Raw genomic sequence first — 45914 nt, forward strand, 5'->3', positions numbered from 1 at the left:
GTGCCGCCACACCAGGCCCAGACCGAAGACGATCAGCGCCAGCGCCACCGCACTCACCCAGGAACTCCTGGCCAGCCGCGCACTCATGCCGACCATGTCCCAGATCCCGCCGTACCGGTAGACCGCGAAGACCGCCGCGCCGAACACGGCGCCGGCCGCGAGCACCGCCCGGCCCGCGGTGATCTGCCCCCGCTCGGCGCGGTACAGCGCGGTCCCGGTGAACATCACCGCCAGCACGACGAAACCCTCCCACGGGCCGCCCGGCTGGTTCACCGCGAGCAGCCCGAACACCAGCACCGGCAGCAGCACCGCCCCGGCCGCACGGCGACGGCACACGGCGACCACGCCGGCGACCATGACCACCGCGGTGACCACTGTCACGTTCCGCAGCGCGAGCGGATCGCCGGCGAACATCCCGGACGGCAGCACCCCGCCGAGCACCACCGCCGCCGTGGCCAGCGCCGTCGCGATCCCCGCGCTGAACCGGTGCACACCGGCCACGAACGCCGTCGTGACCAGCAGATAGAAGAACATCTCGTAGGTGAGCGTCCAGAACTGCTGCTGCACGTTCACGCCGCCGAGCATGTCCTGCAGCATCGTCAGGTGGCCCAGCACCGTCGTGCCGGTGTGCTCCCGCAACGCGCGCGGCACCATCCCTGGCCGCCACACCGACAGCAGCGCCGCCACCGCCAGGACCAGCAGGAACGCCGGGTAGAGCCGGAACAGCCGCCCGATCCAGAACCGCCGCACCTCACCCCGCCGCTCGATCGAAGCCGGCACGATGTACCCACTGACCAGGAAGAACAGTGTGACGCCGAAGATCCCGGCATGCGCCACATACCGGGTGGCGTGCTTCACCTCCGGCGCCACGTAGTCGCTGACGTGCTCGAAGACCACCGCCAGCACAGCCAGCCCGCGCAGTGCGTCCAGCCACCGCAGCCGGCCCGCCCCACTCTCCACCCCGACCGGGTTCGCATTCAGGACCACACCCCTTCAACGAGCGGTCAGCTCCCTCGTGCGGTCACGGCCAGGCCGCTGGTGGTGGCGGTCACGGCGACATCACCCGACTGGTCGGTACGCATCACCCGCGCCCCGCCCCGCGCCAAGCGGGCCAGCACCGACGCGTTCGGATGCCCGTAGTCGTTGTCCACGCCGACCGACACCAGCGCGACCGCCGGATCCACCGCGTCCAGCAGCTCCGGCGACTGCAGCGCGCTGCCGTGATGCGCCACCTTCAGCACATCCGCCCGCAGCGCCGCCGCGCCGAGCCGCCCGATCAGATCGTTCTGCTCCTCGGTCTCGGCGTCACCGGGCAGCAGCACGGTCCGCCCGGCGACCGTCGCCCGCAGGACCAGCGAGTTGTTGTTCGGATCCGAGTTGGTCCCGTGCATCGGCTCCAGAGGACCAAGAGCTTCAAGACGCAAACCGCCCACCCCGTACGCCCAGCCGGGCCCCACCGCCGACACCGGCGTCCCCGCCGTCCCGGCGGCCTCGGCCACCCGCTGCCGTCCACCGGCCGGCTCGGGCCAGTCCGGTCCGACCACCGCCGCCACCGAACGCCCCCGGAACACGCCCTCCACCCCGCCGATGTGATCCACGTGATAGTGGCTGATCACGAACAGCACCACCGCCCGGATCCCGAGCCGGCGCAGACACCCGTCCACCGGCTCCGGCTCCGGTCCGGCGTCGACGACCACGGCGCGCCCGTCCCCGGCCGGCAGCACGATCGCGTCGCCCTGCCCGACCGCGCACGCCACCACCAGCCAGCCCGGAGGCGGCCACCCGGAGGCGAGCAGCCGCACCGGCAGCGCGCCGAGCACCGCACACGCCGCCACGATCGCGGCCAGCTTGCGGGCCACCGCCCACCGCGCCGCGACCAGGACCGCCACCGTGAGCCCGGCCAGCAGCAACGCCCCGGGCACACCGTCCGGCCAGGGCAGCGCCCCGGCCGGCGCCCGCGCCCCGACCCGCGCGACCAGCACCAGCCACGCGGCCGGCCAGTGCGCGAGCCAGGCGGCGAACTCCGCACCGGCCGGCCACACCGGGGACAGCAGCGCCGCAGCGACCCCGAGAAGCGTGGCCGGGGCGATGGCCGGCACCACGACCAGGTTCGCCGGGACCGCGATCAGGCTGACCGTGCCGGACAGCCCGGCGATCACCGGACCACAGGCCACCTGCGCCGCCGCCGGGACGGCGAGGGCCTCGGCGGCCCCGGGCGGCCAGCCGCGGGCGCGCAGCGCGTCCCGCCACAGCGGCGCGAGCAGCAGCAGACCGGCGGTGGCCAGCACGGACAGCGTGAACCCGGCGTCCGCGGCCAGCTCCGGATCGGCCAGCAGCAGCACGGCAGCCGCGGCGGCCAGCGCCGGGACCGCCGCCCGGGGCCGCCCCGACGCGAGGCCGAGCAGCCCGATCGCACCCATCGCGGCGGCCCGGATCACGCTCGGCGAGGGCCGGGCCAGAATCACGAACCCGACCAGCGCCGCACCGCAGATCACCGCGCACAGGACGGGGCCGGCGCCGGTACGCCGTACCACGAAAAGAATGACACCCAGGATGATGGCGACGTTCGAGCCGCTCACGGCGTTGAGGTGGGTCATACCGGTCGCCTGGAAGTCAGCTTCGAGACTCGGATCCAAGCGGCTGGTGTCCCCCACCACCAGGCCCGGGAGCAGCCCACCGGAGTCGTCGGGCAGCGGCTCGCAGGCGCGCTGCAGCCCGGCGCGAAGAGCGCCGGCGGCACGCTGGGCCCACGACGGCTCCCCGACGAGATGCGGCGAGCCGCGTACGGAGACGACGGCCGCCCGCAGATCCCCCGGGCGCGGCGCCATGAGCCGCCCGGTGGCGGTCAGATGCTGGCCGGGTGACAGGGTGCGCCAGCCCGGGTCGCGGCCGAGCACGAGTGCCCGCGCCGACAACCGGATCGGGTCACCGCCGTCCGCGAGCCGCACGCGTTGCAAATCGATCGCCACCAGGTACGTCGGTGGCCCGGCCGGCCCGGTCAGCGCCCGCGGGTCGTCGCGCACGACCGCCCAGAGGTCCACCGGGTCACCGGAGTCGATGAGCGCGACCAAGGGTTTCGCCTCGCGGACGCTGACCCGGGCGGCGGTTGCGAGAGCACCGCAGCCGGCGCCGAGGGCGATCGTCACGACGATCCAGCGGAGGCCGCGCCAGAGGCGGGTGGGCTGAGCCGGCGAGTTCTCCGCGGCCCGCCCTCCCGCCGCCTCCTCCGCCTTGTTCCTCGCCGGCCCGGCCAGAGCGCTCAGCCCGGCCACGATCAGAGCCGCTCCGCCGAGGAGCAGCCCGTTGCGAGCGCTGAGATGCAGCGCACTCAGTGCCGCGAGCCAAGCGCCCACCATGAACCCGGCCAGCCGCAGATCGGGCGACGCCTGATCCCGCGCAGACGACCGCGACCGACCGTTCCGAGCCCGGCCGGGAGGCGGTCCGGACCGGGACCGGCCGGGCTCGGAACGGCCGGAAGGCGAGCCGGGCCGGGGCCGGCCGGCGGGAGACCGGCCGGAAGGCGGCCCGGGCCGGGGCCGGCCGGCGGGAGACCGGCCGGAAGGCGAGCCGGGCCGGGGCCGGCCGGCGGATGACCAGCCGGGAGGCCGGCCGGGCTCGGGCCGGCCGGAAGGCGGCCCGGTCACACCGTCACCAGGTCTTTCAGCTGCTCGTAGCGCGCATCCCCGATCCCGTCCACCTTGCGCAGGTCGCTCACCGCCCGGAAGCCGCCCTGCGCATCCCGCGCGTCCAGGATCCGCTGGGCCAGGACCGGACCCACGCCAGGCAGGTCGTCCAGGTCGGCCAGCGTCGCCGCATTGAGGTTGATCAGGCCGCCGGCCGCCTTGGAGCCGGCCGCGGCCGGAGCGGTCGTCACGCCGGGTGGCACGGGAACGCCGACCATGATCAGCTCACCGTCGGTGACCTTGCGGGCGAGGTTGAGCGCGGAGACGTCCACCCCGGGTTCGGCGCCGCCGGCCGCGGTCAGCGCGTCCGCCACCCGGGCGCCGGGCGCCAGCCTGACCAGCCCTGGCCGGCGAACCTTGCCTCCGACCGCGACCACAACTTCCGTGGCTGACACAGACGCGGCCGGAGAAGCGCCCGGGCCGGCCGCGTCGATGCTGGTGGTGGCCGCCGTGAGTCCCGGGGCGACCGGATCGACCCGGGGCCGGGCCCGCCAGGCGAGGAATGCCGCGACCAGCGCGACCACCACCGCCACCGCGGCCAGCGCCCGGACGCCGGGCCGCCCGGGGTCGAAGGCGTGCAGCCACTTCCGCGGGCCGCCCTCGTCCTCGCCGCCGAAGGCGCCTCGGCCGGGGAGGGCCGGCTCGGGAGGGTCCTCGATCTTCCACGCATACCGCTCGTCGAACGGCTCGGTCCAATCCCGGTCAGGCACCGCAGCATCCGTCTCCGGGCCTCCGCCGCCCCGGGGAAGCCGGGAAGGCAACGGAACCTCGCCGGTTCGGTCAGCTCCGCCAGGCAGACCACGCCCATCACCCCTTGATCCCCTGAACTCACCCGCCTCGACGGGATCGAAGAAGCCGGAACCGGCCGGGTCACCGGAACGGGTGGAACCGGACGGTCCCGCGCCGTCGATCTCGGACCACGCCGGAACGACGTCCGACCACCGCAGCGGCCCACCGCTGGCTGCCAGCTCACCCCGGGCCGGTGCCCCGGCCGGCTGTCCGGCGTGCAGCGCCCGCATCCGGGCCGCCACGACGTCGTCGGTATCCTTCGCCTCTCGCACGGGGTCGAAGTCTGGGACTTCCGGCGGGCCGGTGCCGGGCGGGCTGTGGACAGACCGGCACTGTGGACAACTTCCATGACCTTTCCCGCTCTGCTAAGGACGGCGTGTGACCGAGGATGAGGCGATCCGCCGGCTCCGGGCCGCGGGCTGCGTTTTTGCCGAGGACGAGGCCGCGGTGCTGACCGGGGTGGCGGCCGGCGGCCCGGAGCTGGCCGCGCTGGTCGAGCGGCGGTGCGCGGGCGAGCCGCTGGAGCAGGTGGTCGGGTTCGCGGATTTCGGCGGGGTCCGGGTCCGGCTCCGGCCGGGCGTCTTCGTGCCCCGGCTCCGCAGCGAACTGCTGGTCGAGGTGGCCGTCGAGGAGGCCGGACGGCACCCTGCCCCGCTCGTGGTCGACCTCTGCTGTGGTTCGGGGGCGCTCGGTCTCGCCGTACGGGAGAAGGTTTCCGGGGTTTGTCTGCACGTCGCCGACCTGGACCCGGCCGCGGTGGCCTGCGCCGAGGAGAATCTGGGAGAGAACGTGCACCGGGGTGATCTCTTCGACGCGCTGCCCGCGGAGTTGACGGGGCGCATCGACGTGCTGCTGGCCAATGTTCCCTACGTCGCGACCAGGCACATCCCGTTCCTGCCGGCCGAGGCGCGCGACCACGAGCCGCGCACCGCACTGGACGGGGGCGACGACGGCCTCACCGTCTTCCGGGCGGTTCTGGCCGGCGCGGGTACCTGGCTGGCGCCGGGCGGGCTCCTGCTCTCCGAGGTCACCGAGGCCCAGGTCGAGGCCGCGATCGCCGCCGTGGCCGGGAATGGATTGACGCCTGCCGTGGTCACCGACGATGATCGCGACGCCCGTGTGATCACCGCGAGACGATAGGCAGCGCTGTGGGGCTGTTACGCAGGGTCGCCCGCGCCCGGCTGGCCGGCCGGGTCATCCGGCGTCTGCGCCGTGCGGGCGTGCCGGACGCCCGCTATCACCGGTCCGGGTTCGAGATCCGGTTCACCGTGCCGGGCGACGCCGAGCCGACCATTCTGCCGCTGGCGCCGTTGCTCGGCCGCAACCGTCGTGACTTGGGCGAACACTTGGCGTCGGCGCTTCGCGTGGGCAATCTTCCGCCGGACTGGGCGAGCGCCGCGCCGATGCTGCGCCCGGTTCTGCGCGGCGGCGCGCCGGGAGCGCCGATCCGCCGCCCGGCCTTGCCGTTCCTGTCCGAGTTCGTCGTGGTCGATCATCCGGAGACGATGACGTACGTCACCCCGGCGCAACTGGCTCTCTGGAACGTCACGGCCGAGCGGGTGTTCGACGCCGCCCGTGCGAACCTGCCCGGCGCGGTGCTGCACGGGGCCCCGTCCAGCAAACCGGTCGTGGTGCGTTTCGTGGACGACGGCAACGCGTACTGGACCTCGCACCTGCTGCTCCCGGGTTGGTTGGAGCGGATCGCGGGGCAGGTCGGGGGCCGTCCGGTCGCGTTCGCGCCGGAGCGCGGCACGTTGCTCGTCACCGCCGACGACCCGGATCTGGTCCGGGCGTTGTTCGTGCAGGCCGAGGAGATCTACGCGAAGTCGTCGCGGTCGCTGACCCCGATGGCGTACGTCAGTGGCCGTGACGGGTGTCCGATCCCGTACCCCGCGCCGCCCGGTCATCCGCTGCACGACCTGGTGTCGCGGGCCGAGCGGATCCTGGCCGTCGAGGAGTACAACCGGCAGGCCGCCGAGTTGCCGGAGGCCGCGGGGCTGCGGCTGACCGGCTCGGACGAGAGCGGCTGGCGCACGCAGGCGTTGTGGCCCGCCGACGGCCCGGTGCTGCTCCCGGCGGCCGACGAGGTGCTGCTGGGCGAGGACCGGATCGTGCCCTGGACCGATCTGGATCTGACCCCGGTCGACGACCTCAGCCCCGGACGCTGGCGCGCGGAGGGCTGGCCGCCCTAGATCTGCTTCGTACATCACGCGAGCGCGAGGCGGGAGCCACCGTGAAGGGGTCAACTGCGCCGGTGCACGACCACGCCGGCCAGCCCGGGCCCGGTGTGCGCGGCGACGACCGCCCCCACCTCGGTGAGGTAGCAGTCGCGCAGCCGGTCCCCCAGCCGCATCGTGATCGCGTCGACCAGTGCCGACGCCCGCTCCGGCGTCCCCAGGTGGTGCACCGCGACATCCGCCTCCCCGTCGCCGGCGGCCTCCACGGCCAGGTCGACGAGCCGGGTCAGCGCCCGCCCGGCCGTGCGCACCTTGTCGCGCACCACCACGGCGCCGTCCACCACGTGCAGGATCGGTTTGACCGACAGGGCCGTCCCGACCAGGGCCGACGCCGCCCCGATCCGGCCGCCGCGGCGCAGGAACTCCAGCGTGTCGACGTAGAACAGGGTGCTGACGCGTTGCGCGTGGTCGGCGGCGACCCGACGTACCGCATCGAGGTCTTGACCTTGAACTGCCGCTGCGGCGGCGGCGAGGGCGGGAAAGCCGAGCCCCATCGCGGCGGTGCCGCTGTCCACGACCTGGACGCGGGGGCCGATCTCGGCCGCGGCGAGTTGCGCGGCCTCGAACGTGCCGGAGAGCTTGGCCGACAGGTGCACGGAGACGACCCCGTCCGCCCCGTTGGCCAGCAGCTTGCGGTAGACCTCGGCGAACTGGGAGGGGGCGGGCCGGGACGTGCTGACCGAGGAGCGGCGCCCGCCGAGCGCCCGGGCCACCTCGGCCGGGGCGATCTCCAGGCCCTCCAGGCCGTCCCAGCCGTTGATCACGACGGTGAGCGGCACGATGGTCAGCTCATATCGCCCGCTCAGCTCGGCGGGCAGATATGCCGTGGAATCGGTGACGACCGCGATGGTCATGCACGAACTCTACTGATCGCGCGCCCGCATGGGATCAGCCCGGTGTGACCGACGACACGAGGAACGGCTCGCCCTGCTGGCAGGTGGACATCATGCCGGGCTGCGGGGTGCCGGTGACGCTCACCTTGCTGCCCGGCGCGGCGGAAGCCCGCAGCGACTCGTCCTTGAAGACGAGCAGGCGGGTGCCACCGCCGGTCTCCTGCAGCAGCGTGCAGTTCGGCTCGACGCCGGAGGCGACCGTGCCGGTGATCGTGGTGGTGCTGCTGGTCACGGGCTTCGCCGGCTTGGTCGCCTCGGGAAGCGCCGAGGCCGGCGCGGAGACGGAGGCGGAGGGGGCCGCCGAGGGCACCGAGCCCGACGAGGTCGAGCCGGCCCCGTCGGACGAGTTTCCACAACCGGCGACGAGCAGCATGAGGAGTGCGGCGGGGAGGACAGTTCGACGGATCATGGTGCTTGGACGCTCCCGGAAGCCGATCGGTTCCCCTCGGCGGGAACACCGACGTTGTACGCCGACAACTGCCAGCCCGGCCCCTCGTCCCAGGTCAGCTCGACCCAGTGACAGTTGCGCAGCGCCCGCAGCGTGCGGACCGCCGTGGCGGGCCAGCCGAGCAGGTGGGCCAGCCCCTGCCGGGCCGCCGCGCCGTGCGTGGTGACCACGACGACGCCACCCGGGGCCAGGGCCGACGCGTCCAGAAACGCGTCGTTCATCCGTTTGCCCAGGTCGTCGAGGGTTTCGACGCCCTCGCCGACGACGTCCTCACCGGCTCGCCAGCGGCGCATCTCGGTGGGGTGCCGGGCCTCGATCTCGGCCCCGGTCAGACCCTGCCACTCACCGAAGAACCGCTCGCGGAGCCGCTCGTCGTGACCGACGGTCAGCCCGGTCACCGCGGACAGCGCGGCGGCGGTGTCCGCGGCACGCCGCAGGTCGCTGGAGACGATCGCGGCCGGTCGCAGCCCCGCCAGCGCCCGGGCCGCCTGCGCCGCCTGGCGGCGACCGAGGTCGTTGAGCGGCACGTCGGCCTGGCCCTGGAAGCGACCGGCCGCGTTCCAGTCGGTGTTGCCGTGCCGCCAGACGATCAGGCGGTTGGTCACGGCGCGTCGGTACCGGAGGCGCCCGCGTCGACCATGTCCCGGTCGACGAACGGGATCACCGGGCAGTCCTTCCACAGCTTGTCGAGGGCGTAGAACTCCCGCTCCTCGGTGTGCTGGACGTGGACCACGATGTCGACGTAGTCCAGCAGCACCCACCGGCCCTGCCGCTCGCCCTCGCGGCGCACCGGCTTCGCCTTCTCCGGCAGGTTGACCAGAGCCTCCTCGATCGCGTCGACGATCGAGACCACCTGACGCTCGTTGGACGCCGAGGCGATGACGAAGGCGTCGGTGATGGCGAGCTGGTCGCCGACGTCGATGACGGAGATGTCCTGCGCCTTCTTGTCGGCAGCGGCCTGCGCAGCCGCCATCGCCAGTTCGTAAGCGCGCTCGTTAATCGACAAAAGAGTCCCCTCGATCGGGTTCAACAACAGGTCAAGTGTCTCACGCGGGTCCGACAATCCCCGAGTCCCGATAGAGCCCTCGCTTGTTGATGTACTGCACGACACCGTCCGGGACCAGGTACCAGACTGGCAGGCCCCCGGCGACCCGCCGACGGCAGTCGCTGGACGAGATCGCCATCGCCGGGACCTCGACCAGGGTGACACTGTCCTCCGGCAGGTTCGCCGCCGACAGCTCGAAGCCCGGCCGGGTCACGCCGATGAAGTGCGCCAGCCTGAGCATGGTCAGCGCGTCACGCCACGACATGATCCGGGACAGGGCGTCGGCGCCGGTGATGAAGAACAACTCGGCCGACCGGCCGTAGACGGCGCGCATGTCACGCAGCGTGTCGACGGTGTAGGTGGGCCCGTCCCGGTCCATGTCCGCGCGGCTGACGTGGAACCGCGGGTTGGAGGCGGTGGCGATCACCGTCATCAGGTAACGGTCCTCGGCGGGCGAGACCCTGCCCTTCTCGTACGGCTGCCCGGTCGGGACGAACATCACCTCGTCCAGCTGGAAGCGGGCCTGCACCTCGCTCGCCGCGACCAGGTGACCGTGGTGGATCGGGTCGAACGTGCCACCCATGATCCCGATGCGCCGTGCTGACATCCGAGAAGGGTAGCTTTTCTTCCGATTCAGGGGCGGGGGTCGGGGTGGTCGGACGGAGTTCAGCCGTCCAGGCGCTTTCTTACCGCAGTCAGCAGGTCGTTCGAGGTGAACGGCTTCTCCAGCAGCTCGACCCCGGGGTCCAGGGTGCCCTGGGAGGCCAGGACCGGCTGGGCATACCCGGACATGTAGAGCACCCGCGTCGACGGCCGCACGTCGGTGAGCCGTTCGGCCAGCTCCTTGCCGAGCATCCCGGGCATCACCACGTCGCTGAGCAGCAGGTCGATCTCCCCGCTGTGCCCGGCGGCCACTTCCAGCGCCTTCGGCCCGCAGTCCGCGCTGATCACGTGGTATCCGGCGCCGGTGAGGATCCGGCCGGCCACGTCGCGCAGCGCGTCCTCGTCCTCGGCGACCAGAACCGTCTCGCCGTTACCGCGGACGGCGGCCGGTGACGTCTCGCTCTCCTCCGGCACCACCTCGCCCCCGGCCGGCAGCACCACGGTGACCGTGGTGCCCAGACCCGGCTCGCTGGCCAGGGCGACGTCACCGCCGGCCTGGTTGACCACGCCGTACACGGTGGCCAGGCCCAGCCCGGTGGCCTCACCCTTGGGTTTGGTGGTGAAGAACGGGTCGAACGCCCGGTCCAGCACGTCGGCGGTCATGCCGGTGCCGGAGTCGGAGACCCGCAGCCGGACCCGATCGCCCAGCCGGTGGGTGTCGATCACCAGGTTGCCGCCGTCGGGCATCGCGTCCTTGGCGTTGCGTACCAGGCTGACCAGCAGTTGCTCGATCTGGCCGGGGTCGAAGGTGACCGCGGGCAGGTCCGGCGCGGGCCGGAAGATCAGCGTGATCCGGTCGCCCAGCGTCTCGCGCAGACCGGCCTCCAGCTCGCCGATCCGCTCGTTCAGGTCGATCGGCTGGGGCCGGACCACCTCACGGCGGGCGAAAGCGAGCAGCTGGTGGGTGAGGTCGGTGCCGCGGGTGCCGGCCCGGATCACCTGCTGGGCGTCGGCGGCGATCGCCTTGAGGTCGGGCGACGGGGCCTCGGCCTCCTCGATCACGAAACTCGCATAGTTGAGGATCACGCCGAGCATGTTGTTGAAGTCGTGCGCGATGCCGCCGGCCAGCTGGCCCAGGCTCTCCAGGCGCTGGCTGCGGTGCAGCTGGGTCTCGGCGCGGAGCTTGGCCTTCTCCTCCTCGGCGCGGATCCGCTCGGTCAGGTCGCGGACCACCGCGACGGCGAGCCGGCCCTGCGGCGTCTCGACGACCGTGGTCGACGACTCGACCGGGAACTCCGTCCCGTCGCGGCGGCGAGCGGTGGTCACGACCGTGCCGATCGACCCGGGCGGGGACGACTCGATCACCCGCTGCCGGTCCGGCAGCAGCGCCCGGGACTCGCCGGTCAGCAGCACGTCGACCGGCTGACCGACCAGGTCGGCGGCGGGCCAGCCGTACATCTGGCCGGCCCGGTCGTTCGCCAGGGCGATCCGCGGGCCGTCGAAGACCAGGATCGCGTCCGGCGCGGCCTGCAGCAGGCCGCTGGACAGTTCAGCGGACCATTCCACGCATCCACCCCCGTAGCATCAGGCTACCGGGGTGAACGCGGATAAAACCGGAAAAGTCAGGACGAGGCCAGCGCCCGCCGCATGTCGTCGTCGTTGTCCAGGACCACCCGGCGCAGCATCGGGTGCAGGTCCGGCCGGGCCAGCAGCTCGGCGGCCAGCTCCCGGGTCCGGGCCGAGACCATCACCGTCGGGTACGCCGCCAGCGCGGTCTTCTCCGCGCTCATCCCCGAGCGGATCCGCATCATCCCCGGCATCTCGGCGAAGTAACGGCTCACGTACGGCTCCAGCAACTCCCGCTGCTCCGGCTGCCAGAAGCCGCCCGCGGTCAGCTCGACCAGCCGGTTGGAGAGCGAGGCGTCCCCGACGACCGCGGCCCACGCCGCCTCCTTGGCCGCCGGGTCGGGCAGCGAGGCACGGCAGCGCGCGGCCCACTGCTCGCCGCTGGCCGTCCGGTCCCCGGCCAGCTCCGCCTCGATCGCGTCGACCCCGGCCGCGCCGAGCACGGTCAGCCGGTAGAGGATCAGCCAGCGCAGGTCGGCGTCGACCACCAGCCCCGGCGGGACGGCCGCGCCGGTCAGCCAGGCGCGCAGCCGGGCGGTGTCGAGGGTGGCGCCGATCAGGCCGCGGGCCGCGACCAGTTGCCGGGAACTGCCCGGCTCGGAGGAGGCGACCAGGCGGTCGGCGGCCTGCGCGACCAGATCCAGGGCGGCCGGGCGGGTCTCCGCGGTGGCGTACCGGTCGACCAGGCCGCGGGTGGCGCGCAGCACGTCCTCGACGATCACCGTCTCGGTCTCGGCGGGCAGCGCGGTGAGCACCAGCGTGACCAGCTCGGCGACCGGGCGTTCGCCGTCCACCACCGCGTCCAGCACCGACGCCCAGATCACCGCGCGGGCCAGCGAGTCGGTCAGCAGCGGCAACAGCAGCGGAACGGCGGCCGAGGAGTCGTCGTCGAGACGGATTTTCCCGTACGCCAGATCCCCGTCGTTCACCAGCACGAGATCCGCGGCCCGGGCCCCGGCCAGGCCGGGCAGCACGGTCCGCCCGGTCGCCTCGATCTCGGTCTCGATCAGCTCCCGCCGGGTCACCGCGCCACCCGCGTGGTCGTAGAGGCCGATCCCGATCCGGTGCGGGCGCAGCGTCGGGAAGTCCTCCGGAGCGGTCTGCACGAGCGCGACCTCGGCGTACACGTCCCCGTCGCGCCGCGCCTCGAGCTGCAGCGTGTTCACCTGCGCCCGGCGCAGCCACAGCTCGGCCCAGCCGGACAGGTCGCGCCCGCTCGCCTTGGACAGCGCGCTGAGCAGGTCGGCGAGCGTGGCGTTGCCGTACGCGTGGGTCTTGAAGTGCGCGTTCACCCCGGCGAGGAACGCGTCGTCGCCGAGCCAGGCGACGAGTTGCTTGAGCACCGAGGCACCCTTGGCGTACGAGATGCCGTCGAAGTTCATCAGCGCCTCGTCCGTGTCGGCGACCTCGGACGGCGCGACCGGATGGGTGGAGGGGCGCTGGTCGGCGCGCAGCCCCCAGGCCTTGCGGTGGATCGCGAACGTGGTCCAGGTGCCGGTGAACCGGGTGGCCTCGGCGGCGACGCGGGATCCCAGGTACTCCGCGAACGACTCGTTCAGCCACAGGTCGTCCCACCAGGCCATGGTGACCAGGTCGCCGAACCACTGGTGGGCCATCTCGTGCGCGATCACGCCGGCCCGGTGCTCCCGCTCGGTCTCGGTGATCGTGGAGCGGGGCACGAACTCGTCGCGGAGCACGATCAGCCCCGGGTACTCCATCGCGCCGAAGTTGAACTCCGGGGCGAAGGCCTGCTGGTAGTGCCCGAACGGGTAGCGGATCTCGAACATCTCGTGGAACCGGTCCAGGCACTGCTTGGTGATCTCGAAGATCTCCGGCGCCTGCGCGTCGAGCTGCTCGGCCAGCGTGGCCCGGATGTAGAGCGCCAGCGGGATGCCGTCGTGCTCGTCGGTGCGCACGTGCCACGGGCCGGCGATCAGGCTGGCCAGGTACGTCGAGATCCGCTCGGTCGCGGCGAACTCCCAGCGCCCGCCGTCCCGCGAGACCAGCTGCCCGTTGGTGGCCACGGTCCAGTCGGCCGGGGCGGTCACGCTCACCCGGAACGACGCCTTCAGGTCCGGCTGGTCGAAGCAGGGCAGCACCCGGCCGCCGTTGTTGATGAACAGGTGCTGGTAGAGGTAGACCGAGCCGTCCGCCGGGTCGGTGTACCGGTGCAGGCCCTCGCCGTTGTTCGAATACGCCATCGTCGCGTCGGTGACCAGCTCGTTCACCTCGGCCAGACCGGTCAGCGCGAGCCGTCCGCCGGTCACCGCGGTGTGCGGCACCGGCTGTCCGTTCAGGGTGATCGAGGTGATCGCGGCGGGTTCGAACTCACAGAACGTCGAGGCGCCGGGACGGGCCCGGAAACGTGCCACGGTGCGGGCCCGGAACGTGTCGCCGGTCCCGGTGAGGTCCAGGTCGACGTGGTAGCTCTCGACGTCGACGAGGGACGCCCGGGTGGCGGCCTCGGCGCGGGTCAGGGTCGGCATGATGACAATCATGCCGGTAACGGCTCGTCCACCGCGCAGCCATGTCGGTGATCACTTGCCGTGATCGGCCGTCCGCGTTAACTTCGGAGCATGCGCGTGACTTGCACCAACTGGTGGCTGCCCTGACCGGGCGGCCTCTTCCCACGCGCGATTGACATCCGCGGCCGCCCCACCCGGGCGGCCGTTTCGCGTTGCGCGCATGGTTCTCCGGGGGCGGGGCGGTCTTCGTACCCGGCAAATCGGAGACCTCTCATGACGACCACCGTGACCGACACACCTGCCCTGACCCGCCGCCTCACCGGTTTTCAGCCGACCGGCCGGCTGCACCTCGGCAACCTGCTGGGCGCGCTGCGCCCGCTGATCGCCGCGCAGGACACCACCGAGTCCATCGCCCTGATCGCGGATCTGCACGCGATGACCATGGACCACGACCCTTCCTCGGTACGCCGTTTCGCGCTGGAGCAGGCCACGGTCATGCTCGCCGCCGGCGTCGACCCGGACCGCACGCCGATCGTCGTCCAGTCCCAGGTCCGCGAGCACACCGAGTTGCACTACCTGCTGGAATGCGTGGCCGCGCACGGCGAGGCGGCCCGGATGATCCAGTTCAAGGAGAAGTCCGCGGCCGGCGGCCCGATCCGGCTGAGCCTGCTCACCTACCCGGTGCTGATGGCCGCCGACATCCTGCTCTACGACACCACGCAGGTGCCGGTCGGCGAGGACCAGAACCAGCATCTGGAGCTGGCCCGCACCCTCGCGATCAGGTTCAACACGAGGTACGGCACGACGTTCACCGTCCCCGAGGGCGTCCGCCCGGACTCGGCCGCACGGATCATGGACCTCGCCGAGCCGACCACCAAGATGGGCAAGAGCACCGGAACAGGGCGGATCGGTCTGCTCGACCCGCCCGAGGTGATCCGCCGCACGATCGCGCGGGCCGCCACCGACACGATCGGGCTGGTCCGCCGCGACCGGGAGCACCAGCCCGGCGTGACCAACCTGATCGACATCCTGGCCGAGCTCACCGGCCGGGAGCCGTCCGACGCGACCTCCTACGCGACGCTGAAACAGGAGGTCACCGACGCGGTCGAGGCGGTGGTGGCGCCCATCCGGGCGCGTCACGCGGAGCTTGCCGCAAACCCTGATCTTGTACGCGGGGTGCTCGCGGCCGGCGCCGAGAAAGTCCGCCCGACCGCGGCCGCGACCGTGCGCCGCGCCCGGGCCGGCATCGGTCTACTGGACTAACGCGGGGAGCCGCTTCTCGAAGCAGACGCTGCTCGGGTTGCCGGCGTAACCCCCGAACGCGGGGATCTGCCGGTAACCCGAGGACTGGTAGAGGGCCATCGCGGCGGGCAGGTGAACCCCGGTCTCCAGCCGGATCACCGGCCGGCCCTCCGCGAGCGCTTCCTCCTCGACGGCGACGATCAGCTGACGGGCCAGCCCGCGGCCCCGGAAGGCCGGGCGGACGTACATGCGCAGCAGCTCGGCAACCCCCGGTTCCAGGGCCTGCCAGGCCGCGCACGCGACCGCCCGGCTGTTCACCGTTCCGAGCAGATACTCCACGTCATCGTGCGGTTCGAATATCTTCCCGTTGCCGGCTCCGGCCTCCGCCATTTCGCGCTGCTGAGCAGTCACGAGAGCGGCAAGTTCGGGGTCCAGGGCGGGACGCGATTCGATAAGCACGAAGGTGACCGTACGTGACGTCCGTTTCTTCAGGGTTGCGAAGAACTGGACGGTCCGCTATTCGCCGGTGTCGTCCTCGTCGTAGTCGTCGTCACTGACCAGCACGGGCAGTTGCGAGTTGGCGACGCTGGTGACCGTTCCGTCGGCGGCCATGTGCGCGATCTCGTCCTCCGACCGGACCCGGCGGGCCTTGCGGGCGGCCAGCCGCTGAGCCGCGGAAGGCCGGTGGTCCAGCTCCTCCAGGCGGGCGTCGGTGCCACGCGGACCGGAGACGAACTCGCCGGCGTTGGGGTGCCAGTCGAACTCGCGCGTGCCGATCCGGACCGGGTCGCCGGCCTGCGCGCCCATCTTGCCGAGCTTGTCCTCGACACCGAGCCGCTCCAGCCGGTCGCCCAGGAAGCCGATCGCCTCGTCGTTGTCGAAGTTCGTCTGCTTGATCCAGCGCTCCACCTGGGTGCCGCGGATCACGAAGACGCCGTCCTCGTCCTTCTCGATCGTGAAGCCGGTGTCGTCCACGGCGCGCGGGCGGATCACGACCCGGGTCGCCTCCTCCACCGGCTTGGCCGCCCGGGTCTCGGCGACCAGGGCCGCCAGCGCGTAGTTGAACTCCTTGAGACCCTCGCGGGTCACCGCGCTCACCTCGAACACCCGGTAGCCGCGGGCCTCCAGATCGGGGCGGACGATGTCGGCCAGATCCCGCCCGTCCGGAATGTCGATCTTGTTGAGCACGACCATGCGCGGCCGGTCCTCCAAGCCGCCGTACGCGTTCAGCTCGGCCTCGATCGCGTCCAGGTCGGCCAGCGGGTCCCGGTCGATCTCGGGCGTCGCCGCGTCCAGCACGTGCACCAGCACCGAGGTGCGCTCGATGTGCCGCAGGAACTGCATGCCGAGGCCCTTGCCGGTGGCCGCGCCCGGGATCAGCCCGGGCACGTCGGCGATGACGAACGTCTCCTCGCCGGCCTGCACCACACCCAGATTCGGCACCAGCGTGGTGAACGGGTAGTCGGCGATCTTCGGCTTGGCCGCGGACAGCACCGAGATCAGCGACGACTTGCCGGCCGACGGGAAACCCACCAGACCGACGTCGGCCACGCTCTTCAGCTCGAGCACCACGTCCAGCTGGTCGCCCGGCTCACCCAGCTCGGCGAAGCCGGGCACCTTGCGGCGGGTGTTGGCCAGCGCCCGGTTGCCGCGACCGCCGCGACCACCGCGGGCCACCTCGAACTCGGTTCCGGCGCCGACCAGGTCGGCCAGCACCTCGCCGTCCGTGGTCATCACGACCGTGCCGTCCGGCACCTTCAGGACCAGGCCCTTGCCGTTCGCGCCGTCCCGGTTCGCACCGGCGCCACCGCCACCGTTGGTCGCCTTGACGTGCGGGTGGAAGTGGAAGTCCAGCAACGTGTGCTGCTGCGGGTCGACGACCAGCGTGATGCTGCCGCCGTGCCCGCCGTCACCGCCGTCCGGCCCGCCGAGCGGCTTGAACTTCTCCCGGAGCACGGAGACACAGCCGTGCCCGCCGTCACCCGCCTGCAGGTGCAGCACGACCCGGTCGACGAACGTGGTCACGACTCAACTCCTAGAAACGCTTCTTCTGTCCCGGTTGCCCGGTGGGCTCGCGCCCCTCATGCTCTGCCGAACTGTGCTCCGCGGGCCGCCGTGCCGGATGGACGCCCTGTCCGGTGGCCGTTTTGTCCCCACGCCACCCAACGCCCACCGCCGCGCCGCTGTTCCCCGCCGTGCTCCCGCGCCGCCGCCCTACTGCCGCGCCGCCGCCCTACTGCCGCGCCGCCGCCCTACTGCCGCGCCGCCGCCCTACTGCCGCGCCGCCGCCCTACTGCCGCGCCGCCGTCCCACTGCCGCGCCGCCGTCCCACTGCCGCGCCGCCGTCCCACTGCCGCGCCGCCGTCCCACTGCCGCGCCGCCGTCCCACTGCCGCGCCGCCGTGCTCCCGCCCTGCCGCCGCGATGCGCCTGCGCCGTGCCGGGCTCCCGCGCCGCCGGGCGGCGCCGGGCTTCCGGCTGGTGCTCAGAAGGCGCCTCGAACTCCTTGAAGCACCCTCGGTTCCAACCGGCCCCAGCGACCGGTCAGCGCCGCGGTTGCGGTCTCCGGCTGGCTTCCAGGGTGGTCATTCGTGCTTCCTGACCACCCTGGAAGCCAGCCGGCTTGCCGCGCCGGGTGGGCCGGCAACGGCGCCGGGCCGAGCGAGCGCGCAAAACAAAAGCGGGCCGTGGACCCCGAGAGGTCCGCGGCCCGCTTCAGCAGTATTACTCCGCGACCGGCACGATGCTGACGGTCTTGCGGCCACGGCTGGTGCCGAAGAGCACGTTGCCCGCGGAGAGCGCGAACAGCGTGTCGTCGCCGCCACGGCCGACCAGGTCGCCCGGGTGGAACTTCGTGCCACGCTGGCGGATCAGGATCTCGCCGGCGTTCACGAGCTGGCCGCCGAAACGCTTGACACCGAGCCGCTGGGCGGCGGAGTCACGGCCGTTGCGCGAGCTGGATGCACCCTTTTTGTGAGCCATGTCTACGCCTACTTCCCGCTCTTGATGCCGGTCACCTTGACGCGGGTCAGCGGCTGGCGGTGACCCTGGCGCTTGTGGTAGCCGGTCTTGTTCTTGAACTTGTGGATCCGGATCTTCGGACCCTTGGTGTGCTCGGCGATCTCGCCGGACACCGTAACGTTGGCAAGCTTGGCCGCGTCGGTCACCAGGTTGTCACCGTCGACGAGGAGGACCGCGGCGAGCGTCAGAGCGTCGCCGGGCTCGCCCACGAGCTTCTCGACCTCGATCACGTCGCCCTCGGCAACCTTGTACTGCTTGCCGCCGGTCTTGACGATCGCGTACATAGGACGCGGACTCCCTGAGACTTACGCAGCCAAAAACATAAGCTGCTGGCGGATACTGCTGGGGCCTCGGCGCGACCGGGCCGTTGAATGACCAAGCCGGGCGCACGAGACAGGCGCCGAAAAAGCGCCGTCGGCAAGCCTACTTCATCGGCGCGCCGACACCAAAACGGGGTTAACTCTTTCCGCAGGCCGCATCCAGTGTCGCATGCAGGTCGGCGAGCTTCTTGTCGTCGATCTTGGCAAGATCACCCTTGAGCGTGGTCACCTGTGCACCCATCGTGGCGAGCGCCTTCTTCACGGCCGGGTCGGCGGCCAGCTTCGACATGTCCAGTAGCGCGTAGGAGAAGCTCTCCACGTCCCGGGACGCCTTCTCCTTGGCCTGCGCCTTGGCCGCGTCCCCCTGGGCCGCGGCGTCGATCAGCAGCTTGTAGTCGGCGGCGAAGGTACTGCCGAAGCTCGTGCTGGTCCGGGCGGCCTGATCACAGATGGCTCTGGTGTCGGCGGAGAGCGCCGCATCGGCGGAAGCGGCCACCGCGGGGTCGGCCGCGGCAGTGGTGGTGGAGTTCGCAGCCACACCCGCAGCCGGGGTACCGGCGGCCGGCGTCGCGGTCGTGCCCGCGTCAGCGGAGCAACCGGCCGCGAGCAGGGCGAAGGAGAGCGCGGTCAGGGCCGCGAGGGGGCGTCGCATGGGATCTCCTCGGGGGAACGGGGATCGATCCCGCCGAGGGTAACGGAAAACCCGCCCCGACAGTTAGCTTTGTTTACAGCTAACTGTCGGGGCGGGTTCACTCAGCTCAGGGACGGGTGCGGCGGCGTGCTCCGCTGCGACGCGAGCGGCGACGGCCGGGACCGGCACCCACCGCGTCCTCGTCCTCGTCCTCCTCGGCCGCGTCCGGGTCGTCCGCCCCGACCAGCCGCATCGGCTCGCTGTCGTCGTCCTCGTCCTCGTCCTCGTCCTCGAACCCCGCGCTGCTGACGGCGGAGGTCTCGTACCGGGAGAGGTCGTAACCGCTGATGTCGTAGTCGTCCTCGGCGTCCGTGGTGGTCACCGCCGACTTCGCGGCGCGGACGATCCCGGAACCGATCACGCCCGACCCGGCGACCGGAGCCGCCGGAGCCTGAGCCACCGGAGCCGGAACCGCCGGGGCCTGAGCCACCGGGGCCGGAACCACGGGCGTCTCGGCGACCGGCACCTCGGCCACCTCCGCCGCCGGACCGGCCTCGACCGGCTCGGCCTCGACGACCGGGGCCTCGAGCGCCTCGACCTCCACCGGCTGCTCGACCACCGGGGCGTCACCGCCGCGCCGCCGCCGCGACCGGCCACCGGCCGGAGCCTGCTGAACCGGAGCCGGCTGGACCGGAGCCTCGGTCCGCGCCGCCGCCGCGACCGCCTTCACCTGCGTCACCGCACCAGCGCCGCTGCCGTTCCCACCGCCGTTGCCGTTGGACCGTTTCTCCGGCACCGGCTCGTGGTGGATGATCACGCCGCGACCCTTGCAGTGGTCGCAGGTCTCGCTGAACGCCTCGAGCAGCCCGGCGCCGATGCGCTTACGGGTCATCTGCACCAGGCCCAGCGAGGTGATCTCGGTGACCTGGTGCTTGGTCCGGTCCCGGCCCAGGCACTCGGTCAGCCGGCGCAGCACCAGTTCGCGGTTGCTCTCCAGCACCATGTCGATGAAGTCGATCACCACGATGCCACCGAGGTCACGCAGCCGCAGCTGGCGCACGATCTCCTCGGCCGCCTCCAGGTTGTTACGGGTGACCGTCTCCTCCAGGTTGCCGCCGGCGCCGGTGTACTTACCGGTGTTGACGTCGACCACGGTCATCGCCTCGGTCCGGTCGATCACCAGGTGACCGCCGGACGGGAGGAAGACCTTGCGGTCCAGGCCCTTGAGGATCTGCTCGTCGATCCGGTGCTCGGCGAAGACGTCGCCGACGCCGGTGTGCCGGTGCAGCCGCTCGACCAGATCCGGCGAGACCGAGTGCAGGTAGCCCTCCACCTCGCCGTACGCCTGCTCGCCCTGCACGATCAGCTCGCGGAAGTCCTCGTTGAACAGGTCGCGGACCACGCGGATGACCAGGTCGGGCTCCTCGGAGAGGGCGCGCGGGGCGTTGCCCTCGGCCGCCCGCGCCTGGATGTCCTCCCACTGGGCCTGCAGCCGCTTGACGTCGCGGGCCAGTTCGTCCTCGCTGGCGCCCTCGGCGGCGGTGCGCACGATCACGCCCGCGCCGTCCGGCACCAGCTTCTTCAGGATGTCCCGGAGACGCTTGCGCTCGTTGTCCGGCAGCTTGCGGCTGATCCCGGAGGCGTTGCCGTTCGGCACGTAGACCAGGTGCCGGCCGGAGAGCGCGATGTGGCTGGTCAGCCGCGCGCCCTTGTGCCCGATCGGGTCCTTGGTCACCTGGACCAGCACCGAGTCGCCGGAGCGCAGCGCCTGCTCGATCGAGCGGGCCCGGCCCTCCAGCCCGGTGGCGTCCCAGTTGACCTCACCGGCGTAGAGCACCGCGTTGCGGCCCCGGCCGACGTCGACGAAGGCCGCCTCCATGCTGGGCAGCACGTTCTGCACCTTGCCGAGGTACACGTTGCCGACCATGGTGCCGGAGGTGGCCCGGGCGACGTAGTGCTCGACCAGGACGCCGTCCTCCAGGACCGCGATCTGGGTGCGGTCGGACTTCTGCCGGACGACCATGACCCGGTCCACCGCCTCGCGGCGGGCCAGGAACTCCGACTCGCTCAGGATCGGCGGACGGGTACGCCGCTGCTCGCGACCGTCCCGGCGGCGCTGACGCTTGGCCTCGAGCCGGGTGGAGCCGGAGACGCCCTGCACCTCGTCGGTGCGGCGCGGCTCGCGGACCCGGACGACGGTGTGCACGCCGTCCTCGATGCCACCGGTCTCGGCGTCCCCGCCGGAGCCCTTGCGGCGGCGGCGACGGCGCCGGCGGGTGACTCCGCCCTCGCCCTCCTCGCCCTCTTCGTCCTCGGCCTCGTCGTCGTGGGACGCCTCGGCGTCACCCTCCGGCTCCTCGCCCTCGGGATCGTTCTCGTCCGCCTCGTCCGACGGGCCCTTGCCGCGGCCACGGCCACGACGGCCCCGGCGGCGACGGCGGCGGCCACCGGCCTCGTCGTCCTCGGACTCGTCGTCGACGCCGTCCTCGACGTCGTCGGCGCTCTCGTCCACCTCGTCGACCACCAGCGCCTCGGCCTCGGCGACGACCGGATCGGCGGCCGGCTGCTCCTCGGCGGTGCCCCGGCGACGGCGGCGGCTGCGGCGGGTGCCCTCGGCGGGCTCCTCCGTGACCTCCGCGATCGGCGCGGACGCGGTCTCGGCGGGCTCGGCGGCAGCGGCCTCGACCGGCTCCGGCGCGGGGGCCGGGGCCAGCGGGTCGGTGACCGGGCGACGGCGCCGGCTCACCGGAGCGGGCTCGGCCTCGGTCGCCTCCGGCGGCATGAACAGGACGGGCGGGGGCATCGCGGCGCGGCGGGTCCGGGACCGGGAGGCCGGCTTCTCCTCGACGAAGTCGTCGTCCAGCGGGAGCACACCGACGACCGGCACATCGGCGACCGGGGTCGCTTCCTCGGCGGTTTCTTCCTCGGCGGTCTCGGCCGCCTCGGTGACCGCGGCCGGGGCGGGCACGTCCGGCTCGACCGGGGCCGGCGTGGCCTCGGCCGCGACGGGCGCGGGCTCGTCGGCGGGCTGCGGGATCTCCAGCTGCTCGGCGGAGGATTCCGGCGCAGCGGGAGCGGCGGCCTTGCGGCGGCTACGGGTGGCTTTCTTGACCGGCTTCACCGGCACCTCGGCCTCGGCAACAGCCTCGGGCGCGGGGGCGGGCTCAGGGCTCTCCGCGGCAGCGGCCGGAGCGGCCGCCTTGCGACGGCTGCGAGTGGCCTTTTTCACCGGCGCCGGGGTATCGGCAACCGGCGTTTCGGCAGCCGGGGTATCGGCAACCGGCGTTTCGGCAGCCGGAGTCCCGGCGGCCTCGGCGGAAACGTCCGCAGGGGTCGCTGACTCCTCCGCCGGAGGAGCGGCCGCCTTGCGACGCGGGGCACGCGTCCGGCGGGCCGGGGTAGCAGCGGCGGTTTCCGTGGGCGGCGAAACAGCACCGTCCCGCTCACCGCCCTGTTCTCCCAGATTGGCTGGGGGCTCGTTATCGAGCATGGGCGCTCTCCAGTTCTGGCGACCCCGGGCGCGGGTGAGCGCTGCCACGCAGGATCGCTGCAAGTATTTCGGGCCCGGCCGAGACGGACGGGCTGCCGAAGTCTGCCAATGAACGCCGACCGGATCCCGGTCAGTGTCCGCCGATGCCGACGCCCTCGCGATCCGCCTCCAACGGATCGACGATCTCCCCCTGCGCGGTGAGTGTGCCCTGGGCCAGCCGGGTCACCCTCGCAGGGACCGGCGGCTCCAGGCCGGCCACCACGCGCAGGCCGGAGAGGACGTCATCGGGCCGAACGGCGGGCGTTACCTGCCGTACGACAAGGTCGATTATCGCACACGGTACTCCACCGGCCCCGGAAGGTAGGTCCGGCTCTGTTACCACCATGCACCTGACGACCGCTGCGCGCGCGTCGAACGACCGTCGGCCCTGCTTGGTCATGCGCTCGACCAGCACCTCGTCGGCGGCCAGGAACGCCTCGACCGCCTCCTGAGCAGTGGCCGGAGTCACCTCGAACAGCTCCAGCCGCCAGAGAGAGGCGTCGATCCGGTCGGCGAGGCTGCCCGCACCGGCCGGGACCGCCTCCAGCACGTCCAGGCCCGGGGAGAGCGCGGCGTCCAGGGCGACCCGCAACTGCTCCGGGTCGGTCTCGGCCTGCAGACCGATCTCCAGGTACTCCGCCTCGCTGCCGACCCCGGTCGGGGCGGCACTCGCGTACGAGATCTTGGGGTGTGGGGTGAAGCCCTGCGAGAAGGCTATCGGGACGCCGGCCCGTCGCAGCGCACGCTCGAAGGCGCGGGCGAAGTCCCGGTGGGAGGTGAAGCGCAGCGGCCCGCGCTTCGCATAGCGAAGGCGGATCCGCTGCACGACCGGGGCCTGACCGCCCACGGGCTGGTTCTTCGGGGGAATCGTCGCACTCCTAAACGGGGACCCGCAGGCCGTTCACCGGGGTCAGGGGAAGCAGCTTCTTACCGGTCGGACCGATCTGGATCTCGGTGTCCATCGACGGGCACACGCCGCAGTCGAAGCACGGGGTCCAGCGGCAGTCGTCCTGCTCGAACTCGGACATCGAGTCCTGCCAGTCCTGCCAGAGCCAGTCCTTGTCGAGGCCGGAGTCCAGGTGGTCCCAGGGCAGGACCTCGGTCTCCTCGCGCTCGCGGGTCGTGTACCAGTCGAGGTCGACGCCCAGGTCCGGGAGCACCTCGGTGCAGGCCTCGACCCAGCGGGCGTAGGAGAAGTGCTCGGACCAGCCGTCGAACCGGCCGCCCTTCTCCCAGACCCGGCGGATGACCTGGCCGACCCGGCGGTCGCCGCGGGACAGCAGGCCCTCGATCAGCGACGGCTCGCCGTCGTGATAGCGGAAACCGATCGCCCGGCCCAGCGAGCGGTCACTGTTGATGGCCTGCTTGAGCATCTTGAGGCGGCCGTCGATCACCTCGGGCGTGTCCATCTTCGCCCACTGGAACGGGGTGTGCGGCTTCGGCACGAAACCGCCGATCGAGACGGTGCAGCGGATGTCCTTGGTGCCGGCGGCCTCGCGGCCGGCCCGGATCACCTCGTGCGCCATCTCGGCGATCTCCAGCACGTCCTCGTCGGTCTCGCTGGGCAGACCGCACATGAAGTACAGCTTGACCTGGCGCCAGCCGTTGGAGTAGGCCGTGACGACGGTCCGGATCAGGTCCTCCTTGGTCACCATCTTGTTGATGACCTTGCGGATCCGTTCCGAGCCGCCCTCGGGCGCGAAGGTGAGGCCGGTGCGCCGCCCGTTGCGGGACAGTTCCTGGGCCAGGTCGATGTTGAACGCGTCGACCCGGGTGGACGGCAGCGACAGCGAGACGTTGGTGTCCTTGTACTGCTCGGCCAGGCCGGAGCACATGTCACCGATCTCGGAGTGGTCGGCGCTGGAGAGCGAGAGCAGGCCGACCTCGCTGTAGCCGGAGAACTCCAGCCCCTCCTTGACCATCTGGCCGACCGTGGTGATCGACCGCTCCCGCACCGGGCGGGTGATCATGCCGGCCTGGCAGAACCGGCAACCCCGGGTGCAGCCGCGGAAGATCTCCACCGCGTACCGCTCGTGGACCGTCTCGGCCAGAGGAACCAGGGGCTTCTTCGGGTACGGCCACGCGTCGAGATCCATCGTGGTGCGCTTGGCCACCCGGAACGGGACGTCCGGACGGTTCGGCACGACGCGCTGGATGCGCCCGTCCGGCAGGTAGTCGACGTCGTAGAACCGCGGGACGTAGATGCTCTCGGTCCGCGCGAGGCGCAGCAGGATCTCGTCCCGCCCGCCGGGGCGCCCCTCGGCCTTCCACTCCCGGATGATCCCGGTGATCTCCAGGACCGCTTCCTCGCCGTCACCGAGCACGGCGGCGTCGATGAAGTCGGCGATCGGCTCCGGGTTGAAGCTGGCGTGACCGCCGGCCAGCACGATCGGGTCGTCGACCGTGCGGTCCTTGCTCTCCAGCGGGATCTGGGCCAGCTCCAGCGCGCTGAGCATGTTCGTGTAGCCCAGCTCGGTGGCGAACGACAGGCCGAGGACGTCGAACGCCCGGACCGGCCGGTGCGCGTCGACCGTGAACTGCGGGACGCCGTGCTCCTTCATCAGCGCCTCGAGGTCCGGCCAGACCGCGTACGTCCGCTCGGCCAGCACGTCCGGCTGCTCGTTGAGCACCTCGTAGAGGATCTGCACGCCCTGGTTGGGCAGGCCCACCTCGTACGCGTCCGGGTACATCAGCGCCCACCGGACGGTGGTGGCGTCCCAGTCCTTGACGACGGCGCCGAGCTCGCCGCCCACGTACTGGATCGGTTTACTGACCCGGGGCAGGAGCTGCTCGAGCTGCGGGAAGACGGAACTGACGCTCATGGGTGTCCAGCGTACGCGAGAGGCTAACGGCCCAGATCCTCAGCAGCATGGTCGAGGTCGATCGCGAACAGGTCGTTGCGGAACGCGCAGAGCTGCAGCGTCATCCGGGCCGCGCCGCGTTCGCCGACCACCAGCCGAATCGGTTTACCCCGCTCGTCGAGCTCGCCGACGATCAGGTCGAGCAGCCGCACCCCGGCGCTGTCCAGGAACGAGACCGCGGTCAGGTCGATCAGCACGGCATCGGCCGACGTGGTGCGGGCGACGATCGCCCGGCCGATGTCGTGCGCGTTCGCCAGGTCGATCTCACCCTTCAGGTGTACGGCCTCGGCCACCCCGCGCCTGGAGAACGTCACCCACTGGTCGGTCATGAACGTGCCTCTCCCCGATGGCGGCGCATGGTGACCGTGGTGCCGTCGCCCCGGTCCACCATCACGTCGTCCATGGCTTCCTCGATCAGCTGCATACCGCGGCCGCGGGAGTGCCCCGGGCCGCGCCAGGTGCCGTGGTCGGTGACCCGGATCTCCACCGCGTCGTCGGTGATCGTGGCGGACACGTCCACCACGCCGAACGGGTCGTCCCGGTAGGCGTGCTCGATCGCGTTCGCCACCGCCTCGGAGCAGCCCAGCAGCACCGCGTCCATGCACTCCTCGTCCACCGCGTGCGCGATCAGCCAGGCCCGCATGTCCGAGCGGAGCAGCGCGATCTGCAGCGGGTCGGCGCCGAGTGTGCGTTCCAGCCGTTCCTCCGCGCCCAGCGTGAGGCAGAGCAGGCAGACGTCGTCGCCGTGGTCGCGGCCCACCATGGTGTCGGAGAGCGCCTCGGTCAGGCCCTTGAGCGGCGCACCGCGCAACCGGCTGAACGCCCGGTTGAGCACCTCGAAACCGCGATCGATCGGCCGGTCCCGGCGTTCCACCAGCCCGTCGGTGTAGAGGAGCAGCCGGCTGCCCGGGTTCAAGCGCATCCGGTGCTCGGTCCGGCGGCGGTCACCGGCCCGCGTGCCGATCGGCCCGGAGCGGGCCTGCAGCAGGAACTCGGCCGAGCCGGCGGGCTGGTGCAGCAGCGGCGGCAGGTGCCCGGCACACGCGTAGACCAGCTCGCACGTGTCCAGGTCGACCTCGCCGTAGACGACCGTGGCCATCCGCGCCGACTCGACCCGCTGGCAGAACAGGTCCAGGCCCTCCAGCAGCCGGGCCGGTCCCCCGGCGGCGTTCGCCAGCGCCCGGATCGCGCTGCGCAGCTGCCCCATCGTGCTGGCCGCCTCCAGGCCCCGGCCGACCACGTCGCCGACCACCACGGCCAGCCGGTTCGGGGTGATCAGGAACGCGTCGAACCAGTCGCCGCCGACCTCCAGGTCACGCCCGGCTGCCTGGTAGTGGGTCTCCAGCGCGAACCGCGGGTCGCCCGAGGGCACGTCGGTGGCGAGCAGGCTGCGCTGCAGCGACCGGGCGATCGCGCGTTCCTGCTCGTAGAGGCGGGCGTTCTCCAGCGCCAGCCCGGCCCGATCGGCCAGGTCGACGAGGAACGCCCGCTCGGCCTCGGCGCCGCGCCGGTACGCGGCCATCCGCAGGGAGAGCGTGCCGAGCACACGTCCACGCGCGGTGATCGGCAGGACCGTGCAGCCGAGCCGGTCACCGTCGGTGGCGAAGACCGGTTTCACCGAGCGGGTCACCTCGGTGATGCGCTCGCTGAGCAGTTCCTCGTCCGGACCGGGACCGCCCGCGTCCTCGCGCAGCCCGGCCGAGCCGACGTGCAGCCGGACCGTCGCCCAGTCGGCGATCTCCGGCACCACCTGCTCGACCAGGCGGCGGCCGCGCTGCAGCAGCCGGTGCTCCTCGTCCAGGGCCCGCGTGGTGGCGGCCAGGAACGCGGCCCGTTCCTCGCGGCGGCGGGCGTCGTCGTAGAGCCGGGCCCGGTCCAGCGCCTGACCGGCCTGCTGGCCGAGCAGCCGGATCACGCGCAGCTCGCCGTCGGTCAGCTCCCGCTCGTCGGCGAAGCTGAACGCCAGCACACCGAGCACGGTCACCCCGGTCTGGTCCTCGGCCGGGCCGGTGGTCAGCGGCAGCAGCACCACGGTCCGGCGGCCGGAGGCGGTCATCGTGCGGGCCAGGTCCGGGAAGTGCTCGGTCGCCTCGGCGAGGTTGTGCACCACGTGCAGGTCACCGCGGCGGGCCACCTCGGCGACCGCCCGCTCGGACGAGCGCGGCATGTCGTCCCAGTTGCCGGTGGTCGGGTCGGTGGAGGCGACCGCGATCAGCTGGTCCCGCTCGACGTCGACCAGGTAGATACTGCTGCTGGTGGCCTGGAAGGCCGGCTCGGGCGCCCGCAGCACGGTCTCGGCCACCTCCGCCTCGGTCGGCGCGGCGGACAGCTCGGCCACTATCTGCTGCAGCACCCGGATCCGCTGCTCGGCAGCCTCGGCCACCTCGCGGGCGAGCAGCAGCTCGTTCTCGTAGCTGCGCCGCTCGGTGGCGTTGAAGACCATCGTGCGGATGACCCGGGGAGCGCCGCCCGGGCCGCGCTCCAGCGCCGAGTTGACCAGCACGGGCACCCGTGACCCGTCCGCGCAGAGCACGTCGAGCGCGATCTCGTGGACCTCACCCTGCATCGCCAGCAACGGTGCGTAGTGAGTCTCGTGGTAGATCTGGCCACCCGGCGCGAGCAGGTCACGGAACCGCCGGTGACCGACCAGCGCGGACCGTTCGTACCCGGTCCAGTCCAGGAACGTCTGGTTGACCCGGACGACCGTGCCGTCCGGGAGCATCGTCAGATAGCCGCACGGCGCATGCTCGTACAGGTCCTCGGGATCGTCGTCCCAGGGCAGTCGCAACTCACTCGTCACGTCCGGCCCACCAGATTCACTCACGCCTCTGCTCCGCCGATCATGCCCGCTGTTTACAACCAGGACTTGATCGCGTCAACCGTCTCTTCCGGGGCGCTCAGATTCGGACAGTGGCCGGTCGCGTTCAGCGTCGCGAACGTGCTCTGCGGGGTGTGCTTGTGAACGTACTCACCGACCACGGCGGGCGCGATGACGTCGTCCGAGCACTGCAGGACCAGCGAGGGCACCCGCATCCGGGGCAGATCGGCCCGGTTGTCGGAGAGGAACGTGACCCGGGCGAACTTCTTGGCGATCGCCGGATCGGTGCGGCAGAACGAGTTCGTCAGCTCCTCGCCGAGCTCCGGACGCTCCGGATTGCCCATGATCACCGGTGCCATCGCGCTGGACCAGCCCAAGTAGTTGCTGTCCAGCGCGACCAGCATCTGCTCGATGTCGGACCGGCCGAAGCCACCGACGTAACCGTCGGTCTCGTCGTTGATGTAGCGCGGCGACGGGCCGATCATCACCACGCCGGCGAACCGCTCGGGCTGCCGGACGGCGGCGAGCAGGCCGATCATCGCGCTCACCGAGTGGCCGACGAAGAGCACGTCGCGCAGGTCCTGCTCCTCGATGATCTCCAGGACGTCGGTGGCGTACCCGTCGAGCGTGGAGTACTTGGCGTCGTCGTACGCCGCCAGGTCGGACCGGCCGTTGCCGACGTGGTCGAAGAGCACGATCCGGTGCGTGTCGGCGAACGCGGGCGTGACGAACCGCCACATGTTCTGGTCGCACCCGTAGCCGTGCGCGAAGAGCATCGGCTGGCCGGACTCCCGGCCGTGCACAGTGACGGCGTTTCTCTGTGTGGTGCCCATACGGTACGAACCCTCCCGGAGGCAGTGAGAGGTGTCACCCCAGTGACGGGATGTGAAGTAGGGGTAACCATACGACTCCGGAGCGTTTCGCACATCGCCCCCGTTGTCCGCCATTCGTGTCCGTCGGCCGGAATCTGCTCGGCCGTCCCTCTGGCGCACCGTGCCTAACCTGGTGGAAGACGCGCGCTGCCGGCCCGGAGAAGGAGATCGACGACAATGGCTGACACGGAGTCGGGAGTACACACCCCGGCCACCGGAATGCCCGATCCGACCCGCGTGGCCGGTTCCTCCGACGAGCCGCCGACGGGCGTGCTGCCACCGCGGTGGCTCGGGGCGGCGGCGGTTCCGGAGGGCGGACCCCGGCGGTCGCTGTGGGGGCGGCTCGTCGACCGGGTCGGCGGGCACCCCGAGCCCGAGCCGGACGACTACTGGGCGACGATGCCGGCCGTCGATCCGTGGGCCGGGCAGGACACTCCGGTCTGGACGACCGAGAACCTCTTCGCGGCCACCGAGATGCCGCCGACACGCTTCGACATGCCGCCCGTGACCATGCCGCCGACCCGCCTCGACGCTCCGGTCGCGCCCACCGCCACGGCACCACCCACCGCCGCGGGTCCCACCGCCGCCGGTCCAACCGCCGCAGGTCCAACCGCCGCAGGTCCGGCCCACGCAGGGCCGGCCGCCGCGGAGAAGGTGGACCTTCCGGCGAAGGTGAAGGCGCTCCTCGACGACCTAGGAGTGAAAGCAGCCGAGGTCGCGCAGGCACGGAATGCCAAGGCGGGCGGCAAGGGCAGCGCGGGCGCTCCTGCCGCCGTACCCCCGCAATCGTCTTCCGGGGGTGGGCAAGCGCAATCTCGCGGCTGGTTCCGCAAGCCGGCCGCGGGCCCGGCGCCGACTCGGATCCCGGTGCAGCCGAGACCACCGGCGAGCCGGCCCGGGGCGAACCGTCCGTCGTGGGCTCCGCCGCGTCCGCGCCGCAAGCGCCGGCGTCTGCGGCGGCTCATGCCGGCTGTCGCGGTCCTGGCGGCGCTGTGGTTCGGCGCCCCTTACGCCTACGAGCAGTGGCCCGTCCTGGGCCAGTTCCCGGTCACCGCCCAGTTGCCGGACCGCGTCGGTGACCTGCGGCTACGCGTCGACGACGCCAGTCGGCAGGCCGTCGACAAGCTGGCCGACCAGCTGGCCGCGGCGGGTTCCGAGGGGCAGGCGTTCGCCGGCGTCTACGGCGACGCCGGCGGCAAGCGGGTGACCCTCTACGGCGTCACCGGCTGGCGCTTCACCCCGCAGGCGGACGTGAACGGGCAGCTGGTGCGGCTCACCGGTGACGTGAAGCTGACCGGCGTGCAGGATTTCGACATGAACGAGTTCGGTGCGTTCGAGACCTGCGGCACCGGCCGGGTGAACGGCACGTCGACGGTGATCTGCACGTGGGCCGACCACGGCAGCATGGCCACCGTGCTGCTGACCCGTCGCTCGGTGTCCGAGAGCGCCGAACTCGTGGCCGACCTGCGCGGGGAGGTGCTGACGCCGAAATTCGGGGCCTAGTCCTCGCGTTTCGGCGGGGCGTAACGCGGCACGTACTCCTGGCCGGTGAGCTTCTGGATCTCGCCCATCACCTGGTCGGTGAGCTCGCGCAGCGATGTCCGGTCCTCGGAGCGGCCGATTGTCTCGATCGGCTTGCCGAACTTGACCGTGACGTGCCCGCGCATCAGCTTCGGGTACATCTGGCCGATCGGCTGGACCTCCTCGGTGCCGATCACGCCGACCGGGATGATCGGGACACCGGCCGCGGTCGCCAGCCGGGCCACGCCGGTGCGGCCGCGGTAGAGCCGGCCGTCCGGCGAGCGGGTGCCCTCCGGGTAGACGGCGACCAGATCGCCGCCCTTGAGCGCGGGGATCGCGGCGTCGAACGCGGTGAGCGCGGCCCGGCCACCGGCGCGCTCGACCCGGATGGCGCCGAGGCCCTCCATCAGTTTCCGGGAGAGGAAACCCTTCACGCCCTTGCCCACGAAGTAGTCCGACTTGGCCCAGAAGGCCAGGTGGCGCGGCACGGCGGCACCGAGGAACAGCTCGTCGGCGACGGAGAGGTGGTTCCCGGCGAAGATCGCGCCGCCGGTCTTCGGTATGTGCTCGAGGCCCTCGATGCGCGGCTTCCAGCCGACCATCAGCGCATTGCCGACGGTGAGCTTGCCGATCGAGTAGATCAGGGGCAACTCGTCCTCCGATGACCAGTGCAAAAACGAAGTTGAGGGGTGAGGAGAGGTTATCGGACGCAGGCCCGCCGTGGACTATTGATCTTGCGCCAGGCCCGGACATTCGCCGCGTCAGGCGAACATCCGGGCCAGTCGGTTATCTCACACGGGTGTGACGGTAACGGTGATCTGTTCCCCGTCGCCGACCTCACCGGCGAATCCCGCGGCGCCGCCGAACGTCAGCGCGGTGGCCAACGTCTCACCGGCGACGAACTCCCGGTGCGCCTCGACCGCCGCCCGGACCGCCGGCGAGGCGCCGACCACCAGCGCGATCCGGTCCGAGACGTCCAGGCCGGCGTCGCGCCGCGCCTGCTGCACGACCCGGATCACGTCCCGGGCCACCCCCTCGGCGGCCAGCTCGGGCGTGACCGCGGTGTCCAGCACGACGACGCCGGCACCGGCCGGCAGCGGGGCCGAGTTCTCCGCGTCCGCGGCGATCAGCCGCAGCTCGAACTCGCCCTCGGCCAGGGTCACGCCGGCCGCCACCGGAGCGCCGCCCACCAGCTCCCAGTCGCCCGACTTGACCGCCTTGATCACCTGCTGGACCTGCTTGCCGACCCGCGGGCCGAGCGCCCGGGGCACGACCGTCAGCACCTGCCGGCAGTACGCGGCGACGTCGTCGGTGAAGACCACGTCCTTGACGTTGACCTCGTCCTGGAGCAGGTCACCGAGGCCGGTCAGGGACTTGCCGCCGGCCGAGGCGACGGTCAGCGTGGCCAGCGGCAGGCGGACCCGCAGCCCCTTCGCCTTGCGCAGCGACAGCGCCGCCGACGCCACGTCGCGGATCGCGTCCATCGACGTGACCAGGTCGTGGTCGGCCGGGAACGCGCTTGCGTCCGGCCAGTCGGTCAGGTGCACCGACCGGTCGCCGGTGAGGCCGCGCCAGATCTCCTCGGCGGTGAGCGGGGCGAGCGGGGCGACCACTCGGCAGAGCGTCTCCAGGACGGTGGCCAGGGTGTCGAACGCGTCCGGGTCGCCGGCCCAGAAGCGGTCGCGGGAGCGGCGGACGTACCAGTTGGTCAGGGCGTCGAGGTAGGCGCGGACGTCGGCTGCCGCACCCGAGATGTCATATTGATCCATCTTTTTCGCGACATCGTCGACCAGCTCACCCGTCTTGGCGAGGATGTAGCGATCGAGAAGGTGCTCGGAGTCCGTTCGAAGTGTCGCGACATGCTCAGCAGCGTTGGCGTAGAGGCTGAAGAAGTACCAGACGTTCCACAGCGGCAACAGCACCTGCCGCACCGAGTCCCGGATCGCGGTCTCCGTCACCGGCATGTCGCCACCGCGGAGCACCGGCGACGACATCAACATCCACCGCATGGCGTCGGAGCCGTACGTATCGAAGACCCGATATACGTCCGGATAATTGCGCAAAGACTTGGACATCTTGCGCCCGTCCTCGCCCAGCAGGATGCCGTGACTCAGGCAGTTCCGGAACGCCGGCCGGTCGAACAACGCGGTGGCCAGCACATGCATGGTGTAGAACCAGCCCCGCGTCTGCCCGATGTACTCGACGATGAAGTCACCCGGGTAGTGGTGCTCGAACCAGTCCTTGTTCTCGAACGGGTAGTGCACCTGTGCGAACGGCATCGACCCGGACTCGAACCAGCAGTCCAGCACCTCGGGAACGCGGCGCATGACGGACCTCCCGGTCGGGTCGTCCGGGTTGGGCCGGGTCAGCTCGTCCACCCCCGGCCGGTGCAGGTCCGTCACGGTCACGCCGAAGTCGCGCGACAGCTCCTCGAACGACCCGTAGACGTCCACCCGCGGGTACTGCGGGTCGTCCGACTTCCACACCGGGATCGGCGAGCCCCAGAACCGGTTCCGGGAGATCGACCAGTCCCGCGCGTTCGCCAGCCACTTGCCGAACGAGCCGTCCTTGATGTGCGCCGGCGTCCAGGTGATCTCCTGGTTCAGCTCGACCATCCGGTCGCGGAACTTCGTCACCGCCACGAACCACGAGGACACGGCCTTGTAGACGAGCGGCGTGTCGCAGCGCCAGCAGTGCGGGTAGGAGTGTGTGTAGCCGTCGTGCCGGACGACCACGCCGCGCTCCTTGAGGCGGGCGATCACCGGCTTGTTGGCGTCGAAGACCTGCACGCCCTCGAAGTCCGGGACGAGCGAGGTGAAGCGGGTCCGTTCGTCGACGGTGACCACGGTCGGGATGCCGGCCGCGTTGCAGGTGTTCTGGTCGTCCTCGCCGAACGCCGGGGCCAGGTGGACGACGCCCGTACCGTCCTCGGTGGTCACGAAGTCGGCACCGAGCACCTGGAAGGCATTCTCCCCGGCGGGCTCCGCCAGGTAGTCGAAGAGTGGTGTGTAGCGGCGGCCGACCAGCTCACTGCCTTGCAGCGTGCCGACCTGCTCGTAGCCTTCGAGTTCCTTGGCGTAGGCACCCGCGCGCCCGGCACCCAGGATGAGCTTCTGTCCATCCTTGTCGGAAAAGACGCCATATTCGATGTCAGGCCCGACCGCCAGTGCCAGGTTCGACGGCAGCGTCCACGGCGTGGTGGTCCAGACCGCGATGTCCTCGCCCGTCTCCAGCCGGAATCTTACTGTCAGAGCCGGATCGGTCCGGTCCCGGTAGACGTCGTCCATCCGCGTCTCGGTGTTGGAGAGCGGCGTCTCACAGCGATAGCAGTAGGCGAGAACGCGGAAACCCTCGTACACCAGGCCCTTGTCGAAAAGGGTCTTGAACGCCCACATGACCGACTCCATGTAACTGGGGTCGAGCGTCTTGTAGTCGTTGCCGAAATCGACCCAGCGGGCCTGCCGCGTGACGTACTTCTGCCATTCGCCGGCATAGGCGAGCACGGATGTCCGGCAGGCCTCGTTGAACTTGTCGATACCGAGCTCGAGGATCTGCGCCTTGCTGGTGATGCCGAGCTGCTTCTCGGCCTCGATCTCGGCCGGCATGCCGTGCGTGTCCCAGCCGAAACGGCGCTCGACACGCTTTCCGCGCATCGTCCGAAAACGCGGGACGACATCCTTCACGTACCCGGTGAAGAGATGCCCGTAGTGCGGGAGACCATTGGCGAACGGCGGCCCGTCGTAGAAGACGTATTCATTGCCGCCGTTCTCCCCGGCCGATCGCGCCTGGACCGAGGCCTCGAAGGTCTGATCGGCCTCCCAGTGCGCCAGCACGGCCCGCTCGACCGCGGGCAGATCCGGAGAAGCCGGAACGCCCGTCGCATCGGTGTGTCTGGGATACATGGTGCTCCTCGAACAGTCATTGAAGATGACTGCGAGGACGAGCGTCAGCCCGCGGTACCACCTCGCTTGACGCCCCTTTCCGGGGACGCCCGCTCATTCACCGGCTCACGCGCGTGCCGAATCGCCCGGTTCTACTGAAGCCGAAGGCTCGTTCTTCCGGAGGCTCCCCGGTGATGGCCGGTTCGTCGCCTGCGTTCCGACAACGATACCGGCCACCCCGGGATTCCCTCACCCGCATTACCCCAAGATCAAGATCAAGAGCTATTTCCCGTACGCCGTGAGCGTCGTCGACCAGAGCGCGATTCCGTCCCGATCACGCAGGTGAACGGTCAGCGCCCCGGAGTGCCCGTCGATCTCCACCTCACCGAAATGCTGGTAGCCCAGCGCCGGCGAGGTGTTCGCCACCGGCGGGGCGTGCACGAAGACCGCCTCCGGCCCGAACGTCGGGTCCAGCGGGTTCGGCCCGAACGCGCCCGCGTGCGCCGGCCCGGAGACGAACTCCCAGAACGGCGTGAAGTCCCGCACCGCGGCCCGGGCAGGGTCGTAGTGGTGCGCCGCGGTGTAGTGCACGTCCGCGGTCAGGAACACGATGCCGCTCACATCGTGCCGGTGCGCTGCCCGCAGCACCTCGGCGAACTCCAGCTCACGTCCCGCAGGGGTACCCCCGTCGCCCTGCGCCACCCCCTCCTGACCGACCGGGGAGTCCGGCACGACCAGTCCGAGCGGCAGGTCGTTGGCGATCACCTTCCAGGTCGCCCGGCTGGTGCGGAGCCCGTCGATCAGCCACCGCCGCTGGGCCGCGCCGAGCAGGCCGCGCTTCGGGTCGGCGTACGTGTCGTCGGTGTTCGGGTCCTTGAACGTGCGCATGTCCAGCACGAAGACGTCGAGCAGCGGCCCGTACGAGATCTTGCGATACACCGGCCCGGACGACGCCGGCGTCGGCACCCACTCGTGGTACGCCCGGTGCGCCCGCGCCGCCAGCACGTCCACCCGCTTCTCGGTGTACCGGGCGTCGTCCAGGATCTCCCCCGGGTACCAGTTGTTCAGCACCTCATGGTCGTCCCACTGGTTGATCTGCGGGACCGCCGCGGTGAACCGCTTGTACGCGTCGTCGAGCAGGTTGTACGCGTACTGCCCGCGATATTCGTCGAGGCTCTCGGCGACCTTCAGCTTCGCGTCGGTCAGCCGGTTCCGCCAGATCCGCCCGTCGGGCAGCGTCACCGTCTCGGTCAGCGGCCCGTCGGCGTAGACGGTGTCCCCACTGTGCAGCAGGAAGTCCGGCTTGCGCAGTCGCGCCGACTCGAAGAGCTTCAGCCCGCCGAAGTTCGGGTCGATGCCCCAGCCCTGACCGACCACGTCACCGGTCCAGACGAACCGGATGTCGCTCCGGCGCGTCGGCGCGGTCCGGAACGTCCCGTCCACCGGCAGGCTGAACAGCCCGGGCCGATCCGCGCTCTCCACCCTCGCCCGGTAGTAGACCTTCTCCCCGGACGGCAGCCCGCGCAGCCGCACCTTGCCGGTGAAGTCGGTGTCCGGGGTGACCAGTGGGCCGCGGATCACCCGCGAGCCGCGGAAGTCGGGGCGGCGGCTGGCCTGCACCCAGAGCCGGCCGGGCCGGTCCGCCCGGGTCCAGACCACCGCCGAGTCCGCGGTGGCGTCACCGCTCTGCACGCCGTGGGTGAGCACCGGACGGCTGCCGGCACTCGAGAACGCCGGGGCCTCGAACAGCGCCCCGGCCACGCCGCCGGCCACCCCGGCACGCAACAGATTCCTACGCGAGATCGCAGTCATGCCTGATGCCTATCGATCCCATGTGGCCCCGAGGTGGCCGGGTTCTGAACTTCCCCCTGCTCTCGGCCCGCGCCGCTGATCAGCAGCGGTCAGGCCGGTCGATCAGAGGCCCGGGAACCAGAGCGCCAGCTCGCGCTTCGCACTGTCCGGCGAGTCGGAGGCGTGCACCAGGTTCTCCCGGTTGGACAGCGCGAAGTCGCCACGGATCGTGCCGGCCGCGGCCTTGCGGCCGTCGGTCGCGCCGATCATCGCACGGACCACCTCGATCACCTCGTCGCCGGAGAGCACCACCGCGGCCAGCGGGCCACTGGTCATGAACTCCTTGAGCGGCGGGTAGAACGCCTTCTCCACGTGCTCGGCGTAGTGCTGGTCGGCGAGCTCGGCGTCCATCGTGCGCAATTCCAGCGCCTCGACGACCAGGCCCTTACGCTCGAAACGCGACAGAATCTCGCCGAGCAGTCCGCGGCGGACGGCGTCAGGCTTGATGAGCACGAGCGAACGCTCGGTGTTGCTGGACACGTGGGTTCCCCTCCGGAGACGACAGGACTTGACGGGCAACGAGGCCGACACGCCTGAGGTTCAGCCTATCGGTACCTCCGGGACGGTGAGCGGCGATGTCCGTACTGCCGCACTTTCGCTCAGTGACCGCAGGGCCATAACCTGAGCGGGAACAACCGGGAGGTCCACAGTGGCGAACCAGACCGGCCGGCCCATCGCACCGGCACGCAAGTTGGTGGCGTTGGTCATGGGCACGATCGCGGTCTTTATGATCGTTTACGGTCTCGGGCTCTTGAGCTGGCCGGTGGCGATCCTCGGCTTCGTCGTGCTGGCGATAGCCATCGCCCTCGCGATGGTGAGCAACGTGCGCCGAGGCGGGCGGGCCACCGTGGCCGGCAACGCGGAGATCCTCAACATCAGCCCACCCCCGCTCGCCGGGGCGTACGGGCGGGCCGAGATCCAGGCCATCGTCGTCGCCCCCGGCCTCGGCACCTTCGACAAGGTGATCCGGGACGGCCGGGTGCCGGTCGCGAAATGGCCGGTGATCGGCTCGACCGTGCCGATCACCGTCGACGTCGACGACACCCGCCGGGTCCGCATCAACTGGAAGGACGCGCCGGACGTCGGCGCGGCCGGCGACCCGCCCCCGCCCGAGCAGCCCGACTACGGCGCCGACGCGGAGGACACCGAGGACGACGACGTGCTCGGCGCGGTCGCCCCCGGCCCGTGGGAGAGCCGGGACGACGACTGGACCACCGAGGAGCCCCCCACGGGGTACGAGGAGACGCGCGTCACCACCCCGGTGGTGGTCCGGGACACCCCGGACGGGCCGGTCCTCGAAGGCCAGCTGGTCGGTGACGAGGCGCCGTCGACACCGCTGCCGCGGCGGGCCGGGAACGGGCCGCGCTCGGAGGCGGGCGATTTCGCGGCGGCCGACACCGATCCGGTCGGCTTCGACCCGATCGACCTGGACTCACCGGAAGAGCCGACGGCCGCGGCCGACCCGCAGCCCGCTGACTCCCAGCCCGCTGACTCCCAGCCCGCTGACTCCCAGCCCGCTGACTCCCAGCCCGCTGACTCCCAGCCCGCTGACGAGCGCTCCACCGCCACCTCGGCTCAGGCCCCGGCGGCATCGCCCTCGGCGCCGTCTCCCGCGCCGGCCGCGCCGGCACCGTCTCCCGCGCCGGCCGCCTCCGACGCATCGCGCGCTGCTGCGTTCGCCGACCAGGCGGGGGCCGCTCCGGCCGCCTCCCGGCGTTCCAAGGCACCGTCCGGCAGCACCCGGCCCGGGTCAGGTGCGTCCTCCGACGCCTGGCCCTCGGCCAGCTACCCGCCGCCGCCCGGCCCCGGAGCGCCCAGCCGTCCCTCCGACGACTCGGACTCGATCGACTTCCCGCCACCGCCCGCCGCCGGCGCCAGGGCCGCGCGGGTCCCTCTCGGCGACGACTTCCCGCCGCCCCCGGCCCCGGGCTCACCCCGGCGCCGCGTCGACGACTCCGACTCGATCGACTTCCCGCCGCCACCCGGCCCCGGGCGAGGCCGGCCGGCACCGTCGACGCCGACCGGCTCGGACTATCCACCGCCGCCGCGTCCCGCCGCGTCACCGTCGTCACCAGCCCCGAGCGGAGCTGCCGCCCCCTCCAGCCCAGCGCCTTCGCGCCCGGCGCCCTCCGGTCCATCTTCCGCCAGCCCGGCCCCCTCCAGCCCAGCGCCTTCCAGCCCGGCCCCCTCCAGCCCAGCGCCTTCCAGCCCGGCCCCCTCCGGCCCAGCACCTTCCAGCCCGGCCCCCTCCGGCCCAGCACCTTCCAGCCCGGCCCCCTCCGGCCCAGCGGCCTCTGCCTCGAGCGGCCCGGCACCCGCCGCTTACCCAGCCCGCTCCGGCCCCGCCGCTTCCGCACCGAGCTCACCGGCTCCCGGTTACCAGTCGTCCGGCGGCGCCGCCACAGCCACCGCTTTCGCGGCCGGCGTGGCCACCGGAGCGACCAGCACCGCACCCCGAACCCCGTCCGCCCGCCCACCGGGTTCCCGGCCGAGCCCCAAGCCCCGCTCCAGCGCCGCAACCGCCACGGTCGAATCCCCGGCCACCAGGCCGCAGACCCCCGGCCGCCCACCCGCGCAGCGCACCTCGTCCGAGTCGAGCCCCGACACCGATCCCCTGATCGACCTGGACCTCGACGAACCCGCGCAGCCGGCCGCCACCCCCGCGCCCGCTCCGCGGTCCACCCATTCGGGCCGAACCCGCTTCGTCACCCAGCCCGGTGCCACGGACACCCCGGAGCCGACCCCCGGCACCGGGTCGCCCGAGGCCGCTTTCCCGGTGACCGATGAGCCCGACCATCCCCCGGTGGCCTTCCCCGCCAGCGCCTATCCCCCGGCCCCGGACGAACCGGCCACCCCGGCACCCCCGCACCGCTCCAGGCCCACCCCGGAGCCGACCGTAGCGACTGCGGCCCACACCCCGACCGCGGTGGCACCCCCACCGACCGCCCCGGCGCCGGATCGCCCTTTCCCCACCGCGCCGGAACCGTCCACCCGGCGCCCGACCGGCCCGATCCTCCCCGAGGACGAGGTCGACATCCCACTGGACGACAACCCGGAGCCGCCTCCGGAGTCCACCCCACAAGCCGCCTCCGCGGTCGCCGCCGGGGTGGTCGCTCCCCCCGCCGCCGAGCCTGCACCTCCTGTCCGGCCGACGTTCCCCGCCGCGGATACACCCACGACCGAACCGAAGGCCACGGAGGCACCTGCGACCGAACCGAAGGCCACGAAGGCACCTGCGACCGAGCCGAAGGCCGCGGAAACGTCCTCGACCGAGCCGAACGCCGCGGAAGCACCTCTGACCGAGCCACAGGCCGCGGAAGCACCCGCGACCGAGCCGAACGCCGCGGATGCCCCGCCCCCCGACGAGCCCGCGGTGTCCACGGCGTCCACGGCGTCCACGGCGTCCACGGTGTCCGAGGAGAAGGCGCCCCCCGCCAAGCCCACCGGAAGCCCTTGGGCCGATTTCTCCGGCCGCCAGGAACCCGACATCCACGCCGCCGAGGTGATCACCGCCTACCCCAGTGCCCGCCCGGGCCCGGCCGGCGCGATCCACGGCGTGGGCATCACGATCCTGGTCACGGACCTGGCCCGGTCGATCGTCTTCTACCGCGACACTCTCGGCTTCTTCGAGATCGACACCGGCGACGGCAGTTCGGTCCTGGCTTCCGGGGACACCCGCGTGGTCCTGCGCTCCGTCCCGAACCTGTCCGCGGAGGCCGGCCGCCTGATCTACCTGAACCTGGAGGTCGGCGACATCGAGGCGGTGCACGACGAATTGAAGGCGAAGGGCGTCAAGTTCGTCCACTCCCCGCGCCCGGTGAACCGCGGCGACAAGCTGGAGTTGTGGTCGGCCACGTTCCGTGACCCGGACAACCACAACATCGCCATCACGCAGTGGCGTGCCATCCGCCCCGAGTCCGAGGCCTGACACGAAAAAGGGGAGCCACCACGGTGGCTCCCCTTTTCACAAACCGAAGATCAAGAACTCAAGATCGATTTCCGTACGTACGACGCGTACACCCACGCCAACCCGAAGATCACGCCGAGCGCGCCGAGTGACCAGTGCACCACCAGTCCACTCGCCAGCAGGAGCACCTGAAGCGCCGACCCCGCGTTCCAGCCCCACGGCCGTCGCATGCACCCGGCGAGCACCGCCGCGATCACCGCCAGCCCGATCACCACGCCGATCTGCCAGCCGCTCAGGTTCACACCGAGGATGCGGATCGGCTGGATAGCCAGGAGCAGCACGATCGCCTCGAGTGCGAGTGTGCCCGCCCCCAACCCTCGTACGGCTGCTTCGGGGTTCTTCAACCCGGAACGCCGCGTCGCGGCGCCCGCCTCGCCCTCCACCGGCATCGCGTTCTCCTCCGGTTCGGTCATCGCTTGAGCAGTCTCCGCGCGTCGGCGACGGTGACCACCGAGCCGGTGATCAGCACTCCGACGCCGCTGAGCTCGCCGGACGCGTCCTCCTCGGCGAGCACCACCGCTTCCTCGATCGCGTCCGGCATGGTCTCGGCGATCGCCACCCGGTCCTCCCCGAACACGTTGATCGCCAGTTGCGCCAGCTCGGCCGCCGGCATCGACCGCGGCGAGCTGTTCTGCGTCACCACGATCCGCGCCGCGACCGGCTCCAGCAGGTCGAGCAGTCCGGTCGCGTCCTTGTCGCCGAGCACCGCGAGCACCACGACCAGGTGCCGGAAGCTGAACTCCTCCTCCAGCGCGGTGACCGTGGCCGCCATACCGTGCGGGTTGTGCGCACCGTCCAGCAGGATGGCCGGCGCGCTGCGCACCCGCTCCAGCCGGCCGGGCGAGTCGACCTGGGCGAAGCCCTCACGGATCAGCTCGATGTCGATCTGCTTGCCCGGGCCGGCCCCGAGGAACGCCTCGACCGCGGCCAGTGCGATCGCCGCGTTCTGGGCCTGGTGCGCGCCGAACAGTGGCAGGAAGATCTCCTCGTAGACGCCGCCCAGCCCTTGCAGGACGAGCACCTGCCCGCCGACCGCCTGGGTGCGCTGGACCACGCCGAACTCGTTGCCCTCGCGGGCCAGGGTCGCGCCCATCTCCGCGCAGCGCTCGAGGATCGGCCGCATGGCCTCCTCGGTCTGCAGCGCGGTGATCACCGTGGCGCCCTTGTGGATGATGCCGGCCTTGGCCCAGGCGATGTCCTCGATCGTGTCGCCGAGCCACTCGGTGTGGTCCAGCCCGATCGGGGTCATCACGCACACCCCCGCCTCGATGACGTTGGTGGCGTCTTCCTCGCCGCCGAGGCCGACCTCGACGACCGCGATGTCCACCGGCGCGTCAGCGAACGCCGCGTACGCCATGGCGGTGGTCATGTCGAAGTACGTGAGCGGCTCGGTGTTGCGCGCGTCGATCAGCTCGGCGAGCGGCGCGATCTCCTGGTACGTGGCGACGAGCCGCTCCTCGGAGACCGGCTCCCCGTCCAGGCTGATCCGCTCGCGGACCGTCTCCAGGTGCGGGCTGGTGTACCGCCCGGTGTGCAGGCCGCACGCCCGGAGCAGCGCGTCGATCATGCGCGCGGTGCTGGTCTTGCCGTTCGTGCCGGTCAGATGGATCGCCGGGTACGCCCGCTGCGGGCTGCCCAGCACGTCCATCAGATCCCGGATCTTCTGCATGTCGAAGACCATGCGGGTGAAACCGCGCTCGTTGAGCGCGGCCTCGACCTCGGTGTACTCGCTCATGTCCAGCTTTCCTCGGCTGGGGCCGCAGGCCGCGGCCCCACACAAAAAGTCACGCCGCCGGCAGCGCTTCCAGCGCGGCGGCGATCCGGACCAGATCGGCCTCGGCGGTCGCCAGCCGGTCCTTGATCTTCGCGACGACGGCCTCCGGCGCCTTGCCCACGAACGCCTCGTTGCCGAGTTTGCCCCGGCACTGCGCGGCCTCCTTCTCGGCGGCCGCCCGGTCCTTCTCCAGGCGCGCCCGCTCGGCGGCCACGTCGATCGCCCCGCGGGTGTCCAGGTCGACGGTGATCCCACCGGTCACCGCCAGCGTGGCGGTGGCGGTGAAGTCCGCGGCCGGCGCGTCGAGCCGGACCAGGGAGCGGATCAACGCCTCGTGCGTGTCGATCCCGACGTTGCCCAGCCCGGTCAGCGCGGCCGAGACCCGCTGGCTCGGCTTGAGCCCCTGGTCGGACCGGAACCGCCGGACCTCGGTGACCACCTTCTGCAGGGCGGCCAGTTCCTCCTCGGCGGCGTCGTCGACCAGCGCGTGGTCGATCGACGGCCAGGTCGCGAACGTGATCGTCTCGCCGCCGGTCAGTGCGATCCACAGTTCCTCGGTGACGAACGGGATGACCGGGTGCAGCAGGCGCAGCAGCTGGTCGAGCACGTGCCCGAGGACCCGCCGGCTGCGCGCCGCCTCCGGGGTGTCCTGCGCCAGCACCGGCTTGCTCAGCTCGACGTACCAGTCACACACGTCGTCCCACGCGAAGTGGTAGAGCGTGTCGCAGACCTTCGCGTACTCGTACGAGTCGAACTGCTCGTTGACCTCGGAGACGGTGTGCTGCAGGCGCGACAGGATCCACTTGTCGATCGTGCTGAGCTCGCTCGGCGCGGGCAGGTCGCCCTCGACCGTCGCGCCGTTCATCAGCGCGAAGCGGGTCGCGTTCCACAGCTTGTTGCAGAAGTTGCGCGAGCCCTGGCACCACTCCTCGCTGATCGGCACGTCGGAGCCGGGGTTGGCGCCGCGGGCCAGCGTGAAGCGGGTGGCGTCAGCACCGTAACGCTCGATCCAGTCCAGCGGGTCGACCACGTTGCCGAACGACTTCGACATCTTCTTGCCGAACTGGTCGCGCACCATGCCGTGCAGGTTCACCACGTCGAACGGCTGCTTGTCGTCCATCGCGTAGAGCCCGAACATCATCATCCGGGCAACCCAGAAGAAAAGGATGTCGTAGCCGGTGACCAGCACGCTGGTCGGGTAGAACTTCTCCAGCTCGGCGGTCCGGTCCGGCCAGCCCAGCGTGGAGAACGGCCACAGGCCCGAGGAGAACCAGGTGTCCAGCACGTCCTCGTCCTGGCGCCAGCCCTCACCGGTGGGCGGCTCCTCGTCCGGCCCGACGCAGACGACCTCGTCGTTCGGCCCGTACCACACCGGGATGCGGTGACCCCACCACAGCTGACGCGAGATGCACCAGTCGTGCATGTTGTCGACCCAGGCGAAGTACCGCTTCGACAACTCCTCCGGCTCGATCCGGACCCGGCCGTCACGCACAGCGTCGCCGGCCGCCTTGGCCAGCGGCGTGGTGTTGACGAACCACTGCAGCGACAGCCGCGGCTCGACGGTCGTCTTGCAGCGCGAGCAGTGGCCGACCGAGTGCTCGTACGGCCGCTTCTCCGCCACGATCCGCCCCTGCTCCCGCAGAGCGGCGACGACGGCCGGCCGTGCCTCGTACCGGTCCAGCCCTTCGAACGGACCCGGCACCGTGATCACCGCACGCTCGTCCATGACGGTCAGGCTGGGCAGGTTGTGCCGCTGACCGATCTCGAAGTCGTTCGGGTCGTGCGCCGGGGTCACCTTGACCGCGCCGGTGCCGAACGCCGGGTCGACGTGCTCGTCCGCCACGATCGGGATGCGCCGCCCGGTCAGCGGCAGCTCGACCTCGGTGCCGACCAGGTGCTTGTACCGCTCGTCGTCAGGGTGCACGGCCACCGCCGTGTCGCCGAGCATCGTCTCCGCGCGCGTGGTGGCGACGACGATGCTGTTCTCCCCCTCGCCGTAGCGGATGGAGACGAGCTCGCCCTCGTCGTTGGTGTGCTCCACCTCGATGTCGCTGAGCGCGGTCAGGCAGCGCGGGCACCAGTTGATGATCCGGTTCGCCCGGTAGATCAGCCCGTCGTCGTACAGCCGCTTGAAGATCGTCTGGACGGCCCGGGACAGCCCCTCGTCCATGGTGAAGCGCTCACGGCTCCAGTCGACGGAGTCGCCCAGCCGCCGCATCTGCCCGAGGATCGCGCCACCGGACTCGGCCTTCCACTCCCACACCTTCTCCACGAACTTCTCGCGGCCCAGGTCGTGCCGGGACAGCTGCTGCTCGGCGAGCTTGCGCTCCACCACGTTCTGCGTGGCGATGCCGGCGTGGTCCATGCCGGGCAGCCAGAGCACCTCGAAGCCCTGCATGCGCTTGAGCCGGACCAAGGTGTCCTGGATCGTGTGGTCGAGGGCGTGGCCCACGTGCAGTGAACCGGTGACATTCGGCGGCGGGATGACGATCGTGAACGGGGGCTTGTCACTCTTCGGATCGGCCGTGAAATAGCCCTCCGATACCCACCGCTCGTATCGCGACTGCTCTACGTCGCCCGGCTGGTACTGAGCGGAGAGGCCACCGGTGGGCCGGCTGTCGGGAGTGCGGGTATCGGTCGTGTCGGTCACGCAGCAAGTCTACGGATTCCTGCTCGCGACCTGGAATTCGCACTGCCGACCTGTGGACAAGTGCTGCCTGTGGACAACGGTAGGCTCGCCTGATGTCCGAAACCGGCCCGCCCTCTCCCGGCTCTCCGAGCGATCCCGAGCCGGCGATCGAGATCCAGGAAACGCCGTTCAGCCTGGTGGATGACGACGAGGCTGACCGCGCCGAGCCGCTCAGCCCGGGTCGCCGCCGCACCCGCACGATCCTTCTGGCCTCGCTGCTGACCGTCGGCGTCGCCGGCGTGGCCGCGCTCGGCTGGTTCTACTGGCAGATCAACTCCGAGCGCGACGTCACGCTCAACCTGCCGGCCACGATCGGCGAGCTCAGTCTCGACAACTCGCCGGGCGCCCAGGACACCGCGGACTATCTGCAGACCGCGCTCTCCGCCGAGGTCGACTTGGACAAGACCGTCGGCGCGGTCTACAGCGGCGCCGCCGACAAGGACGTCCTTTTCCTCGGCGGGACCACACTGATCTGGAGCCCGGACAAAGACCTCAAGACCTCGTTCGATCTCTTTTCTGACGAGCAGGGCTCGGTCACCGGCGTGCACGACGTCGACGCCGGTCCGCTCGGCGGCTCGATGAAGTGCGGAACCACCGTCAGCGACGGCAAGGACCTGCCCATCTGCGGCTGGGCCGATCACGGAAGTCTCGCCCTGGCAATGTTCCCGGGCCGCTCCGAATCCGAAGCAGCCCCCCTCATGCTCCAAATTCGAAAATCAATTCAGACCCGCAATTGACGTACGCCCCACAAGCCGCAACCAAACGCAAAAACGCCCCGCGCCCGGGTTTCCGGGTGCGGGACGTTTTCACAAGCACTGCTCAGCCGGCACGCCTTGGAGGCAGGCAAAAAGAAACGCCCACCCGTTACCCGGGTGGGCGTTTCTCGAAGTTGAGTCCGGCGGCGTCCTACTCTCCCACACCCTCCCGAGTGCAGTACCATCGGCGCTGGAGGGCTTAGCTACCGGGTTCGGAATGTAACCGGGCGTTTCCCCTCCGCTATGACCACCGAAACAGCCATCAGCGAAACACAACCAGCAACCCGTCCTGAAGACCGGGGTGGTTGTTCGTTTGCTGTGAATCACACAGTGGACGCAGAACACAAAGTATTAGATGGTTAAGCCCTCGGCCTATTAGTACCGGTCAACTCAA

General features: G+C 71.4%; 34 protein-coding genes and 1 rRNA gene (1 of these 35 running past the window's edge). 6 read left to right on the top strand and 29 right to left on the bottom strand.

Translation table 11 applies throughout. The features are described 5' to 3' along the window. The 3 genes from ACH442_RS03620 to ACH442_RS03630 all read right to left on the bottom strand — a co-directional run. Positions 1-987, bottom strand: partial view of an acyltransferase family protein gene (locus ACH442_RS03620; protein WP_396120971.1) — the 5' portion only. The gene continues 327 nt to the left of window position 1, outside the view; 987 of the gene's 1314 nt are visible here — the first part of the coding sequence; its start codon is at positions 985-987; its stop codon lies off the left edge, out of view. Positions 988-1004: 17 nt separating this feature from the next. Further along, positions 1005-3356 carry a ComEC/Rec2 family competence protein gene (locus ACH442_RS03625; protein WP_396120972.1) on the bottom strand — a complete coding sequence of 784 codons (2352 nt, stop codon included), beginning with the start codon at positions 3354-3356 and terminating at the stop codon, positions 1005-1007. Positions 3357-3640: 284 nt separating this feature from the next. Beyond that, positions 3641-4444, bottom strand: a complete 804-nt coding sequence (locus ACH442_RS03630) for a helix-hairpin-helix domain-containing protein (protein ID WP_396121035.1) — start codon at positions 4442-4444, stop codon at positions 3641-3643. 406 nt (positions 4445-4850) lie between these two features. On the opposite strand from ACH442_RS03630, the gene ACH442_RS03635 reads away from it, so the two are divergent. Beyond that, entirely contained in the window at positions 4851-5612 is a 762-nt protein-coding gene (locus ACH442_RS03635) for a putative protein N(5)-glutamine methyltransferase (RefSeq protein ID WP_396120973.1), read from the top strand. 8 nt (positions 5613-5620) lie between these two features. Then, positions 5621-6664, top strand: coding sequence for a hypothetical protein (locus ACH442_RS03640; protein WP_396120974.1), 1044 nt, complete (start codon positions 5621-5623; stop codon positions 6662-6664). Positions 6665-6714: 50 nt separating this feature from the next. Here ACH442_RS03640 and ACH442_RS03645 read toward each other — a convergent pair whose 3' ends face one another. From ACH442_RS03645 to pepN, 7 genes are read right to left on the bottom strand one after another with little or no spacing between them, the layout of a single operon-like run. Further along, positions 6715-7563 (bottom strand): DegV family protein, encoded by an 849-nt coding sequence (locus ACH442_RS03645; RefSeq protein ID WP_396120975.1) that lies wholly within the window; start codon positions 7561-7563, stop codon positions 6715-6717. Positions 7564-7597: 34 nt separating this feature from the next. Next, on the bottom strand, positions 7598-8011 hold the full coding sequence (locus ACH442_RS03650) for a hypothetical protein (RefSeq protein WP_396120976.1): 414 nt from the start codon (positions 8009-8011) through the stop codon (positions 7598-7600). Next, positions 8008-8655 carry a histidine phosphatase family protein gene (locus ACH442_RS03655; protein WP_396120977.1) on the bottom strand — a complete coding sequence of 216 codons (648 nt, stop codon included), beginning with the start codon at positions 8653-8655 and terminating at the stop codon, positions 8008-8010. Before ACH442_RS03655 ends, ACH442_RS03650 begins: the two co-directional genes overlap by 4 nt. After that, positions 8652-9056, bottom strand: a complete 405-nt coding sequence (gene rsfS / locus ACH442_RS03660; protein WP_396120978.1) for a ribosome silencing factor — start codon at positions 9054-9056, stop codon at positions 8652-8654. The genes ACH442_RS03655 and rsfS overlap by 4 nt, the downstream gene beginning before the upstream one ends. Before the next feature lie 40 nt (positions 9057-9096). Next, a complete protein-coding gene (gene nadD / locus ACH442_RS03665) occupies positions 9097-9702 on the bottom strand; it encodes a nicotinate-nucleotide adenylyltransferase (protein WP_396120979.1) in 606 nt (201 codons plus the stop codon). Between the two features lie 59 nt (positions 9703-9761). Further along, the gene (locus ACH442_RS03670; protein ID WP_396120980.1) at positions 9762-11264 is read right to left on the bottom strand and encodes an ATP-binding protein; all 1503 of its coding nucleotides are present in this window, start codon (positions 11262-11264) and stop codon (positions 9762-9764) included. A gap of 56 nt (positions 11265-11320) precedes the next feature. Beyond that, on the bottom strand, positions 11321-13810 hold the full coding sequence (gene pepN / locus ACH442_RS03675) for an aminopeptidase N (RefSeq protein WP_396120981.1): 2490 nt from the start codon (positions 13808-13810) through the stop codon (positions 11321-11323). Between the two features lie 252 nt (positions 13811-14062). On the opposite strand from pepN, the gene trpS reads away from it, so the two are divergent. Beyond that, a complete protein-coding gene (gene trpS / locus ACH442_RS03680) occupies positions 14063-15052 on the top strand; it encodes a tryptophan--tRNA ligase (RefSeq protein WP_396120982.1) in 990 nt (329 codons plus the stop codon). On the opposite strand, the gene ACH442_RS03685 is transcribed toward trpS, so the two are convergent. From ACH442_RS03685 to ACH442_RS03735, 11 genes are all read right to left on the bottom strand, one after another. Then, on the bottom strand, positions 15041-15490 hold the full coding sequence (locus tag ACH442_RS03685) for a GNAT family N-acetyltransferase (protein WP_396120983.1): 450 nt from the start codon (positions 15488-15490) through the stop codon (positions 15041-15043). The genes trpS and ACH442_RS03685 overlap by 12 nt on opposite strands. A gap of 57 nt (positions 15491-15547) precedes the next feature. Next, a complete protein-coding gene (gene obgE, locus ACH442_RS03690; protein ID WP_396120984.1) occupies positions 15548-17056 on the bottom strand; it encodes a GTPase ObgE in 1509 nt (502 codons plus the stop codon). 698 nt (positions 17057-17754) lie between these two features. Further along, a complete protein-coding gene (gene rpmA / locus ACH442_RS03695; RefSeq protein WP_396120985.1) occupies positions 17755-18012 on the bottom strand; it encodes a 50S ribosomal protein L27 in 258 nt (85 codons plus the stop codon). Positions 18013-18020: 8 nt separating this feature from the next. Beyond that, positions 18021-18335 carry a 50S ribosomal protein L21 gene (gene rplU, locus ACH442_RS03700; RefSeq protein WP_014688346.1) on the bottom strand — a complete coding sequence of 105 codons (315 nt, stop codon included), beginning with the start codon at positions 18333-18335 and terminating at the stop codon, positions 18021-18023. Between the two features lie 172 nt (positions 18336-18507). After that, complete coding sequence (locus ACH442_RS03705) at positions 18508-19023, bottom strand: hypothetical protein (RefSeq protein ID WP_396120986.1); 516 nt, start codon at positions 19021-19023, stop codon at positions 18508-18510. Between the two features lie 106 nt (positions 19024-19129). Continuing rightward, a complete protein-coding gene (locus ACH442_RS03710) occupies positions 19130-22492 on the bottom strand; it encodes an Rne/Rng family ribonuclease (protein WP_396120987.1) in 3363 nt (1120 codons plus the stop codon). A 130-nt stretch (positions 22493-22622) separates the two neighbouring features. Beyond that, positions 22623-23357, bottom strand: a complete 735-nt coding sequence (locus tag ACH442_RS03715; RefSeq protein ID WP_396121036.1) for a TIGR03936 family radical SAM-associated protein — start codon at positions 23355-23357, stop codon at positions 22623-22625. Positions 23358-23409: 52 nt separating this feature from the next. Then, positions 23410-25353 (bottom strand): TIGR03960 family B12-binding radical SAM protein, encoded by a 1944-nt coding sequence (locus tag ACH442_RS03720; RefSeq protein ID WP_396120988.1) that lies wholly within the window; start codon positions 25351-25353, stop codon positions 23410-23412. Between the two features lie 23 nt (positions 25354-25376). Further along, positions 25377-25721, bottom strand: coding sequence for an STAS domain-containing protein (locus tag ACH442_RS03725; protein WP_396120989.1), 345 nt, complete (start codon positions 25719-25721; stop codon positions 25377-25379). Further along, positions 25718-28216 carry a SpoIIE family protein phosphatase gene (locus ACH442_RS03730; RefSeq protein WP_396120990.1) on the bottom strand — a complete coding sequence of 833 codons (2499 nt, stop codon included), beginning with the start codon at positions 28214-28216 and terminating at the stop codon, positions 25718-25720. Before ACH442_RS03730 ends, ACH442_RS03725 begins: the two co-directional genes overlap by 4 nt. Positions 28217-28245: 29 nt before the next feature. Further along, positions 28246-29043 carry an alpha/beta fold hydrolase gene (locus ACH442_RS03735; RefSeq protein WP_396120991.1) on the bottom strand — a complete coding sequence of 266 codons (798 nt, stop codon included), beginning with the start codon at positions 29041-29043 and terminating at the stop codon, positions 28246-28248. 216 nt (positions 29044-29259) lie between these two features. On the opposite strand from ACH442_RS03735, the gene ACH442_RS03740 reads away from it, so the two are divergent. Continuing rightward, positions 29260-30585: a hypothetical protein gene (locus ACH442_RS03740; RefSeq protein ID WP_396120992.1), complete on the top strand. Its 1326-nt coding sequence runs from the start codon at positions 29260-29262 to the stop codon at positions 30583-30585. On the opposite strand, the gene ACH442_RS03745 is transcribed toward ACH442_RS03740, so the two are convergent. From ACH442_RS03745 to ndk, 4 genes are all read right to left on the bottom strand, one after another. Then, positions 30582-31253, bottom strand: a complete 672-nt coding sequence (locus ACH442_RS03745) for a lysophospholipid acyltransferase family protein (RefSeq protein WP_396121037.1) — start codon at positions 31251-31253, stop codon at positions 30582-30584. The two genes, ACH442_RS03740 and ACH442_RS03745, sit on opposite strands and share 4 nt — an antisense overlap. A gap of 141 nt (positions 31254-31394) precedes the next feature. Further along, a complete protein-coding gene (gene ileS, locus ACH442_RS03750; protein WP_396120993.1) occupies positions 31395-34505 on the bottom strand; it encodes an isoleucine--tRNA ligase in 3111 nt (1036 codons plus the stop codon). Between the two features lie 261 nt (positions 34506-34766). Then, positions 34767-36296 carry an alkaline phosphatase D family protein gene (locus ACH442_RS03755; protein WP_396120994.1) on the bottom strand — a complete coding sequence of 510 codons (1530 nt, stop codon included), beginning with the start codon at positions 36294-36296 and terminating at the stop codon, positions 34767-34769. Positions 36297-36398: 102 nt separating this feature from the next. Next, positions 36399-36815 (bottom strand): nucleoside-diphosphate kinase, encoded by a 417-nt coding sequence (gene ndk, locus ACH442_RS03760; protein ID WP_396120995.1) that lies wholly within the window; start codon positions 36813-36815, stop codon positions 36399-36401. Between the two features lie 247 nt (positions 36816-37062). Between ndk and ACH442_RS03765 the strand changes: the two genes are divergently transcribed. After that, positions 37063-40263 (top strand): VOC family protein, encoded by a 3201-nt coding sequence (locus tag ACH442_RS03765; RefSeq protein ID WP_396120996.1) that lies wholly within the window; start codon positions 37063-37065, stop codon positions 40261-40263. A 50-nt stretch (positions 40264-40313) separates the two neighbouring features. Here the strand turns inward: ACH442_RS03765 and ACH442_RS03770 are convergent, their stop codons facing one another. Genes ACH442_RS03770 through ACH442_RS03780 form a run of 3 tightly spaced genes read right to left on the bottom strand, consistent with a single transcriptional unit; the run spans position 40314 to position 44726 of the window. After that, positions 40314-40715 (bottom strand): DUF4233 domain-containing protein, encoded by a 402-nt coding sequence (locus ACH442_RS03770; RefSeq protein ID WP_396120997.1) that lies wholly within the window; start codon positions 40713-40715, stop codon positions 40314-40316. Further along, positions 40712-42037, bottom strand: a complete 1326-nt coding sequence (locus ACH442_RS03775; RefSeq protein ID WP_396120998.1) for a bifunctional folylpolyglutamate synthase/dihydrofolate synthase — start codon at positions 42035-42037, stop codon at positions 40712-40714. The genes ACH442_RS03770 and ACH442_RS03775 overlap by 4 nt, the downstream gene beginning before the upstream one ends. A gap of 49 nt (positions 42038-42086) precedes the next feature. Next, positions 42087-44726 carry a valine--tRNA ligase gene (locus tag ACH442_RS03780; RefSeq protein WP_396120999.1) on the bottom strand — a complete coding sequence of 880 codons (2640 nt, stop codon included), beginning with the start codon at positions 44724-44726 and terminating at the stop codon, positions 42087-42089. Between the two features lie 92 nt (positions 44727-44818). On the opposite strand from ACH442_RS03780, the gene ACH442_RS03785 reads away from it, so the two are divergent. Next, the gene (locus ACH442_RS03785; protein ID WP_396121000.1) at positions 44819-45502 is read left to right on the top strand and encodes a hypothetical protein; all 684 of its coding nucleotides are present in this window, start codon (positions 44819-44821) and stop codon (positions 45500-45502) included. 156 nt (positions 45503-45658) lie between these two features. On the opposite strand, the gene rrf is transcribed toward ACH442_RS03785, so the two are convergent. Continuing rightward, positions 45659-45775 (bottom strand): 5S ribosomal RNA (rrf, locus tag ACH442_RS03790). Positions 45776-45914 lie beyond the last annotated feature (139 nt).

The organism is Actinoplanes sp. NPDC020271 (assembly GCF_044388125.1).
Classification (GTDB): Bacteria; Actinomycetota; Actinomycetes; order Mycobacteriales; family Micromonosporaceae; genus Actinoplanes.

Excerpts from the sequence above, each read along its gene's own strand:
- ACH442_RS03625 (WP_396120972.1), bottom strand. The coding sequence starts at position 3,356 with ATGGTGGGCGCTTGGCTCGCGGCACTGAGTGCGCTGCATCTCAGCGCT.
- ACH442_RS03645 (WP_396120975.1), bottom strand. The coding sequence starts at position 7,563 with ATGACCATCGCGGTCGTCACCGATTCCACGGCATATCTGCCCGCCGAG.
- ACH442_RS03650 (WP_396120976.1), bottom strand. The coding sequence starts at position 8,011 with ATGATCCGTCGAACTGTCCTCCCCGCCGCACTCCTCATGCTGCTCGTC.
- nadD (WP_396120979.1), bottom strand. The coding sequence starts at position 9,702 with ATGTCAGCACGGCGCATCGGGATCATGGGTGGCACGTTCGACCCGATC.
- pepN (WP_396120981.1), bottom strand. The coding sequence starts at position 13,810 with ATGCCGACCCTGACCCGCGCCGAGGCCGCCACCCGGGCGTCCCTCGTC.
- trpS (WP_396120982.1), top strand. The coding sequence starts at position 14,063 with ATGACGACCACCGTGACCGACACACCTGCCCTGACCCGCCGCCTCACC.
- rpmA (WP_396120985.1), bottom strand. The coding sequence starts at position 18,012 with ATGGCTCACAAAAAGGGTGCATCCAGCTCGCGCAACGGCCGTGACTCC.
- rplU (WP_014688346.1), bottom strand. The coding sequence starts at position 18,335 with ATGTACGCGATCGTCAAGACCGGCGGCAAGCAGTACAAGGTTGCCGAG.
- ACH442_RS03705 (WP_396120986.1), bottom strand. The coding sequence starts at position 19,023 with ATGCGACGCCCCCTCGCGGCCCTGACCGCGCTCTCCTTCGCCCTGCTC.
- ACH442_RS03710 (WP_396120987.1), bottom strand. The coding sequence starts at position 22,492 with ATGCTCGATAACGAGCCCCCAGCCAATCTGGGAGAACAGGGCGGTGAG.
- ACH442_RS03720 (WP_396120988.1), bottom strand. The coding sequence starts at position 25,353 with ATGAGCGTCAGTTCCGTCTTCCCGCAGCTCGAGCAGCTCCTGCCCCGG.
- ACH442_RS03725 (WP_396120989.1), bottom strand. The coding sequence starts at position 25,721 with ATGACCGACCAGTGGGTGACGTTCTCCAGGCGCGGGGTGGCCGAGGCC.
- ACH442_RS03735 (WP_396120991.1), bottom strand. The coding sequence starts at position 29,043 with ATGGGCACCACACAGAGAAACGCCGTCACTGTGCACGGCCGGGAGTCC.
- ACH442_RS03740 (WP_396120992.1), top strand. The coding sequence starts at position 29,260 with ATGGCTGACACGGAGTCGGGAGTACACACCCCGGCCACCGGAATGCCC.
- ileS (WP_396120993.1), bottom strand. The coding sequence starts at position 34,505 with ATGTATCCCAGACACACCGATGCGACGGGCGTTCCGGCTTCTCCGGAT.
- ACH442_RS03755 (WP_396120994.1), bottom strand. The coding sequence starts at position 36,296 with ATGACTGCGATCTCGCGTAGGAATCTGTTGCGTGCCGGGGTGGCCGGC.
- ACH442_RS03765 (WP_396120996.1), top strand. The coding sequence starts at position 37,063 with ATGATCGTTTACGGTCTCGGGCTCTTGAGCTGGCCGGTGGCGATCCTC.
- ACH442_RS03770 (WP_396120997.1), bottom strand. The coding sequence starts at position 40,715 with ATGACCGAACCGGAGGAGAACGCGATGCCGGTGGAGGGCGAGGCGGGC.
- ACH442_RS03775 (WP_396120998.1), bottom strand. The coding sequence starts at position 42,037 with ATGAGCGAGTACACCGAGGTCGAGGCCGCGCTCAACGAGCGCGGTTTC.
- ACH442_RS03785 (WP_396121000.1), top strand. The coding sequence starts at position 44,819 with ATGTCCGAAACCGGCCCGCCCTCTCCCGGCTCTCCGAGCGATCCCGAG.